Source organism: Bacteroides faecichinchillae JCM 17102 (genome assembly GCF_000614145.1).
In the GTDB taxonomy this organism is placed as follows: Bacteria; Bacteroidota; Bacteroidia; order Bacteroidales; family Bacteroidaceae; genus Bacteroides; species Bacteroides faecichinchillae.
This window is the reverse complement of record NZ_BAKK01000019.1, coordinates 1-57,671: the sequence shown is the minus strand read 5'-3', so window position 1 is coordinate 57,671 and position 57,671 is coordinate 1. Positions and strand designations below refer to the sequence as shown.

At 40.8% G+C, this 57,671-nt stretch carries 34 protein-coding genes, 5 pseudogenes and 1 riboswitch (1 of these 40 running past the window's edge); of the genes and pseudogenes, 27 read left to right on the top strand and 12 right to left on the bottom strand.

The window, feature by feature from the left end:
- From JCM17102_RS11165 to JCM17102_RS11145, 5 genes are all read right to left on the bottom strand, one after another.
- Positions 1–299 carry the beginning of a hypothetical protein gene (locus JCM17102_RS11165; RefSeq protein WP_025075173.1) on the bottom strand. 433 nt of this gene lie to the left of the window's left edge, so only the first 299 of its 732 coding nucleotides appear in the window; it begins with the start codon at positions 297–299; its stop codon lies off the left edge, out of view.
- An 8-nt stretch (positions 300–307) separates the two neighbouring features.
- Entirely contained in the window at positions 308–1,978 is a 1,671-nt protein-coding gene (locus JCM17102_RS11160) for a DUF4493 domain-containing protein (protein ID WP_025075172.1), read from the bottom strand.
- A gap of 17 nt (positions 1,979–1,995) precedes the next feature.
- Positions 1,996–3,315, bottom strand: coding sequence for a DUF4493 domain-containing protein (locus JCM17102_RS11155; protein WP_025075171.1), 1,320 nt, complete (start codon positions 3,313–3,315; stop codon positions 1,996–1,998).
- An 11-nt stretch (positions 3,316–3,326) separates the two neighbouring features.
- Positions 3,327–4,151: a DUF4493 domain-containing protein gene (locus JCM17102_RS11150; protein WP_025075170.1), complete on the bottom strand. Its 825-nt coding sequence runs from the start codon at positions 4,149–4,151 to the stop codon at positions 3,327–3,329.
- Positions 4,152–4,412: 261 nt separating this feature from the next.
- Positions 4,413–7,388 carry a PEP/pyruvate-binding domain-containing protein gene (locus tag JCM17102_RS11145; RefSeq protein WP_025075169.1) on the bottom strand — a complete coding sequence of 992 codons (2,976 nt, stop codon included), beginning with the start codon at positions 7,386–7,388 and terminating at the stop codon, positions 4,413–4,415.
- Positions 7,389–7,751: 363 nt separating this feature from the next.
- Here JCM17102_RS11145 and JCM17102_RS27285 point away from each other — a divergent pair.
- The 3 genes and pseudogenes from JCM17102_RS27285 to JCM17102_RS11130 all read left to right on the top strand — a co-directional run bounded on the left by JCM17102_RS27285 (position 7,752) and on the right by JCM17102_RS11130 (position 12,794).
- Positions 7,752–9,862, top strand: a pseudogene (locus JCM17102_RS27285) (prolyl oligopeptidase family serine peptidase).
- Positions 9,863–10,080: 218 nt separating this feature from the next.
- A complete protein-coding gene (gdhA, locus tag JCM17102_RS11135) occupies positions 10,081–11,418 on the top strand; it encodes an NADP-specific glutamate dehydrogenase (protein ID WP_025075168.1) in 1,338 nt (445 codons plus the stop codon).
- A 191-nt stretch (positions 11,419–11,609) separates the two neighbouring features.
- Positions 11,610–12,794, top strand: a complete 1,185-nt coding sequence (locus tag JCM17102_RS11130) for a M24 family metallopeptidase (protein WP_025075167.1) — start codon at positions 11,610–11,612, stop codon at positions 12,792–12,794.
- 243 nt (positions 12,795–13,037) lie between these two features.
- Here the strand turns inward: JCM17102_RS11130 and JCM17102_RS27280 are convergent.
- A pseudogene (locus JCM17102_RS27280) lies at positions 13,038–14,488 on the bottom strand (CCA tRNA nucleotidyltransferase).
- A gap of 163 nt (positions 14,489–14,651) precedes the next feature.
- On the opposite strand from JCM17102_RS27280, the gene JCM17102_RS11115 reads away from it, so the two are divergent.
- On the top strand, positions 14,652–15,491 hold the full coding sequence (locus JCM17102_RS11115; RefSeq protein ID WP_025075166.1) for an outer membrane protein assembly factor BamD: 840 nt from the start codon (positions 14,652–14,654) through the stop codon (positions 15,489–15,491).
- 217 nt (positions 15,492–15,708) lie between these two features.
- Here the strand turns inward: JCM17102_RS11115 and JCM17102_RS11110 are convergent, their stop codons facing one another.
- From JCM17102_RS11110 to ruvA, 3 genes are all read right to left on the bottom strand, one after another.
- Positions 15,709–17,562: a family 43 glycosylhydrolase gene (locus tag JCM17102_RS11110; RefSeq protein ID WP_159106329.1), complete on the bottom strand. Its 1,854-nt coding sequence runs from the start codon at positions 17,560–17,562 to the stop codon at positions 15,709–15,711.
- A 332-nt stretch (positions 17,563–17,894) separates the two neighbouring features.
- A complete protein-coding gene (locus JCM17102_RS11100) occupies positions 17,895–18,884 on the bottom strand; it encodes a DUF3843 family protein (protein ID WP_025075164.1) in 990 nt (329 codons plus the stop codon).
- 20 nt (positions 18,885–18,904) lie between these two features.
- The gene (ruvA, locus tag JCM17102_RS11095; protein WP_025075163.1) at positions 18,905–19,510 is read right to left on the bottom strand and encodes a Holliday junction branch migration protein RuvA; all 606 of its coding nucleotides are present in this window, start codon (positions 19,508–19,510) and stop codon (positions 18,905–18,907) included.
- 290 nt (positions 19,511–19,800) lie between these two features.
- On the opposite strand from ruvA, the gene JCM17102_RS11090 reads away from it, so the two are divergent.
- From JCM17102_RS11090 to JCM17102_RS10995, 23 genes and pseudogenes are all read left to right on the top strand, one after another.
- Positions 19,801–20,700 (top strand): diaminopimelate dehydrogenase, encoded by a 900-nt coding sequence (locus JCM17102_RS11090; protein WP_025075162.1) that lies wholly within the window; start codon positions 19,801–19,803, stop codon positions 20,698–20,700.
- A 333-nt stretch (positions 20,701–21,033) separates the two neighbouring features.
- Positions 21,034–22,554: a DUF3857 domain-containing protein gene (locus tag JCM17102_RS27275; protein ID WP_306302471.1), complete on the top strand. Its 1,521-nt coding sequence runs from the start codon at positions 21,034–21,036 to the stop codon at positions 22,552–22,554.
- Positions 22,515–22,805 (top strand): DUF3858 domain-containing protein, encoded by a 291-nt coding sequence (locus JCM17102_RS32230; protein ID WP_373278882.1) that lies wholly within the window; start codon positions 22,515–22,517, stop codon positions 22,803–22,805. The genes JCM17102_RS27275 and JCM17102_RS32230 overlap by 40 nt, the downstream gene beginning before the upstream one ends.
- A gap of 18 nt (positions 22,806–22,823) precedes the next feature.
- Positions 22,824–24,551: a DUF3857 domain-containing protein gene (locus JCM17102_RS27270; protein WP_275564385.1), complete on the top strand. Its 1,728-nt coding sequence runs from the start codon at positions 22,824–22,826 to the stop codon at positions 24,549–24,551.
- Complete coding sequence (locus tag JCM17102_RS31635) at positions 24,497–24,829, top strand: DUF3858 domain-containing protein (RefSeq protein ID WP_506256223.1); 333 nt, start codon at positions 24,497–24,499, stop codon at positions 24,827–24,829. Before JCM17102_RS27270 ends, JCM17102_RS31635 begins: the two co-directional genes overlap by 55 nt.
- A 33-nt stretch (positions 24,830–24,862) precedes the next feature.
- A complete protein-coding gene (locus JCM17102_RS11075; RefSeq protein WP_025075161.1) occupies positions 24,863–26,755 on the top strand; it encodes a transglutaminase domain-containing protein in 1,893 nt (630 codons plus the stop codon).
- A gap of 103 nt (positions 26,756–26,858) precedes the next feature.
- Entirely contained in the window at positions 26,859–27,509 is a 651-nt protein-coding gene (gene trhA / locus JCM17102_RS11070) for a PAQR family membrane homeostasis protein TrhA (RefSeq protein ID WP_025075160.1), read from the top strand.
- A gap of 95 nt (positions 27,510–27,604) precedes the next feature.
- Positions 27,605–30,021 (top strand): annotated as a pseudogene (locus tag JCM17102_RS27265) (TonB-dependent receptor).
- A 467-nt stretch (positions 30,022–30,488) separates the two neighbouring features.
- A complete protein-coding gene (locus tag JCM17102_RS31625) occupies positions 30,489–30,854 on the top strand; it encodes a hypothetical protein (protein ID WP_025075159.1) in 366 nt (121 codons plus the stop codon).
- On the top strand, positions 30,821–31,180 hold the full coding sequence (locus JCM17102_RS31620; protein ID WP_306302472.1) for a BT4734/BF3469 family protein: 360 nt from the start codon (positions 30,821–30,823) through the stop codon (positions 31,178–31,180). Before JCM17102_RS31625 ends, JCM17102_RS31620 begins: the two co-directional genes overlap by 34 nt.
- 1,568 nt (positions 31,181–32,748) lie before the next feature.
- Complete coding sequence (locus JCM17102_RS31615; protein WP_275564382.1) at positions 32,749–33,333, top strand: IPT/TIG domain-containing protein; 585 nt, start codon at positions 32,749–32,751, stop codon at positions 33,331–33,333.
- Between the two features lie 16 nt (positions 33,334–33,349).
- A complete protein-coding gene (locus JCM17102_RS31610; protein WP_275564381.1) occupies positions 33,350–34,156 on the top strand; it encodes an NHL repeat-containing protein in 807 nt (268 codons plus the stop codon).
- 23 nt (positions 34,157–34,179) lie between these two features.
- Positions 34,180–37,262: pseudogene (locus JCM17102_RS27255) on the top strand (SusC/RagA family TonB-linked outer membrane protein).
- A gap of 22 nt (positions 37,263–37,284) precedes the next feature.
- Positions 37,285–39,324, top strand: a complete 2,040-nt coding sequence (locus JCM17102_RS11035) for a RagB/SusD family nutrient uptake outer membrane protein (RefSeq protein WP_025075157.1) — start codon at positions 37,285–37,287, stop codon at positions 39,322–39,324.
- A gap of 73 nt (positions 39,325–39,397) precedes the next feature.
- Positions 39,398–40,363 carry a DUF4973 domain-containing protein gene (locus JCM17102_RS23380; protein WP_051572886.1) on the top strand — a complete coding sequence of 322 codons (966 nt, stop codon included), beginning with the start codon at positions 39,398–39,400 and terminating at the stop codon, positions 40,361–40,363.
- A gap of 890 nt (positions 40,364–41,253) precedes the next feature.
- A complete protein-coding gene (locus JCM17102_RS31605; RefSeq protein ID WP_275564380.1) occupies positions 41,254–42,162 on the top strand; it encodes an IPT/TIG domain-containing protein in 909 nt (302 codons plus the stop codon).
- Positions 42,159–42,527 (top strand): NHL repeat-containing protein, encoded by a 369-nt coding sequence (locus JCM17102_RS31600; protein ID WP_275564379.1) that lies wholly within the window; start codon positions 42,159–42,161, stop codon positions 42,525–42,527. Before JCM17102_RS31605 ends, JCM17102_RS31600 begins: the two co-directional genes overlap by 4 nt.
- A gap of 22 nt (positions 42,528–42,549) precedes the next feature.
- Complete coding sequence (locus tag JCM17102_RS11020; RefSeq protein WP_025075156.1) at positions 42,550–45,678, top strand: SusC/RagA family TonB-linked outer membrane protein; 3,129 nt, start codon at positions 42,550–42,552, stop codon at positions 45,676–45,678.
- 22 nt (positions 45,679–45,700) lie between these two features.
- The gene (locus JCM17102_RS11015) at positions 45,701–47,740 is read left to right on the top strand and encodes a RagB/SusD family nutrient uptake outer membrane protein (protein WP_025075155.1); all 2,040 of its coding nucleotides are present in this window, start codon (positions 45,701–45,703) and stop codon (positions 47,738–47,740) included.
- 29 nt (positions 47,741–47,769) lie between these two features.
- Entirely contained in the window at positions 47,770–48,756 is a 987-nt protein-coding gene (locus tag JCM17102_RS27245; RefSeq protein WP_275564378.1) for a DUF4973 domain-containing protein, read from the top strand.
- 395 nt (positions 48,757–49,151) lie between these two features.
- Positions 49,152–49,342, top strand: a riboswitch (cobalamin riboswitch).
- 134 nt (positions 49,343–49,476) lie between these two features.
- The gene (locus tag JCM17102_RS11005) at positions 49,477–51,870 is read left to right on the top strand and encodes an anaerobic ribonucleoside triphosphate reductase (protein WP_025075154.1); all 2,394 of its coding nucleotides are present in this window, start codon (positions 49,477–49,479) and stop codon (positions 51,868–51,870) included.
- A complete protein-coding gene (gene nrdG / locus JCM17102_RS11000; RefSeq protein ID WP_025075153.1) occupies positions 51,871–52,329 on the top strand; it encodes an anaerobic ribonucleoside-triphosphate reductase activating protein in 459 nt (152 codons plus the stop codon).
- 137 nt (positions 52,330–52,466) lie between these two features.
- Positions 52,467–53,861 carry an MFS transporter gene (locus JCM17102_RS10995; protein ID WP_025075152.1) on the top strand — a complete coding sequence of 465 codons (1,395 nt, stop codon included), beginning with the start codon at positions 52,467–52,469 and terminating at the stop codon, positions 53,859–53,861.
- Between the two features lie 334 nt (positions 53,862–54,195).
- Here JCM17102_RS10995 and JCM17102_RS10990 read toward each other — a convergent pair whose 3' ends face one another.
- From JCM17102_RS10990 to JCM17102_RS27240, 3 genes and pseudogenes are all read right to left on the bottom strand, one after another.
- The gene (locus JCM17102_RS10990) at positions 54,196–55,284 is read right to left on the bottom strand and encodes a 2-aminoethylphosphonate--pyruvate transaminase (RefSeq protein ID WP_025075151.1); all 1,089 of its coding nucleotides are present in this window, start codon (positions 55,282–55,284) and stop codon (positions 54,196–54,198) included.
- Between the two features lie 112 nt (positions 55,285–55,396).
- A complete protein-coding gene (gene phnX / locus JCM17102_RS10985) occupies positions 55,397–56,185 on the bottom strand; it encodes a phosphonoacetaldehyde hydrolase (protein ID WP_025075150.1) in 789 nt (262 codons plus the stop codon).
- A gap of 39 nt (positions 56,186–56,224) precedes the next feature.
- Positions 56,225–57,594, bottom strand: a pseudogene (locus tag JCM17102_RS27240) (DUF5690 family protein).
- Positions 57,595–57,671: the final 77 nt, after the last annotated feature.

Below are 57,671 nucleotides of genomic sequence, written 5' to 3'. Positions count from 1 at the left end.
CCGATGTCAATGTAAGAGCGTGAATAATTGAGTCGTGCTCCTGCCGCCATATTATCAGCAAAGAAATATCCAGCATACGGGCTGACTTTGAAATTATATCCGCTTGCTTTGACATTATCCAGAACTAAGAACTTGTAATTGTCATTTGTTTGCTCAGAATAGGAAAAGGAGCAGCCACCCATCCAAGTGCCTTTAGGAACAAAAAGAGAGGATTTTATTTTACGGTCAAATCCCCGTTGTGCGCAGACGGTTGCCACGCACAATAGGGAAATGAAAAAGATGACATATCTTTTCTTCATTCAGTTAATTATTTATAGTATGACAACTCAAACTCATCTATCCAGAGTGTACTACCATTTCCAACCTGCCCTACAACAGCAGAGCCGCTAAAATCTCCACCATAATGACTTGACGTTGCAACAATTGTAATCGTTGCCGGTTTTGCCGTCATATCCGTATAGGTAATATCAAAAGAAAATCTCGTATAAGATGTAACTGTCTCTGTTCCGACAAACTCTCCAAAACCAATCTGGTTACCGGAAGCATCCCACAGTTTTACATAAATATTGCATTCATCGGTAGTCAATGTACCCGGCTTGGAACCTTCGTTAATAGGCTGCGGACTATACTTATAATATCCTGAAAGTGAAACAGGACGAGCTCCCGTATAAGGACGGCCGAACGTAACACTGGCAGAAGGATTAGACATATTCGTTTTATAACTTCCGATAAATAAATTACCAGCAGCAGATTTTACTAAAGTAACCCCTGTTATCGTTCTCAATTTGGCGGCTTTACCCGAATAAGCATCATCTCCTTCTACAAAAACAGTAATTGGATCTTTAGAACCTGCCAAGAAAGAAGTAACACCGGTATTGCCCGTAGCCCAATATGAGTCACTGGCATCTGCGTTTGCAAAATAGTTCTTTCCACTTTGCGACCAGGTATCAAAGTTTAAATTCGGTATTTCCTGATACACCTCGGTAGTGAACATATCGGTAGCTCCTACCTTTGTACCACAAGCAAGGCGATAAACATAGCTCGTTCCGAATTCCAATTCTTCAGTTTTCGCGCTATATACTCCGTTCTCTACTGTTGTACTTACACTTTTCCAAACTCCTTCTGATGATTTTTTATACTGAAAAACAATAGGTTCAGTTTCTCCGGTCAAAGTGGAAGCCCCATACATATAAGCAAACTTACCAAATGCGTTTGAACCTGTCACCTTTAAATTCGGATCGGCATCAGATGTCATAGGAACAGTTATATTTACCTCATACTCATGAGTCGTTTCATCTACTGTAAAATTAAAGCTACCATTACCTTCATTAGTAACATCGTACTTAACCTTATAATAATAACGTTTTTCAGCCTTTTCTGTTATCACTTTATTAAAAGTAAAGGAATTTCCATCGGTATTTATCACTTTCAAAACAGCATTCAAAGATTTCCCAGTACGACAATAAGCAGGACGTGTTTCCTGAGATGTAAAATCTATGCTTCCATATTCATTGGAAACCACACAGTCATATGAAGAGAAAGCATTTTTAAAGTTTTGTGAATAGCTGACAGCTACCATGCTTTGAACCATAGAACAAACAATTTCCACCGAGCGAGAAATGTCTTTCTCTATCTTCACAAGTGTTTCACCGAGATAATAGGGTGCAACCTCAAATCCTTGCTGCGTGGAATCCTTATCCATTGAATATGCCCGCAAAAAATAATTGCCTACAGGAAGCAACAGACTTTCACTTTGTAATAGCGTCCAGTCATCTACGTGCTTCACTACTGTTCCCTCTTGCAAAATGTCCAGTCCCATCTTCTCTACAGCTCTTGCCTGTGGTATTACATTTTTATCTAATCCCACAGAAGAAACCTGAAGATAACCGTAACCATCACTCAAAGAAGTCTCATCCTGACAAGCTATCATAATAGCTAACAAGCACAAAGTAAATGTGCTAAAAATAAATCGTCTCATTATGATTATAGTTTAGGTTATTCTTGCGCTGTTACATTCACTTTCAAATCACCTTGGATATCCGAATTGATACCATCAGATACAGTAATAGTAAAAGTATTCTCACTTGCACCGTACAATCCCAATAAGGACATAAAAGAAGTAACATCAAACGAATAACTTGTTTTATCTTTGATAGGGTCATTAGCATCAATTAATCCTATTCCTTCCTGTGTCTCCAAAGAGCCGGACAATACTCCCAGTAAATCACCCGGATTGGCCAAATCGAATTCACCACCTAAGCCAAAGACTTCTAAAGTCCTCATAAAGCCCTCGTTATCAGAATTAATCCTTACCAACAGCTTCTTAATTCCATTAGGAACCGAGAAATCAACTTTTACAGTAGGAACATCTTCTGACAAAGCTACAAATGAATATGTTTTATCTAAGCCGACAACATTCATTTCTCCTTTATTTGTATCTCCTCCTTCTGAATCTCCTCCGGGATTAAATACAATATTTTCCGTTGGAATCTCCACAGTCGTTCCGGTCTCAGTCCAAGTTAAATCAACGGTAATCCCCAGATTTATCTTCGTCACAGGATCAATGACCGGATTATCTCCCGGATTGATTGTCACTTTAAACGAGTCCCCGTTTTCCAACTTGCTACTATTTTCAGAGTTCTCCGGTTTAGTAATTGTATAAGACTGTGCAATATCCGTACCATCTGTAGAAGTAGTCGCTTTCACACTCATCAATATGCTAGATGCATTTTCCGGTACATTAAAATAGATTTTCTTACCCACGTTCTCCTTTTTAAAAACGTAGTTGCCCGCACCACCGTTCGTAATGGTGATCGTATAATCATCTTTGAAGTATTCTTCGAAACTCTTAGCCAGAATCAGATTCACCTCCACACAACTTAAACGACAAGTAGTATTAACCGTTGTTGTCTTTCCCGGCAATATCTGAAAATCAGTCTGTCCTTTAAAATACGGACGTTCCGAGGCACCTACATTTTCACCATTATAATTGTAAGCCCTCACACGATACTTCCCGGCAGTCAGCTTCACTGAACCTCCCTCTGCTCTTAAATCGCCATAGGAAGTCTCTTTTACCACACCGTCAGTAGATGCATTAACAATTTGAACCGTATAATTTTCCACATTCACTTCCTCGTCAGGAAAAGCTCCACGAGAAGTTATGATATTAGAATAGTCCTGAGCCAATAAATCCAGACTTACTAACCCTTCATTATCATTCAATGCATTTTTCCCTTTCAATTCATCGCGCATTTCACAAGCGCTCAATCCAATCACGAGACTAATTCCCGTCAATATATAGGTAATTTGTTTCATGCTGCAATCTTTTAATTATTAACAGTGATATCCTCGCCCGACATAAACTCATCTGGTAGAGTAACATCTATATTCTCCTCTTGCACTCCATTATCTATTGTTACAGTGATACCACTGATTTTTCCACCCTCAATATCTATCAATTTAGGTTTTACTGTAATAGTCAGAAAATCACGTGGTTTGATGGTCACAGTCTGAGCACCGAAATTAGCAGGCGTAACGGTAATACCATTTTTATCCTTCAAAGCAAAAGTCAAAGAAAGATTTTCGTTACCGACTGCCTTCAAAAACAAATCTTTATCTACATCAGCCTGCGACATCTCAAAAGCTTCCGTCAGATATTGGGTTTTCAATCCCACCGTACAATCAGAATAGAATGTGTAGAAGTCATCAGAATATTTCAGATTCACTTTAACATTTGCCGGAGTACAAGCAAAAGAAACAGTTTTATTATCTCCTTTCACTACCGTAATGGTTTGTGCACCTTCCATATACAGCTTATCATATCCGGCATTTACGTTTTCACCATAATACGCACGTACTGTATAAGTACCGGGAGTCACTTCCTGAGTCAATTCCATTTCGGAATAAAGTTTTGACTGAAGAACATTTCCCGAAGCGTCTTTCAACTCCACCGTATAATTCGCTACATTTTTATACGGGGTCAGATCCATAGCTCGTGCCTTACTCCCTTTTGAAGCATATGACACGTCAGAATTTAAGTCAATCATCATTTTTCCCTTTGCTGCTGAAGCATCGTTCCCCTCACTACTTTCACAAGCGATAAAAAACAAAGAAGAGAAAAACGTGAAGCATAAAATAAAACTTTTCTTCATAATAACCTCTCATTATTTAATATAAAGTTATACACTATATAACTTAACCACTAATATTTTATACAAAACTCAGGCAAATATAATAGTTTTCAATATTTAATAAATAAGCCTTCACCTTTTATTCCTCAAAATCTGAAAATAAGGCCATAAATAGTTTTTAAGATATTAAAAATAGACCATCTATAATGATAATAACAAAAAATTCTGTCTTTCATATGAAAAACAGAACTTTTTTGTCATTACTGGTATTAAAATTAGAACCTACTTATCCTCTCCCGGCATCAATACTATTCCCAATTTTTTCTTGCCATCCATCTTGACGACAATAGGTTTTTCGAAGCGTACATGACGGAGAAACTTCGTCTCTTCCACAGCAGGAAGTCCGTTCAGGAAGTCCTGATTATAGACCCCATCATTCATAAAAGCATTAATTGTGAAATAACCGACACCAAATGAAGTCAGATTCTGGAAGAAATGTGTTCCCTGACTTGGATCTATCCGGTAGTTCGTTAATCCGGCTTCCACAATCACGCGAGCAGCAGAGATGTGAGGCCACTTCACAGGAATGCCCAGCCATGTATCACTGCTTCCCCAGCGTCCCGGACCAACCAACACATAATTTCTTCCTTCATTCAGAAAATTCTGATTCATCTTCTCAATTTCCCATGCAATCGCCTGATTGTTAGAAGCGCTATACCCATCCGTCTTGACATAAACAATATCATAAATCTCATTCATAATACCATGACCTAATGAATTGTCAGAACGGAGAATCACTTCTTCATCTGAAATCAAAGACAGATCTTCATCCAACATCTCTTTGCTGTCCACAATCGGACGAATTTGCAGCAAATAGAAAGTTCCTGTTTTATCCTGGTCGCGACTCAAAGTAGCAGCAAATTCAATTTCAACCGGACGACGCATTTCCTGTTCACTATATTTCAACACAAGTTGCAGAATACGCGCTAATGGGAAAACGTCGTGTTGCAGAATATTTGCAAAAGTAATCACTTTACGTCCACCCGGATACAGACCGTCACGAATAATCTGGTCATATGGATCATAGGTAGAAGCAATGTAACGTAACGAACCATCATTTTCAGCCTCTTTCACATGAAGTTTCAGCAAATTAAAGCCATCGTCTATTGAGAAGTCCTGACCGACATTCTTCAAATCCAACGCATAGAAACGGGTCTGAGTCTCTTTAAGAGCAATTTCCATTTCACTCGTCTGAAGCACCTGATTCGGATGATAAGGAGAGAAACGAAGAGTCATTCCTCCATCCACAATATATTTGCCAAGTCCTAAAGCCAGATTTACAATACCTTCTTCCGCTTTCTCGTCACCCAACGGATAGTAATTCAACGAACGTGCCACTCCCGACATGGAAGGATAGTAACGGTCCCCATACTGATTTCCTACCACCTCCTGCAAGATAACCGCCATCTTTTCCTGATCGATTACATTTGACGTGGCTTGCATATAGGCTTTACTGTCCCGGAAATACACAGAAGCATATACTCCTTTAATCGCATCGGAAAGCATACGGAGCATTTCATACTTATCATCCAAATAAGGAATCATATACGTACTATATATCCCGGCAAAAGGTTGATAATGCGAATCTTCCAACAAAGAAGAAGAACGAATGGCTATGGGAGATTTCACCACATCAAAGAAAGTAAAAAAGTCCTCTACCAAACGGTCTGGCAACTTTGCCTTCAAAAAATATTTCAAGATCAGATCATCATCTGCATCCGACAAAGCTATCTGATACAGATTGTTCGTATCCATAAATTCATCGAACACATCCGTACACAAAACCACCGTTTTCGGAATAGCAATAGACGCATTCTCAAACTCCTCAAACTCAGGATGACGTTTCACCATATTATCGATAAAAGCCAAGCCACGTCCTTTTCCTCCCAGCGAACCGTCACCGATACGGGCAAAGTTTGAATAACGGTCAAAGCGGTCGCGTTTGAAGACGGCCACCACTCCCTGATTCTTCATCTTACGATATTTCACAATGGCTTCGAAGATGATCTTTCGGTGAGCATCTACATCCTGAAGGCTACTCCAGGTGATCGGCTTAAGAAACTCCGCCACAGGAAACATAGCCCGCGAATAAAACCAACGGGAAACGTGATTACGACTGATATGGTATAAAAATGACTCCGCAGGTACAGCAAACAGAATATTTTGGAGTTCCTTCAAGTTCCGTACGCGGGCAATCTCCTCTCCTGTCTCCGGATTACGGAAAACGAAATCACCGAAACCAAAGTTATCTGAAACAATACGGCGCAAATCGACATCCATCTTTTTCGAGTTTTTGTCGATAAAGCTGGCTCCATACTTAGTTGCATACGATAAGTTTTCCGATTCTGAAGACTGAATAATCAAAGGTACAAACGGATCGTTTTTTCGTATTTCGGCACAAAGCTTAATACCTGCCAGACTATCTTTCTCTCCCCGTTCTATTTTTGGGAAACGTACATCAGTGATGACACCTAATATATTATTTTGATATTTCCGATAAATGGCCATTGCTTCCTCATAAGTACGCGCCAACACGATTTTAGGACGTCCACGCATACGAAGGGTACGCTGGTGGGCATTCAGTGCTTCCGTAGAAAACTCCTGGCTCTGCTTCAACACGAACTTATAAAGATTAGGCAATATGGAAGAATAGAAACGGATTCCATCTTCTACCAGAAGGATTAACTGTACACCGACCTCTTGCACATCATGTTCGAGATTCATTTTGTCCTCTATCAACTTAATGATGGAGACTAACAAATCAGTATTACCCAACCAACAGAATACATATTCAAAAGCGCTCAAGTCTTCATTAATAATACGTTTCGTTATACCATGACTGAAAGGAGTCAGGATGACTATCGGAATATGCTCATATTTCTCCTTAATATGGCGACCAATGTCGAAACTATCATTATCTCCTGTACTCGGCATACAAATCACAAGGTCGAACGGCATATTTCCCAACTGCGCCAAAGCCTCCTCTTCAGTAGAAACCTGAGAAAAACGAGGTGGATAACGAAGAGACAAAGAGGTATATTCATTAAAAATCTTCTCGTCAATACGCCCATCATCCTCCAGCATAAACGCGTCATATGGATTTGCTATTAACAGCACATTAAAAATCCGCCGGGTCATCAGATTGGCAAATTGCGTATCTTTGAAATAAAGTTGATTTAATTTATATTTACTGAGCATAAAGGTCTTCTGTCTATTTAGTACATAAACTATCCACAAAATTAGCGAAATTAATTCATACTATAACAGTTGTCATTCATTTCTTTTAGGAAATCCTGCGTTACAAACCTCAGTTGCACACCAAGAGATGAAAAGGTGATCATATTCTTTCCGGATGATTAGACTGAAAGTTCTACATCTTCTACTTCACTTCATATATATCTTTTATACAACTCTTATACTTCTTCCGAACAACTCTCTTACATCTCCCGGATAGTTTTTGTACCCCTCTTCCACTTTTTATCTTCACCATTTATTTGACTGTGTTCTATATATTGCGTAGATTTGTAACTTCAAGTTATATTTCGAACAGACTTTATTCAAATGAAAAAAGTAATTTTATTAATGAGTGGAATCATGGTTATGTCATGCACCCCCCAACAGAAAAAGCTTGTTTACCCTGAAACAGCAAAAGTAGACACAGTAGATGTGTACTTTGGTACACCCGTTCCTGATCCTTATCGTTGGCTAGAAAACGATACCAGTGCCGCTACTACTGTTTGGGTAGAAGCCCAAAACAAAGTGACCAACGAATACCTGAATCAGATTCCCTTTCGTGAGAATCTGCTGAAACGACTCACCGCACTGGCTGACTATGAAAAGATCAGCGCCCCTATTAAAAAACATGGCAAATATTATTTCAGCAAGAATGACGGATTGCAGAATCAAAATGTGTTCTATGTACAAGACTCGCTGAATAGTGAACCGCGTGTTTTCCTTGATCCAAACAAATTATCGGAAGACGGAACTGTTGCCCTCACAGGCCTATACTTTTCACACGATGGCAAATACACTGCCTACAGTATCTCACGTAGTGGTTCAGACTGGTCGGAAATCTATGTAATGGACACAGAAACAGGAAAATTACTTGAAGACCACATCGAATGGGCCAAGTTCTCCGGTGCTTCCTGGCAGGGAGACGGTTTCTATTATAGTGCCTACGACGCTCCTACAAAAGGAAAAGAGTTTTCCAACGTCAATGAAAACCACAAGATTTATTATCATAAGATCGGTGAGCCACAGTCAAAAGACCGACTCATCTACCAAAATCCATCTTACCCCAAGCGTTTTTACAGTGCCAGTGTAAGCGAGGATGAACAAGTTCTCTTCCTCTTTGAATCCGGGGCCGGCAGAGGAAACAACTTATTCATGCGTGATCTGAATAAACCGAATTCTCCCTTTATACCATTGACCACTGATTTCGACTATCAATATTCTCCTATCGAAGTAATCGGCGACAAGATGTACATTTACACTAACTACGGTGCACCGAAAAACCGAATCATGGTGGCCGACATCAACCAACCGGAACTGGAGAACTGGAAAGAACTTGTCCCGGAATCAGAAGCCGTTTTATCAGGAGCCGAAGTAATTGGTGGCAAACTGTTCCTTACCTATGATAAAGATGCCTCCAACCATGCTTATGTTTACGATCTTGACGGTAAGCAATTGCAAGAAATTGAATTACCCTCACTCGGTTCGGTAGGATTCAGTGGAAACAAAGACGATAAAGAATGCTTTTTCGGCTTTACTTCGTTTACCATCCCGGGGCGACCTATAAATACAATATGGACACAAATACCTATGAACTCTACCGCGCTCCCCAAGTACAGTTCAACTCGGATGATTTCATTACAGAACAGATCTTCTTCCCGAGCAAAGACGGTGTAAAAATTCCGATGTTCCTTACTTATAAGAAAGGATTAAAGAAAGACGGTAAAAATCCGGTGTTCCTTTATGGATACGGAGGATTTGGAATCAGCCTCAACCCAAGCTTCAGTGCGATGCGCATTCCATTCCTCGAAAATGGAGGTATCTACGCACAAGTCAATCTACGTGGTGGAAGTGAGTACGGAGAAGACTGGCACGTAGCAGGAACCAAAATGCAAAAACAGAATGTGTTTGATGACTTTATCTCTGCCGCCGAATACCTCATTGACCAAAAATATACCAATAAAGATAAAATCGCCATCGTAGGTGGCTCTAACGGCGGATTGCTGGTTGGAGCTTGTATGACACAACGTCCTGACCTGTTCCGCGTAGCCATTCCACAGGTAGGCGTTATGGATATGCTTCGCTACCATAAATTCACAATCGGATGGAATTGGGCAAGCGATTACGGTACAAGTGAAGAGAGTAAAGAAATGTTTGAATACCTGAAAGGGTACTCTCCGCTACACAACCTGAAACCGGGAACAAAATATCCCGCCACCCTAGTTACTACTGCCGATCACGATGATCGTGTTGTTCCTGCCCATTCCTTTAAGTTTGCCGCTACTCTGCAAGCCGATAATGACGGAACCAATCCAACGCTCATCCGTATTGACAGCAAAGCCGGTCACGGAGCCGGCAAACCAATGGCAAAAGTACTGGAAGAACAAGCAGATATCTACGGCTTTATAATGTATAACTTAGGTATGAGTCCGAACTTCTAAAGAAGAAAGCTTTCTATCTGTAAACCATATCAAGCCTCATCAACTATTTTTCACTCAATAGTTGATGAGGTTGATGATTTTCCACCGAAAATACTATCATTTTATCATTATTTAATCAAAATATAGGGATAGAATGAACCATGATTGAAAAAAATTCCTATATTTGCAGTATACACAGTTTACATTTTATCAGAATAACCTTTTTAAAGCATACTATTATGAACATTCAAAAAATCATGTCCTCTCTGGAGGCCAAACATCCCGGTGAATCAGAGTATCTTCAAGCAGTAAAAGAAGTGCTTCTTTCCATTGAAGATATCTACAATCAACATCCTGAATTTGAGAAGGCCAAGATCATAGAAAGATTGGTGGAACCTGACCGTATTTTCACTTTCCGCGTGACTTGGGTAGACGATAGAGGTGAGGTACAAACAAACCTCGGTTATCGTGTACAATTTAATAATGCAATTGGACCGTACAAAGGCGGTATTCGCTTCCACGCTTCCGTAAACCTCTCCATCCTGAAGTTCCTGGGTTTCGAACAGACTTTCAAGAATGCGTTGACTACTCTGCCTATGGGTGGCGGTAAAGGTGGTTCAGACTTCTCCCCGCGCGGAAAGAGCAATGCTGAAGTGATGCGTTTCTGCCAAGCCTTCATGCTGGAATTGTGGCGTCATCTGGGTCCGGATATGGATGTACCTGCCGGTGATATCGGTGTTGGAGGACGTGAAGTCGGTTATATGTTCGGTATGTACAAAAAGCTGACTCGTGAATTCACTGGAACATTCACCGGAAAAGGATTAGAATTCGGTGGCTCATTAATACGGCCAGAAGCTACCGGTTTCGGTGGATTATACTTTGTCAATCAAATGTTGCAAGCCAAAGGAATCGATATAAAAGATAAAACAGTAGCCATTTCCGGTTTCGGCAACGTAGCCTGGGGAGCCGCAACGAAAGCTACCGAACTGGGTGCAAAAGTGATCACCATCTCCGGTCCGGACGGATACATTTATGACCCGGATGGTATCAGTGGCGAGAAGATTGACTATATGCTCGAATTACGCGCTTCCGGCAATGATATCGTTGCACCATATGCAGAGAAATATCCGAATGCTACCTTCGTTGAAGGTAAGCGTCCATGGGAGGTAAAAGCCGATATTGCATTACCTTGTGCAACTCAAAATGAATTAAATGGAGAAGATGCACAAAATCTGATAAAAAACAACGTACTTTGTGTCGGAGAAATTTCCAACATGGGTTGTACTCCGGAAGCAATTGATTTGTTCATTGAACATAAAACGATGTATGCTCCGGGTAAGGCAGTCAATGCAGGTGGTGTTGCTACCTCCGGTCTGGAAATGTCTCAAAATGCCATGCACCTAAGCTGGAGTGCAGCCGAGGTGGATGAAAAACTCCATGCTATCATGCACGGTATCCATGCACAATGCGTGAAATACGGCACAGAACCCGACGGGTATATTAATTACGTAAAGGGTGCTAATATAGCCGGTTTTATGAAAGTAGCTCACGCAATGATGGGACAAGGCGTTATTTAAAAAAGACTTTGTTTAGTTGTATTTGTATTTGTGGTTTGCGCTGCTCGTCCCCTGTGATAGGACGCGGGTAGCGCTATTTTTTTGAAATTCATATTATTTTCAGTTGAAATAATTACCTTTGTACTCTCACAGGTGTTATATCTAATATCTGTAAAGATCAAAATAGAAAACAATAAATTGAAAATAATTCTATGCTACAACCTGAATTAAAACTCCGCCGCGACAAAATTCGCAGTTTAATGGCGCAACAAGGTATTGAAGCTGCGCTTATCACTTGCAATGCTAATTTGATTTATACCTATGGATGTGTAGTTAGCGGATATCTTTATTTACCCCTCCACTCACCGGCACTACTCTTTTTCAAACGCCCGAACAACATTACAGGAGAGCACTCCTTCTTTATCCGTAAACCGGAACAGATTACTGAGTTATTGAAAGAACAAGGACTGCCAGTGCCAACTAAATTAATGCTGGAAGGTGATGAACTTCCTTATACGGAATATGTACGTTTAGCTGGCTTATTCCCAGACACAGAAGTAGTAAACGGAACCCCACTCATTCGCCAAGCTCGTAGCATAAAGACCTCCATCGAAATAGAAATGATACGCCGTTCCGGAATGGCTCATAGCAAAGCTTACGAACAGATACCAAGTGTATACCGTCCCGGAATGACCGATATCGAGTTTTCTATTGAAATAGAACGTCTGATGCGTCTGCAAGGAAATCTGGGCATTTTTCGCGTCTTCGGCCGTAGCATGGAAATCTTCATGGGCAGTGTACTGACAAGTGACAATGCCGGTTATCCATCACCTTACGACTTTGCATTAGGTGGACAAGGTCTTGATCCGGCTCTCCCGGGCGGTGCCAACAAGACTCCATTAAAAGAAGGGCAAAGTGTCATGGTAGACTTAGGAGGAAACTTTAACGGCTACATGGGTGACATGAGCCGCGTATTTTCCATTGGCAAACTATCTGAGGAAGCTTATGCAGCACATCAAGTTTGTTTAGAGATTCAAGAAAAGATTAGCTCAATTGCACGTCCGGGCATAGCCTGCGAAAATCTCTATAATACGGCTGTCGAGATAGCAACGAAAGCTGGATTCGCGGATAAATTCATGGGAACTAACCAACAAGCTAAATTCATCGGCCATGGTATCGGGTTAGAAATCAACGAGGTCCCCGTTTTGGCTCTACGCATGAAACAGGAATTAGAAACGGGGATGGTGTTTGCCCTGGAACCTAAAATCGTTATTCCGAGTGTAGGACCTGTCGGAATAGAAAACACATGGGTAGTAACCAATGAAGGAATAGAAAAGCTGACAAACTGTAACGAAGAAATTATCGATTTGGAAGCCTTTTACAAACAGGAAGAATAAAAATCAGACCCCATTCGGGTTACAATTACAAAAAGGAATACTTAAAAAGAAACTGTTGCAAAACAGTATTCCGGAAGTGAATATTATATAGATAAAACCTCTTAGAGAATCCCCTTATTTTCCCTTTATATAAAATAAAGCTGAAATAAGGGGATTACTATATCCAGACTTAAGATTATAAATGAAATTACCTATAAAAGATACCGAACATATATTCTCCCCAAGAAATAGCTCAAAATTTATCTATTCTACTTTTGAAGAAGTCTGTGAAGGAACTAATCCCATCTTCTTTGCCCGCTCCAACATAAATGTATACGCCGCCTCATATTCATTGGGAATAACTCCATCTAAGATAGCATCTTTAATAGCACTTTTCAAAGCACCTACCTCGCGACAAGGGTGTAAATCGAAAATCTCCATAATTTCTTCTCCGCTTACAGGTGGCTGGAAGTTACGGATACGATCTTTCTCTTCCAGATCCTTCAATTTTTGACGTACCAATTGAAAGTTATTCAGGAAACGCTGTTTGCGCTCCATATTCTTAGAGGTAATATCTGCTTCGCAAAGCATCATCAGATCATCAATATCATCCCCAGCCTCAAAAAGTAACCGCCGCACAGCCGAGTCGGATACTACATCATCCGCAATTACAATAGGGCGCATATGCAGGCTCACCATCTTCTGAACGTACTTCATCTTTTCATTCATTGGCAACTTCATCTTACGGAAGATATTCGGAATCATCTTCTCACCAATAAAATTGTGATTGTGGAAAGTCCAACCGACTTTAGATTCCCAGCGTTTGGTTGCCGGCTTAGCTATATCATGCAGTAAGGCCGACCAACGCAACCATAAGTTGTCTGTTTTCTTACTTATATTATCAAGTACCTCTAATGTATGGTAGAAGTTATCTTTGTGTGCCTTCCCATTTCGAGTTTCCACTCCTTGCAAAGCAGCCAATTCGGGGAAAATCAACGGTAACAGTCCACTTCGTTCCAACTCAACAAATCCTTTTGACGGAACAGATGACAAGATGATCTTATTCAACTCGTCTGCGATCCGTTCCCGGGAAATAATCTCGATCCGTTCTTTATTTCGGCAAAGTGAATCAAAAGTAGCATCATCAATATAGAAATTCAGCTGAGTGGCGAAACGTATACAACGCATCATGCGCAACGGGTCATCGCTGAATGTAATATCAGGATCAAGCGGCGTACGGATAGTCTTTTCCTTCATGTCCGCCATGCCACCGAAAGGATCAACTAACTCACCAAAGCGGCATTTATTAAGACAGACAGCCAATGCATTAATTGTGAAATCCCGACGATTCTGGTCATCCTCCAGTGTACCATCTTCAACGATTGGTTTTCGTGAATCACGTTGATAGGATTCCTTGCGTGCACCCACAAATTCCACTTCCGTTCCTTTATATTTTACTTGTGCCGTACCGAAATTCTTAAATACAGAAACATGCGCCCCACGTCCCAGATGTTTCCCCAACGTTTCCGCCATAGCATTCCACTACCCACCACTACTACATCTATATCTTTAGAGGGACGTTGCAGAAAAATGTCACGAACATAACCGCCAACCACATAACATTCCAATCCGAGCGCATCAGCAGTTTCAGCAATTTGGCCGAAAATAGGTTCGCTAAAATACTGCTTCAATTCCTCCTGAGTCAATTCAATCATTCTTTCAATTATCAGTTATCAACTATCAGCTATCAACTTAATAAGTTTTAAAGCTGCAAAAGTACAAAAATAAGGGATAATATTTGTATTTTTGCCACCAGAATCATCGAGATTCAGCATTATTCAAATAGAAACAGTACAGTTTTATAAAACGAATAACAGGATGAAAAAACTGATTACCCTTTGTTGCGGTGCATTCCTATTGACTGCGTGCGGAAACGGCATCGAAAAGAAAGCCAATGAAAAACTGACAGCAGCTCGCACAGCTTACGAACAAGGCAACTACGAAGAAGCCAAGTTACAAATCGACAGTATTAAAATACTGTATCCTAAAGCATTTGAAACTCGTAAGGCCGGTCAGGCTTTGATGTTGGACGTGGAACTTAAAGTACAACAACAAAAATTAGATAGTCTGAACAGCGCACTTCAGGCCAAACAACAAGCATTTGATGCTATTAAAAATCAATACATCCTAGAAAAAGATACTGCCTATCAGCAAATGGGTAATTATCTCTGGCCAACCCAAACTGTTGAAAAGAACTTGCACCGTTCTTTTCTTCGTTTTCAAGTGAATGAACAGGGTATTATGAGCATGACTTCTATTTATTGTGGAGGTAACAACATCCATCACACAGCTGTCAAAGTATCTGTTTCTGACGGAACATCTGCTGAATCTCCCAGATCCAGAGACAGTTATGAAACTACCGATCTGGACGAGAAAATAGAAAAAGCTGATTATAAGCTAGGAGAAGACGGGGGAGTTATCGATTTCGTAAACCTCAATAAAGACAAAAATATCCGCTTAGAATATATCGGTGACCGTAAATACACGACCACTATGACTCCGGCAGACCGACAAGCAGCAGTTGGGATTTATGAATTGGCACAAATTCTTTCCAGTATGACTCAAATTAAGAAAGAACAAGAAGAAGCCAACTTAAAAATCGGATTCATCAATAAGAAAAAAGAAATTAACGCACAGAAAGCTGCAGCAGAGAAATAATCAATACAACAAGCTACCGCTATAAACTAAAAACTAAACGAACTAATTTAGATTGAGTAAGTTAGATATAAATATAAAGCCGACTCTTCATTAAGTTTTGAGTCAGCTTTACTTATCTTGGCACAACAATCCTTTTTTCAACTGAAACCAGCCAATAACAGAATCTGTGAATATCTCATTATATCTCTATCATAATAACTCAAGTTATCTCACAAACTTATCTAAAAACCGGAATAAGAGATGATACAGATGGAGCCAAATCCTTTACATAAGGCCAACCATCATCAGTCCAATGTAAACGGTCAAGTAATACCACCCGTCCATTATCGGCTTCCAACTTTTTATATCCATGATAAATCAACCATTCAACCCCGTCATCATCTACTTGTATAATTGAGTTATGACCGGGACCAGCCCATACAGAATTGCCCTTCAATACAACTTCATACTTATCATAAAGCATATCACCACCGGTTTTATTCAAATAAGGACCTAATACATTCTTAGAACGTCCCACCACTGTAGTGTATGAACTTTTTGCACCTTCACAGCAGCTTCCTATAGAAGCGAAGAGGTAATAATACTCTCCCTTCTTATAAATATTAGTAGCTTCAAAATAATTTCCACAGATACGTTTTTTTAATACCGGAGTACCATCTGCATTCATCTTTACACGCAAACCGTCATCAGTAAGCTCCGTTACGTAAATCCCCCGGAAACTTCCCCAGAACATATATTTCTTTCCACCGTCCTCGTAAAAGAACTGATCTATAGAGTTCTGTACTCCCATATCCTGTGCATCTATCACACATCCTTTATCGATAAATGGACCAGTTGGCGAGTCAGATACGGCTACTCCTACATTACTGTTCCACTCATCCCCCCATTTAGCCCAAGAATAGTAAAGCACATAGCGTCCGTCAAAGTGACGAATTTCCGGTGCCCACAGACTATGCTCACCTTCCCAGATAGGACGCGTTTCGTTAGTAAACGCTGTCCCCATATATTCCCAGCTCACCATGTCTTTTGAGCGATATATAGGCATGTTACGTGTGTCTTCTGTACCATACAGATAGAAATATCCATCATCTGTATGAATAACTGTCGGGTCCGGAGCACTGAAAGCAATGATCGGATTATTATACGAACGGCTTACTAAACAATAAAGAATACCGTTGTCACACATCACAACATTTGAGGAAGGTGTCGATAATTTTAATGGTAAAAGATAGTATTTTACTTCCATTTTGTTTCTGTCAATAACCACAGTCGTTTCCGCCTTGGTATCATTGATATTATAATGCACCTTCTCGGTAAGGTCATATGCCCCACTAGGTAATAACTCATAATCAGTTTTATTAGATTGATTGTAGGTGGTAACTAGTTCCGATGCATTTTCCGGAACAACCAATTCACTTGTGAAATCCCATTGACTCCCCGAAGCCTTCCCGTCAATTTTATAATTCAAAACTGTACCTACATTAAAACTAGTGCTTTCTTCTTGTACAAACACTGTTTTTTCATAGAAAGCAAACTTCAACATCGGAGCTTCTAACGAAATATATAGAAGTAAATCCTGGCGGTTTGCCTTTACTTCGACATCTTCACTTTCCAGTCGCAACGGAATCACATACTCAGCTTTAGTGTTTTCTCCTATAACCTTCAATAACTTTTCAGGAATTAGCTTTACATCAAAATTCAGAGACTTTTGTTCTTTAGTAAAAGTTTGTCTCTCCGGAGTTACCGAGTACAAATCAGAAGCTATAGATACATAAGAAGTTCCTTTATTCTTATTGTACGCCGTTAATTCTTCTTCCGTCCATGCACTTATTTTCACATTCCCTTCAAATGCCGTATTATTACCTCCTTTAAAAACTGATAAAGAATAGACAAATTCTTCTTTCTGAATGGAAACCTTGATTATTTCTACACCATATTTTTTCAAATATACATAAGAAGTTTTTGAGTCCTCATTGTTATTTGTCTGAGAAACATCATCCTCTTTACCGCAAGCTGTAGCTAATAAGAAAACAGCTAACATACAAAGACTTTTCGTCAATACTTTTTTCATTGTTCTACATTTCATGTTTTTCATTTTAATTAAATTAGTCTAAGTTCTATATTAAAAGACTTGTTATCTAAATTCAAAGTTAAAAAAATATTCTATCATATAGATATTATTTTTCAATTATTTTCATATTAGCATAAAAGAAAAAGTTTGTATCTATAGATTATGAATTTCTCAACTAAGGTTACTTTTTTACTTAACCCTTCTGTTTAACTGATTATTCGCCTTTTCCGGCTTAGATTTACCTACTCTCTTTCCCGTAACTATCTTTTTCCCCTTCCCGGACTTTGCCTTTTCTGCAAAAGGATTGTTATTCTTTTTAATACTCATGTCACTTACTCCCCTTCATAATATTCTCCTAAGAACCAACGAGCCACAAAATCCCAATTCTCATGGAGCAAAGCCTTTCCATTTTCAAATGGGAACTGAGCATCGGGCAATAAATGATGTTCCATACCATATTTTAATAAATCGAACGGACAAAGCCCCTGCTCACAAAAGAGTTCATAGGCTTCTTCTTCCGCTGTTTCTGCATCATACAACTCATTCCGTTTATCAGCAAAATATTTCGCTACATCGGGACCTATTAATAATCCTTTCATATTAGCATACAATACAAAATTCTCACATTCCTGCAAGTCCGGCAGTAAAGAGTCTTCTTCATCTTCCCATTTCAAAGCTTGTATAAAGAAAAGTTTCAGAGCAGCATAAGAATCAAAGAACATTAAAGCCTCACCTCCACTCGCTTTCATAAAACGTTCTACATTGACAGGCAATTTCTCATCCATCAAAGCAACAGGCAAAGCAGCACGTTGTTTTTCCATCAATTCAGTTTCCATCAGCCAGTCACCGGCAAGGCCGTCACTTATAGGAGCCTCTTCGAATACTTCATCCAGCAATTTATAAAGTACATCTGCAAATTCCAGCAAACCTGCATCCAACGGGTTCTCAATGTAATCGGTCTCTTCTCCAACCGGAGAATTGATTGCCCAAAGCAAGAAAGCGACATCTTCTTTATTAATCTCATCCGGAAAATAACTCCCGGACACCGTATAAAAAGGAAGATACCGACCATAACTCTTCTTATGCCAACGGATAAACTGACGCCAATTGCCACTATCTGCCACACAATCTTCCAGATAAAGTGCCATCGTAATGGCTACCTGTTGTTGAGTCTCTAGCGTTTCTTCCCGATATAGATCCGACTCACTAATCACCCATAACAAATGATTAGCTAAATCAAGATACCATTGATCCGTATCCACTAATTTCAGACGGCTGTGAGAGTCCAGCCATGTTTTCATATATATTTTCTGCTGCTTCATATTCTTTTTATTCCCGACTCTTACAGTCTCTTCAAAGCCAATTTAACAACCTTCTCAACAGGTGCATCCGGTTCCTCCTTCAAAATGGCGAACACCACTTTTTGTGAAGGAGCCGTAGCAAAACCAAGCATAGTCAAGGCAGCCACAGCTTCTTCCTGCACCTCTACATTAGCAGGTGATGACAGCATTCCAACAGAAGCACCTCCACTTGCAGTAATTGTTCCCATTGTTTTTATTTTATCTTTTAAATCGACAATAACACGTTGTGCAGTTTTCAACCCAATCCCTTTCACCGTTTTCAACAGATTAGCGTTTTCCGTACTAATCACATTCACCAATTCGGCCGGAGAGAGTGCAGACAAAATCATACGTGCCGTATTTCCACCAATACCCGATACGGAGATCAACAACAAAAAAAGCTCTCGTTCCTGCTTTTCGGCAAATCCATACAACACATAAGCATCTTCACGAATAGCTTCGTAAATATACAACTTGCAGTTTTTCTTTCCCTGAATAGCAGAATAAGTATTCAACGATATATTAGCAATATATCCTACCCCGTTACAATCAATTACTGCGGTTGCCGGACTTAGCTCGGCAATCTCGCCTCTAAGATATTCTATCATAATGGGACAAATGTATACTTTATTTTTCAGCCTCGCAAATGAAGTTTATCGGCAATAAAATATTTTTCATGCGCAATAACAGCAGACGAAATTTTATTGTATAACTGATTAAGGAACAACCTCTCTAATCCAAAGAAAAAGTTGTGTAATACAAAACCCGATTTCCAAGCAATCCCCCCATTCTCATTAAACTAATAAAAAAAATATTAGTCAGAAAACAATAGTTTATAATAAAATGTTTAATTTTGCAGCAATTAGAAAGAAATTTGTTCATTAAAACCTATTAAAGGATGAAAAAAGTAAGAGCCGCCATCGTTGGTTATGGTAATATCGGGCACTATGTACTTGAGGCCCTTCAAGCTGCACCTGATTTTGAAATAGCGGGTGTTGTTCGTCGTGCAGGAGCAGAAAACATGCCGGAAGAACTAGCAAAGTATGCAGTAGTGAAAGATATCAAAGAGTTGGAAGGTGTAGAAGTTGCCATACTTTGTACTCCGACTCGCAGCGTAGAGAAATATGCCAAAGAATACCTGGCAATGGGTATTAATACGGTCGATAGTTTCGACATTCATACTGGCATTGTAGATTTACGCCGTTCACTGGATGCTACAGCCAAAGCACATGGAGCTGTATCGATCATATCTGCAGGCTGGGATCCGGGAAGTGACTCTATCGTACGTACCATGCTCGAAGCAATCGCTCCGAAAGGTATCACATACACCAACTTCGGTCCCGGTATGAGTATGGGACACACCGTTGCCGTAAAAGCTGTTGATGGAGTGAAAGCCGCTTTATCTATGACTATCCCGACAGGAACCGGTATTCATCGCCGTATGGTATATATCGAATTGAAGGACGGATATAAGTTTGAAGAAGTGGCAGCAGCCATCAAAGCAGACCCTTATTTTGTGAATGACGAAACACACGTAAAACTCGTGCCGAGTGTAGACGCTTTGCTGGATATGGGACATGGGGTGAACCTGACTCGCAAAGGAGTATCCGGAAAAACTCAAAACCAGTTATTCGAATTCAATATGCGTATCAACAATCCTGCGCTGACTGCACAAGTATTAGTATGCGTAGCACGCGCTTCTATGAAACAGCAACCGGGTTGTTATACCATGGTAGAAGTTCCGGTAATCGACCTGCTTCCAGGCGACCGCGAAGAGTGGATCGGACATCTCGTATAAATCTTTACCCTAAAGATGAAAATAAAAAGAGAAAGGCTTGGTTCTTTCTCTTTTTTTTCCTAAATTTGTGATAGTATGAACAACACACAAGAATATGGAAAAACTATTCACACTATGCACTTATTTATTTCTGTGCATATCGTATGCTCTAGCACAACAAAGCGATCCCGTTCTCAAGCCCAACTTAAAATACGGCAAACCTACTAAAGAAGAATTATCCTGACTACTTATGCCCCCGACACCACAGCTACAGCCGTATGCCTTCTTCATCAAGGGAAAACCTATTTCACTTACAATGACTTTTTCAAGCTACATACCGAACAAGTAATTCGAGTGAAAATTCTGAAATCACAAGGAACCTCTTATGCAGATGTCGCCATCCCATACTACTCTCCTACAGACACACATAAAGAAGCTGACAGAATAGAAAAACTGGATGGAGCCAGTTATAACTTGGAAAATGGAAAGATTGTCAAGACTGCACTCACCAGTGACCTGATATCTGACGAACGAGTAGACCCTAATATCAAAGTCTTGAAATTCTCTCTTCCCGCAGTAAAAGCCGGAACGGTGATCGAATACCGTTATATGACAACCACCAGTTACATCGAAATACCCAATTGGTATATGCAACAAGAAATCCCGGTAGTTTACAATCAGTACGAAATCACTATTCCCCTGGTATATATCTTCAACATCGAAAGTCGTGGGAGCGACTTGATAAAAACAGATAAAAAACAAGCCACCATGCATGCATCCAACTATGGACCCGGTGGAGCTGGTTCGGCAGATGTATTCTTCGTTAAATGTGATCAATTAACATTCACTAGCGAGAACCTTCCAGCCATTAAACAAAAGGAAGACTACTGCTGGTGTCCGGAAGATTACAAAGTGCAGATTAGTTTCGACATGCAAGGCACCAACTTTCCAGGACAGGAATACCGTCCTATCAGCAAGAAGTGGTCGGATATAGAGAAACGACTTATGAACATCGAATACGAACCGTTCGGTCAGCTTATGTCGATGACCAATCCTTTCAGAGAGGATGCCAAACGCGATTTCTCCAGTGATATGACCACTAACCAGAAAATTATCACCGCATTTAAGGTACTGAGAAAGAATCTGGCATGGGATGGTACTTACAGGTTATACGGTATAAATCCTTCTAAAGTGCTAAAAGAGAAAAAAGGTAGTAATGCCGATCTAAACTTCGTGCTCATCAGTATACTCAAGGACTTCGGTTTTTCAGCCTATCCTGTTGTTATAAGCCACCGTTCAGCAGGAATACTTCCCATCAATTATCCCTCTATTCAGAAGCTGAACACGTTTGTTGTTGCCGTTTACGACCAGGACAACAATAAATATATCTACCTAGACAGCTCAATGGAGATTCCGACACTCAATGTATTGCCACTTGAGCTAACCGTAAGTCAAGCGTACATGCTTGGTTCACCGGAAACGGAAGAAAAGAAATGGGTGGATCTGACCAAGCTTTCAAATAGCGCTGTATTAATTTCCATTGAAGCTGCTATAGAAGGAACAGAGATTAAAGGGAAGCGTAAATCCTCCTTTACCGGACATCAGGCATTGGAATTTCAGCAACGGAAGCTACACAAAAAAGAATCAGCCGATGCTCCGGAAAATGACAAAAGTGTCTTTAGCAATACGAGGATCCAAAACATTTCTGACGATCTCGCACAATTGGAAGAAGTAACAGATTTCACCCTAAAAGCGGGAACATCCGGAGACCGACTATATGTTAATCCGATGATTTTCACACACGTAGATAAGAATCCTTCTTCCAGGCAGAGAGAGTGCTTCCTGTCGAGTTCCCCTATCCATATAGTTTTGTAGTATCGTCTACTCTCACCATTCCAGAAGGATACACAGTGGAAGAGCTACCCCAGTCGCAACTTATCAAAAACGACAGTAATGATCTGCAATGTAGATATATGATAGAGAAAGCAGAGAATAAGATCCGGCTGAATTATCTATTCATCCTGAAATCCTATCTGTTCCCTGTCGATAAATACAAACAGATACAAGATATATGGACCAAAATGATTGATAAGAATAAAGCGACTATTGTACTGAAAAAAATATAATTCCATTCTGCAAATAATATGAAACTGATACTACTGTTTGCCATGTTGTTATTAGGTTGGCAAGGTTCCGCCCATCAGACTAAGGTCGCTACTATCGAACCTAACACAAAATACAACCATCCCACCTTAGAAGAGTTGGCCATGACCGAGTATACTCCTGACACATCCGCTACGGCAGTTGTACTTTATTCCAAATGTAGTGTAAACTATATTTTCAGCGACCGGCAGTTCCACCTGGTATATGATTACGAGTTCAAGGTCAAAGTACTCAAGCCTAATGGGGTATCTCATGCTAACATCAGCATTCCATATTACCTGAATATAAAAGACAATCGCTTAAGAGAGACTGTCAAACAAATTGACGCATCAGCCTACAATCTGGAAAAAGGAGAAATTGTACGCACCAAACTAAAAAACGATCTTATTTTTAAAGAACGGCTAAACGACGAATATATGCTGACTAAGTTCTCCATACCTGCTGTCAAGCAAGGAACAGTATTCGAATATAAGTTTCAATTACATTCTGATTTTTTCTTTACCATAGCTCCTTGGAAAGCTCAAAGGAATATTCCGGTCCTTTTGGCTCAATATGAAATAACAATACCCGAATATTTTAAATACAATCTAGAGGTACAAGGCAGCTATAGCCTAACCCCTAAAAAAGAAACAACCCGTCAATTATTCATGCTCGAACCGCCCTATCCTCCAGGAACGATAGAATGCAAAGGAGACTATTTACTATTCACCGGCAAGCAATTACCAGCTCTTCATGCTGATAATTATATCTGGTGCGTAGATGACTACCTGAGCGGTGTCAATCTCGAAATCAAAGGACTTGAAATTCCGGGAGAGCCCTATCATTCATTTACCCAAACGTGGAATGATATCGATAGAATGCTGTTAGAAAATGAAAGTTTTGGCGGATTACTCAGTATGCGCAATCCTTACCACAAAGAAATGAAGTCACTGCACCTGGATAAATTACCTAGCCAACTGGAACAAATATCCGCAATCTTTCTTTTCCTCAAAGAGAAGCTATCCTGGAATGGACAATACAGCCTATATGGAAATGAAGTAAAAAAAGTAATAAAAAATCAAACAGGCAGCAATGCCGACTTCAATTTTATATTGATGAGTATGCTTCGTGACGCACAGATTCCATGTTATCCAGTGGTTATGAGCAGGAGAGATGCAGGAAAATTACCCATCAGCCACCCTTCTATTCTGAAGTTAAACACCTTTATTGTAGGTATTGCTGATACTGACAGCACTTTTGTTTTTTTAGATGGTTCAATAGATTACGGGTTCATAAATGTCCTATCTCCTATACTTATGGTAGATCAGGCACGTATCATCCATGATATGGGAGCAAGTTATTGGGTAAACCTGAGCCGGCTGGGTAAACATCAAATCGACTCGAAGGTAGACGGATACATTTGTCCGGAAGGAAAAATCAAAGGAACCAGGCTGACTCAGTATACCGGATTAGATACGTACTCGTTTCGGAAACGTTATCATAATGCCAAAGACAGTACGGCCTTTATAAGCGAACTGGAAACAACAGAAGGCATCAATATCAAGCAATTCCAGGCAAAAAATGGGCGGTCATTCTCACCTGACGTTACAGAATTCTTTGAATTTGAGAAACAACTGACAGTAAGTGACAATCACATTTACGTCAATCCGCTGGTATTCCTTCATGTCGCAAATGCCCATTCACACAAGCAGAGCGAAAGCTTCCCATAGAAATACCATATAACAACCAATTGTTCCAGACTACACTTCTAAGAATTCCTGAAGGCTATGTAATCGAAGAAATTCCCAAACCTATGAAACTCATAGCAAAAGACGGACAAAGTATCTGCCAATACAACATATCCCAAGAACAGGATGCAATAAAAATAGAATATGTGTTTTCTTCCAGCAAATCATTCTATCTGCCTGATGAGTATCAAGACGTGAAAGCTTTCTGGGAAAAGCTCACCAATAAAAACAATGAAATGGTAGTACTGAGAAAGTTATAAATAATCCCCATCTTAAAAAACTTTATATACATAATGAATCATTCCAGAAATCCAATAACCAGACTTCTATCCTACGCCTGTTTAAGCCTTTTTACACTCTTCGCACAAGCGCAGGGTGTGCAGTCCGATCTCATCTCCATCGTACAGGATATGCACACAGAAATCATTTGTAAGTCGATGACGCAATCGGTAGAAAAGCAGAGCATCACCATCACCATTCTCAATCGCAAAGGGATGGAAGACGCCCGGTTTATTTGTCGTTGTGACATGTTCAGTTCCTTGCAGAAGTTTTCCGGAGAGATATTTAATGCCACCGGGCAAAGCGTACGGAAGATTAAGAAATCAAATCTTCAGAAGAGCGAATACTCCGGTTCACTCGCTTCGGATGATTATTTCTATGTGTACGACTGCAACTATCCTTCTTTGCCTTTTACTGTGAGATACGAATGGGAAGTAAAATGCACCAACGGTCTCATCGGTTATCCGCCTTTCCTACCCCAGTTCAGCTTCGGCCAAAGAGTAGAAAAAGCTTCTTACCGGATTGAGTTGCCTGCCGAACAAACCTGCCGGTATTATGAACAATACACTAAAGGAAAGAACATCCAGGTGAAAGAGTCTACCGGTCCGGATGGACAGCAGATTATCGAAGCCACAGCTACCAAACTGCCAGCAATCGAAAAAGAACCGTTCGGTCCTTCTTTTGCGCAGCTGTTTCCATGTGTACATTTTTCCCCTTCTACCTTTCAATACGACAAGACCGTAGGAGACATGAGCACTTGGCAGAAATTTGGAGAATGGCAAAACAAATTGCTCGAAGGACGTGACTTGCTGACCGAACCTTTCCGGAATTCCCTGCATGAACTGACGGCTAATTGCTCCACCGACCGGGAGAAAGTGAAAGCAGTGTACGACTATCTGGCAAAAAACACACGTTACGTCAGCATTCAGCTAGGAATTGGCGGCTTGCAGCCCATTGCTGCCACTGATGTTTGCCGTACAGGATTCGGTGATTGCAAAGGACTCTCCAATTATATGCGTGCCATGTTGAAAGAACTAGGTATTTCTTCTACCTATACTGCCATCAGCACCGAAAATGAGCGGCTCATTCCCGACTTCTCAAGTCCGAACCAGATGAATCATGTTATCCTGCATGTTCCTCTTCCGCAAGATACACTCTGGCTGGAATGTACCAATGCAGAGCTCCCCTTCGGATATGTGCACCAAGGCATTGCAGGCCACGACGCGTTACTGATCGAGGCTACAGGAGGACGGATCTATCGTCTGCCTACCTATCCGGATTCACTAAACACACAAACTATTGCGGCCAAAGTCCTCCTTTCTCCCACGACTGAGACCCGCATCGAAGTAAATGAGATTTCCCGACTGTTTCAATACGAAGACGAAGCAGATATCATGTACTTGGAACCCAATCAAAAGAAGGACCGTATCCGTTCGAATATTAATTTGCCACAAGCCGATATTCTCAATCTACAAATTAATGAACAGAAAGAATCCAATCCGTCTATCACTTTCAATTATGTGATCAGTAGTAACCAATATGGCAATAAAACAGGCAACCGGCTGTTCATCCCTGTCAATGTTTTCCGTAAAGGATTCAGTGTCCCCCGTAGCGCAAAGCGTACATATCCTATTCATATCAATTATGGTTTTTCGGACACAGACAGCATCCACATTCCATTGCCCGAAGGTTATACCATTGAAGGACTTCCTCGTCCGGTCAGTCTGCAAAGCAAATTCGGTAAATTCTCATCTTCCGTTCAGGTGAAAGACAAAGAGATATTTGTTACCCACCGACTGTTGATGAACAAAGGTGTTTATGATCCGGAAGAATATACAGCTTTTATCGACTTCCGCAAACAAGTGGCAGAGCAATATAATGGAACAATTGTTTTAAGAAAAGAATAAGCCCAAGAGTCGATACAACAAAAAACCTTTGTTCTTTCTCTTCTTAGAAAAAGCACTACCTTTGTGTAACCAAAGGACAATTTGAACATACGGAGGAAAAACTTTGAAAAATAAACGATACAGCAATGGAGAGGAATGGGCGAATGCCCTAAGTCATGGTTCAGGTATTCTGCTTGGAATGATTGCAGGATATTTACTGCTAAAAAGAGCAGCTGAAAATAGGGAACCAACATGGGCGGTGAGCTGCGTTTCAGTCTATCTAGTAGGAATGTTATCTTGCTACATTAGTTCAACGTGGTATCATGCCAGTCGTCCGGGACGATTGAAAGAATTACTTCGTAAATTCGATCATGGAGCTATATATTTACATATTGCCGGTACATATACTCCTTTCACATTACTCGTTATGCGCCATGCAGATGGTTGGGGATGGGGAATATTCTCTTTTGTCTGGCTATCGGCGATCGTCGGATTTATCCTGAGCTTTACTAAACTCAAAGAACACAACAATCTGGAGACAATTTGTTTCGTAGGAATGGGGTCTGCTATTCTCGTAGCCCTCAAGCCACTAATGGACTATCTGACAGCCATGAATGCTACTCCTGCTTTCTGGTGGTTATTGGGAGGAGGAGTATCCTACATTATTGGTGCCATATTCTATTCGCTCCGCAAGCCGTATATGCATGCAGTCTTTCACCTATTCTGTCTGGGAGGAAGTGTCGGACATATCATTGGCATCTGGCTGATATTATAATTATCAGACTAATTCATATCAGGTATGCCGAAAAGTTATTATCTTTGAGGTCATTTTAGAGAAACAGAAATAAACATGACTATACTTCCTATTAAATGAAAAAACTATCTACATTATTGGCCTTATGCCTGATATCTGCTATGATATGGGCTGCGCCTGCTGATCCTCAGATTAAAGGTCGCTTAATTGATGCGACAAGTAAGCAAGTAATAGACTTCGCCGATGTGCTCTTGTTCAAGAGTGGAGATACCAACCCACAGATGCATACCTCCCCCGATGTAAAAGGAGTTTTCAGTCTTCAGAAAGTGAAGCCCGGAACCTATACTCTGATGATTCGTCTGGTAGGGTATGACATTATTGCACGTGAAAATCTGGTTATTTCAGATAACACAGTTCTCAATCTGGGAGACATAGAGATGAAACCACTGGAAAACGGTCTGGCAGAAGTAGAAGTAGTGGCCGAAAAACGCCAGTTAGTCTATAAGCTGGATAAAAAAGTAGTGGCCGCCTCCACCAACATAGTAGGCAGTGTCGGCTCTGCCGTAGACATTCTGGAGAACACTCCTTCCATTCGTGTGGATGCGGACGGAGAAATAACCTTCCGCGGAAGTGCAGGTTTCAAAGTATATATAGATGGCAAACCAAGCGTTTTTTCCGGCACACAAGCGTTAGAACAGATTCCGGCAGGACACATCGAAAATATTGAGATTATCACTACTCCCTCTGCCAAACATGATACGGACGGTGATGTAGGTATTATCAATATTATCACTAAGAAACATTCGTTGAAGGGACTAAGTGGTATGGTAAACCTGTCAGGAAGTACCTGGCTTGCCCGTAACATCGACTTCTTACTGACTCAACAGAATAATCGTTCACGTTGGTATGTAGGCGGACAATGGACAGACCGTTTACGTAAGAGTGATTTCGATCAGGAGAAAACGACCATAGTCGGAGACCAAACCACAGTTTCCCACTCGGTAGGGCCCCGTACGGGTGATTCTTATTATTATACGTTGAAAGGCGGATGGAACCTGGAACTATCGAAGACTTCCATCAACGTAGACCTTGAAGGTGGCTATGGCGGCAACAAACGAAAAGGAGACATGTCTTACAAAGAAACAGGCACGACCAAAGGCAACGAACCTGTAACCGAGCTTTACAACAGTATCGACGATTATGATAACGACGAAAACATCGGTCTGGGAAGTTTCTCCGTTGAACATCGTTTTAACGAAAAAGGTCATCAGATTGCCGCATCCGGATATTACAAATACGGTGGTCATGCTTTGGAGTATTTCTTCAACGACTTGAATGACTTGGAAGGGAACCGCCAACAGGGACATCGCGCTTACGAAGCAGAGCATCGGGAAACGCTGAGAGCGAACCTCGATTACAGTCTTCCTTTCGAAAAGGTCGGCAAACTGGAAGCCGGATATCAATATTATTCCTATCTGGAGGACGGTAATTACAGTATGGAATGGTGGAACCCCGAAAACCAAAGCTTTTATTGGCGTGACGACATTTACAATACATTCTATTTTCAGGAAGGTGTAAATTCTATTTATACCATCTTATCGGCCAACTGGAAACGTTTTGAGGCCCAAGCCGGTGTTCGTGGAGAGCATACGCATACCGTATTGAAAAGTTCCGTTCCCGGAGCCAACCGGACGAAAAACCGTTTCGAGTTTTTTCCATCGGTACATCTGGCTATACATTCGCGAACGATCACCGTCTGCTACTCTCTTTCTCACGACGAACCACCCGCCCGCAATTGTTCTACATGGAACCTTATATAACGTATCGTGACTTTTACACCGCCGAGATCGGTAACCCGGATATTCGTCCCGAATATATCAACTCTTTTGAGATGAATTACCGTAAATCCTTTGGTGAGAACAGTGTTTCGGCAACCCTCTTCCATCGTACACGCAAAGATAAGATCGAGCGTTTGCGTGTTCCCTATATTGCAGGTGTCACGTTGGACTCAATGGCTAATGTAGGACACGATTATTCTACCGGTATCGAGCTGAGTACCTCGCTGCATCCCGTCCGCTGGTGGAACACAACGATTAACGGCAACGTCTATCACTACAAAGTAAAGAATGAACTGGCAGCCGGAGGAAAGAACGAATCCAGCACCAATTATGATATTTTGTGGAACAATCTCTTCACATTAGGAAAATATACACGTCTGCAACTAGACGGCAGTTTCGTGGGACCGTCTGTCACCACCCAGGGACGGACCGACGCTTACTGGTATGCCAATCTGGCTGTCCGCCAACAATTGCTCAAACGGAAGCTCACAGCCACTCTGGCATTTAAAGATATCTTCCGGTCGGCTTGCTATATCAGTGATATCCAAACGGCTGATTTGCGTTCGTACACAAAGATCAAGCCCAAATATCCGCAAATCATGCTGACATTGAGTTATACATTCAATAGCTTCAAAGGCAAATCCTCGCAAGCCAAAGAAGATAGGAATGATATGTTTGAGGGAATCAAACACTAGCTGCATTTATACACATAACCGAAACTTCTTTTTTAGGCGCGGATTCCACATCATTCGCGCCTAAATTATGATGTGGCCCTCCCTCTACCCATCCCCTTCGACCCTCTGTACGATACGTAAATACAAATAATTGTTAAAGCACAAATACCGAATAGAACTTATCCGGATCTCATTAGTACACATACACAGCGGGTTTCACAAGTAAAAATCAATCTTCCAGAATCATCATTCGTCCACATATTTTTTTCAGCAAAATTAGATAACAAAACTCATTGATACACAACAAAAAAGGACGTACTTTATTGGCAAAAGTGTTCGTTTTTAACATTTCATTCATATTAACAATAAATCTATCTTTGCACCCGATCTAAGGAACCAAATATAACGAGCTTCTTTCCCCTGCCCACTATTATTTTCTTTCCCTTCTTCACAAAACAATTTAAATAAAACTATTAAAACAATTTAGTATGGGAACAAGTATTCAACCAGAAACTAAAGATTTACAATTTAGGTTTTCTTTTTTTAGAAACTTATGGATCAAAGATTCATCCGCCATTACCTTACATGACCTTTATTCGCAGGTCACCGGTCCGCTTTGGAAACCGCAAACCGAATGTTACCGGAAACTGAAAGTCCGTCCCGACCGGGAGAATGAAGCGAAGATGGTGAAAGACTCAATGCCCGTCGTCATCGCTGAAGGGATCTGCCGTCCCAACCATAGCCACGCTGCCATCAACCTGATCAGGATGAGCCTTCTTGCCATGTATGATCCGACCATACCGGCCAACGTACTGCTGCCATCAAAGAGCTGTTCCGGCAACTTCCTTATGTAGCTTATAGCCATACCTCCATTTCCGGTGAAGGCCTCAAAGTGTTTGTCTACCTCGACGCACGTACTACTGAGGAATATCCCCTCGCCTACGCCATCTGCCAACAAACACTGGAACGTATCGCAACACATCCCTGCGACCTGCAGTGTGCACGCATCACCCAACCATGCTCTTGCGTATGGGACCCGGAAGCCTACCTCAATCCCAACCCGACACCGTATCCTTGGCGTGAAGAACTGGCTGCCGACCCTTCCCTGCAAACACTGATCCGATCTGCCGCCAATCACCCTTTATTCTTATACTTCTGCGAAAGCGGATTATATAAATAAAGACTAATGTGTTTCATCCGTTGTTCATCTTTCTTTTGTTTTCGCAATTCCTGTTGTTCTACCTTTGTAATTTGTGACTTATGCTTCTTCTTAAGTAAATCATATTCTGACGTACCCCTAAGCTAATGAACAAGAATTCTTTTAACTCGAGAAAGTATTTTCCGTTCACGAACAGAACAACGATCGATCTGACAGACAAAAAAACATCTCAATTTAATAACTAACTCATGAAGGCATTTTGTGCGAGCAGTTATACTAAACGGGCACCCAGTCGATAAAGTAAATCGAAAATAATTTTGAGCACAAAAAAACGAAATAAACTCATGCCGAACAGATTTGCAAGAAAAACAAGGTTCGAAAAGCTGTCCCTCCATCCTGAATGTAAGTAGCCTGATGATTCGGGCAAGCAACTTTTTTTCTTGATCAGAATAAGATTCGTTCACCTGTCGGGCAAAAGGAACATAAAAATTTCTTAATGTATCTTCTAGAAACAACAAACATTGTACTCGTATATGCGAACTAATCGGCTGCTCTTTAAACGGACAACCCACTGACATCCTTTTTTTCATAACTTTAATCTATATAAATCAAAAAATTATTCCGATTCAAAAATAAAAATACTTTAAATATGCTCTTAATACAGAAAAAACTGCTACGTATTTATGAAAGTACGGTCAGTATTACAATTCTATCACAATCAAAACCTCTATTTAAAACCTGCAAAGGTCTGGAATACGTTGTTTTTCTCCAAATCAATACTCAAAAGTTTCCAATACAGAAAATCCTATGTATCAATTAGAAAAAGACTTCCCGAAATTTAATATTTGAAGTCATACAGGTTATCATATCATCCACTACCGGTGCACCCGATTTAAAATTAAAAAGAGGTTTAACCATGAGAGAACACTGTACAAATAAGTAAATTTGTAACATGAGAAAGACGCTACTGAGGATATCTATTAGAAAATTTCCAAAAGAAATAATTACATTCAAATCCATTAACAACATTTTTAGTGGCACTGTAAATATTAAATATTCAGAACATGGGAATTTTCACAATATATTATCGAGTGATACCTTAATATTATTGTTTCTTTTCACTAATAGATTTCGCCTTCATCCACCAAGCAATTAACTATCAACAGCTTAACTATAAACTTTTTCATAAATCTGAAGCTATTTTAAGGAAAACATGATTTTTTTGTTCATAAATGCTTTGTTTTATTGCCCATAAATTATATATTTGCATTATTAATTAATCTACAATCAATAAAAAACACGAAGAATTTTAAACATAATACAATTATGAAATCTAATGATCTAATACCAAAAATTACGTACACAAGAATTATAGTATGCCAATACTTACATTCTTTATTATGAAGGAGGAGCTCTAAAAAAGAGATAGAAAAATCATGTATTTCATTTTAAAAATTTAGTTGCCTTTTAACTAAAGCGTTTCTTTTATATTAAGTTATACAAAATAAAGTAATTAGAATATATGTTTTGATATATTCCAGCCTTATTTATTCGATATAATATATTTCAACCATTTAACTATTTTTTTTATGAAAAATCACTTAATCACAGCACTTATTTGCTGTTTATCCTTTATCGGTTGTAAGGATGATAAAGTCGATTCTACACAGTACGACCCATCCCAGCCGGTAGTGTTTACAGATTTCAGCCCCAAAGAGGGAGGTATGCGAACTCGACTATACATTGAGGGCAGTAATTTTGGAAGTGATCCTACCAAAATTCATATCACAATCGGTGGTGAAACAACCAAAACTATTGGAGCCGATGGAAAAAACATTTATTGTATGGTTCCTCCTAAAGCCTTTAATGGAATAATCAATGTTCGTGTAGATGGACCGGATGGCCAAACAGTTGCAGAACATACATTCGAACAGGAGTTTCAGTATGATCCTGAAACAATTGTAGGTACCTTGTTACGTAAAGTAGATGAGGATAATAATTCTGCATTTCAAGAAGGTTCGTTCGATGAAGGAGCTTCTATTCCTTCCAATGACTGTATGGTATTCGACCCTCAGTATAAGGAAGGGGACGACCGGTTACTTTTCTCTTCAAACTATTACGACGGCATTCATTTGGTTAATCTGACGCAACGGACTGTGAAACGCCTCTTCTAGAACGGGGTATAGTACAATGTACTCCTTCACGTTCAGTGCAGACGGAGATACGTTGCTGTTTACCGATGACCATGGTCAGGACAACACTAGTCGTGCAAACATCTATTATTCTCTCCGTCGTGAGAATTTCAGACGAATCCGTCCCTACAACTATGGTAAGACCTCTTACAGCTTAGTGTATATGGACGATGGAACAATCTTTTATACCACTTGGTGGGAGGGTAAAGTCTACAAAATGATACGTAACGGAGCCATTCCGAATATCGATAGCAATGCAGAAGTTGCCTTCAGCCTGAGCCAGATCTCGTCAGTAGGCGGTTCACACACGCTATTATTCAAACACCCGTCCAATAAATTCATGTATATGCTATCTGACGGATTCGGAGCGGTGTTCAGAGCCGATTATGATCCGGTGGCCAAAACATTTGGTAATCCTACGGTTATTGCCGGAAACATGAACGATAAAGACTTCAAGGAAGGAACCGGAGGTGCTGCCCGATTTAAAAAACCTGAATTCGGTGTATTCGTTAAAAATGAAAAATACGGAGAAGGAATTGGTCCTGACCAAGATCAGTATGATTTCTACTTCTGCGACAGAGATAATCACTGTATCTGGAAATTAGATCCTTATGGGGTAGCTTCCCTTGTAGCCGGACGAAGCAATGAAAACGCTGACGGTAAAGTCTGGGGATATGTAGACGGTAATCCGTTGATGGAAGCACGTTTCAATCAACCGTCCGGTCTTACTTACGACCCCGATGAAGATATCTTCTACATTGGAGATATTGATAATAAAGGTATTCGTTATATGACAACAGAATAATACTATCTAAAACACAAATGAATATGAGAAATATAATCTTACTATTTTTATTGATAGTAGGCTGGACAACTACAGCCTACGCTCAAAACGAGCAAGAAAAACTTGAAGTGACGGGAATCGTCACAGATGCAAGGAATGAGCCTCTAGTGGGTGTGAACGTGACGGTGAAAAATGTGCCGGGCTTCGGTGCGATAACTGACATAGACGGACGTTATAAGATTAAGGTCCCCAATTATTCTTATCTGGTCTTTTCTTATGTAGGCTTTGACAAGCAGGAAATTTTCGTCAAAGATAAAAAGAATATCAACGTAGTCATGGCTGAGACCAAAGCAACGGCAATTGATGAAGTCGTTATTACAGGAACGGGTGCCCAGAAAAAGATAACCATGACGGGTGCCGTTACCACTGTCGATGTATCTCAGTTACGTACTCCTACGGCAAGTATCACAAATGCCCTTGCAGGTAACGTAGCGGGTATTATGGCACGCCAAACTTCAGGACAGCCAGGTAACAACATTTCCGAGTTCTGGATCCGCGGTATCTCCACTTTCGGTGCTGGCGGTAGTGCATTGGTACTGGTCGATGGTTTTGAACGTGACATGAATGAGATCAATGTGGAAGATATCCAAGATTTCTCTGTTTTGAAAGATGCCTCTGCAACTGCTATCTATGGTTCTCGCGGTGCAAATGGTGTTGTCCTGATTACCACCAAACGCGGTAAAGAAGGAAAAACGCGTGTGAATGCCAAGGTGGAAACTTCGTATAGCACACGTACCAAAACTCCGGAATTTGTAGACGGTCCTACATATGCCCGTATGATGAATGAGGCTTTGATTACCCGTAGCCAAGCGCCGGCTTATTCTGATAGCGATCTGAGACTGTTTGAAAACGGTCTGGACCAGGATCTTTTCCCGAATGTGGACTGGATGAATTTAATCTTGAAAAAAGGTGCTCCCACTTATCGTGCAAACATAGACCTGACCGGTGGTGGTACGGTAGCTCGCTATTTCATTTCTGCTAGTTATGTAAATGAAGGTGGTATGTACGAGACAGATCGTGCTATGACAGACTATAACACCAATGCCAACTATCACCGTTGGAATTACCGTATGAATGTGGACATAGACCTGACAAAAACCACATTGTTGAAAGTTGGTGTAGCTGGCTCTTTGGACAAGCAGAATCTGCCGGGAAGCCAGTATCATGAAATCTGGAATTCACTGTTGGGATACAGCCCCATTGCTTCTCCGGTACAATACAGTGACGGAAAATGGGCAGCTGTCGGTAATGGAGGCCAAAGAAACCCTTGGGTACTGACCACTCAGCAAGGATACCAGGAAACATGGAAGAATAAGATTCAGACTACAGCAAATCTCGAACAAGATCTTAAATTTATCACTAAGGGATTGAAGTTCTACGGACGTTTCGGATTCGATACTTATACAGACAATGGTGACAACCGTTACAAATGGCCTGAAAGCTGGATGGCAGAACGTCAGCGTACTTCTGACGGAGAACTTCAGTTCAGAAGAATAGAAAAGGAACAACTGATGAATGGAACAATGTACTCAAGCGGACAACGGAAGGAATATCTGGAGGCAGAGTTACACTACAACCGCACGTTTGGTGACCATATGGTAGGAGGAGTATTAAAGTACACACAAGATAAGACTACCAATACGTCTCATAATAGCAACACAAACAGCTATGATAAAATTGTACAAAGTATCCAGAACCGTCACCAGGGATTTGCCGGACGTTTTACCTATGGATGGAAATACCGCTACTTCTTTGACTTTAACTTCGGTTACAACGGCTCTGAGAATTTCGCTACAGGACACCAGTTTGGATTCTTCCCTGCTTATTCAGTAGCATGGAACATCGCTGAAGAGGCAATCATCAAGAAGAACCTCAAGTGGCTGAATATGTTCAAATTACGCTACTCTTACGGTAAGGTAGGTAACGACAATGTAGGAACCCGTTTCCCTTACGTTGAGAAATTTGGAACTTGGGATGAAGACGGATACTATTATGGTGACATCGGTACAAGCAACTATTATTATCCGGGCTTGACTTATTCGAGAATCGCATCCAGAAATATCTCTTGGGAAATTGCCAAGAAGCATGACCTCGGACTTGACTTCTCTTTGTTCGACGACAAATTCAGCGGTACTATCGACTACTTCCACGAACAACGTGACGGTATTTATATGGTGCGCAGTTTCCTTCCTCAGATCATCGGTCTGAACCATATCTCTACAAAACCTTTCGCTAACGTAGGATCCGTTCTGTCTGAAGGTTTTGACGGTAACATCGCTTATAAGCAGAAACTGGGGCAAGTAGACCTTACAGTACGTGCAACATGACTTATAGCAAGAATGAAATCAAGGAGTATGACGAAGAGAACAGCCGTTATCCGTATAAGATGAAATACGGTTTCCGAGTAGACCAGGCACGTGGTCTGATAGCTGAAGGACTATTCAAAGATTACGAAGAAATCCGTAACAGACCGTCACAAGGCTCAGGCATCATGCCGGGAGATATCAAGTACAAAGACGTAAATGGTGACGGTGTAATTAACTCAGATGACGAAGTGCCTATCGGTGCGACTACCCGTCCTAACCTGATCTACGGTTTCGGTATATCTGCTCAATGGAAAGGATTTGACGTCAACGTTCACTTCCAAGGAGCCGGTAAGTCATCCTTCTTTATCGACGGATTTACAGTATACCCATTCAGAGATAAGTCTTGGGGTAATATCCTGACAGATGTAGTCGGTAACTACTGGTCATTAGGAACCAACGAAGATCCGAATGCTAAATACCCACGTCTGAGTTATGGTGGCAACAGCAACAACTATCGTCCTTCTACTTATTGGCTGCGTAACGGTTCATACATGCGTTTGAAGAATGTAGAAATCGGTTACAGTATCCCTAAACAATTTGTCAATAAGCTTCATTTAGACCGCGTACGTCTCTACTTGATGGGAACAAATCTGTTGACTTTCTCTAGCTTCAAGCTTTGGGATCCGGAATTGGGTAGTTCTAACGGACAACAATATCCGTTATCTAAAACTGTTACCATCGGATTAACTATAGGAATCTAAAACAATCATTAAAAGAAAAGTTATGAAAAAAAATAAATACATTATATTGGGAGCGGTGGTGCTCGGTTTGGGACTCTCTTCCTGCTCCGATTACCTGAATGTAGATCGCTATTTCAGAGATCAGCAGTCTACAGAACGCATCTTTTCGGATAAAGATTATACACTTCAATGGCTGTCATTCTGTTACAGCCGCCTGCAAGGAGATAATCTGGAGGTAGGACACAGTGACGTATGTCCTTTCAATTTCTCAGATGACCAAGTATTCAATGAACGAGGAGATCGTTTTGCCAAATTCAAACGCGGCGAATACCTGAATTCCATTGGTGGCCAAAACGCATGGAAATGGTCATATGACGGAATCTATCAGGCCTCTATCCTACTGAATGAGTTACATGAGAATGATGATCTCACACCAGAGGAAGTAACGGATGTAAGAGGTCAGGCTCGTTTCTTACGTGCTTATTTCTACTGGATGCTGCTAAGAAAATTCGGTCCGATACCTATTCTTCCACCGGAAGGAGCCGACTATACAAAATCGTATGACGAGTTGGCGTATCCACGTAACACTTATGACGAATGCGTAGAATTCATTACCTCTGAACTGGAAATTGCGGCTACTGAGTTGTTCGAGAAGCGCGACAACCTGAATATTGCCCGTCCGACGAAAGGAGCTGCACTGGCTGTACGTGCCAAGGTATTCCTCTATGCTGCCAGCCCGCTAGCAAACGGCAATACAGAGATGGCAGACTTTGTCAATATGGATGGTAAACAGTTGATCCCACAAGAATATGATGAAGAGAAATGGGCAAAAGCTGCTGCTGCCGCCAGAGACATGATTGAGTACTCGGAAGCGAGCGGTCTCTATAAACTTTATACTTTTGAAAAACGTCCGATTAGTACAGACGAGGCTTATCCGACTACTATCGAACCGCCCTATCATGAAATTTATTCCAACGAGAACTTCCCGAATGGCTGGGCGAATATCGATCCGTTTGAATCATATCGTTCTATTTTCAATGGTGACATTTATGCTGCCGAAAATCCAGAACTTATCTTTACCCGGGGAACCAATGGTGACAACAATGACTTATCAACAGATAACACCATGGCAGATTTCGTAAAACATCAGTTGCCGGGAACGTTTGGAGGATGGAATGTACATGGAATAACCCTAAAACAGAGTGAAGCTTATGCCATGGCTAATGGTGATCCATTTGATAAAAACAGTTACACAAAATGGAAAGGTAAATTCACCAACAATGATAACAAAAACGATCATCAATACGACCATGTAAAAAATGGCGTATGGTGGGGATATACTAATCGTGAACCTCGTTTCTACGCTTCTGTAGCCTTTAATGGAGCTATGTGGAATGCGCTTAGTATCAAGGAAGAAGGTGGAAAAGATTCACGAAATAAACAGATCTGGTATTATCGCGGAGCAACCGACGGACGTATCAACGGATCTGATAACTGGTGTATTACTGGTATCGGAGTTATGAAATATGTAAATCCGAACGATTGTGCCAAATGGGGAGGTTCTATTTATAAGAAAGTGGAACCGACGCTCCGTTACGCTGACATACTGTTGATGTATGCAGAAGCACTGAATAATATTTCCGAAGGAAAACACTATTCTATGTCTTCATGGGATGGAAGCAAGACTTACGATATCTTCCGTGACAAGGAAGAGATGCGCCGCGGAGTGAAACCAGTTCGTATGCGTGCCGGAGTTCCTGATTATAGTGACGATGTATATGAGAACCCGACGAAATTCTTTGAAAAACTTGTTCATGAACGTCAAGTCGAATTCTTTGCTGAAACACAACGTTACTATGACTTGCGTCGTTGGAAAATTGTAGAAGAACATGAAGGTGAACAAATCTATGGCTGTAACACACTGATGAACGAAGACTACAAAGATATGTATTATCTGCCGGTAAGAGTGGCCGAGCTACAGACTTCTTTCTCTCGCAAACAGTACTTCTGGCCTATCAGCTTCGATGAACTGAAACGGAACAAGAATCTATCACAAGCACCCGGATGGGAGTATTATAATTAGTGTTATCATTAATAAAGCAAAAAAACAATATGAGAAAATTATATATTTTAGGAATGATGCTGGGATCTGCGCAATGTTCAGTGCTTGCAACGACGAATGGAAAGATGAGCTTTACAAACAGACCATTTCTTTCAAAGCACCCGTAGGAGATAACGGCCTGAGTGAAATTTACGTACGCTACCAGCCGGATGGTACAGGAACATTCCAGTTGCCGGTCATTGTCAGTGGTTCGCAAACAAACGACCGGAATATCGACGTGAAAATAAGAGTGGACGAGGATACGCTCCAAACGCTTAATGAGGCGAGATTTCCAGTAGGCCGTCAAGACCTCTGGTATGTGCCCCTTGCGGAACAGCACTATTCTTTTGATTCAAACATTTGCCATATCCCTGCAGGAGAAAGTATTCAGCTCTATCCTATCAATTTCAACTTTGACGGATTGGAACTGGATGATAAATACGTACTTCCGCTGACAATTGAGGAGGACCCTTCTTATATGTCAAACAAATATAAAGGACGTTATAAAGCACTGCTGAGAATCAATCTGTTTAATGACTATTCCGGTACTTACAATACCACACTGATGAACATCTACATCCAAGGGACATCATCGGATCCTGCTAAGGTAGACACTCGTGTAGCTCGTGTGGTGGACGAAAATACTATTTTCTTCTATGCAGGTTCAACTTGGGTGGAAGACGAGCACCGTTCCAGATATAAAGTCTTTGCCGAGTTCGAAGAAGGAACAAAGGACGAGGAAGGTACTATCAAAGGAAAGGTGAGATTGTATGGTGACGATCATGAACCGGATATTAATATTCAACCGTTGGGTGAATGTACGTATGAGAAACGAGTTGTTCAACACGAAACCATCAAATATATGGAACGCCATCTTACTACTCTGCAACTGAGTTATAAGTATACGGATGTTACTTCTAATCCAGCTTATCCGATGACTTACGAAGTAAGAGGCTCCATGACAATGGAACGACAGATTAACCCGTTGATTCCAGACGAGGATCAAGCTATTCAATGGTAAAAAGAAGGTAGAAGGTAACCGTTTATTAACGTAAAAAAGGGTCGGATCTCAAACAAGGAATCCGGCCCTTTTAGTTAATAGGGCCCATGTTCAAATTCAGAAAAATAATTAATAAAGGAATAAGTAAAACCCATTACAGATACGGGAAAAGAGTTATAATTGATCTCCACAACGAAAAGTTGAAAAACATTATGCTGATTAAACATTCTAAGCTTAGTACCTCTCACAATTTTGTCGTGAATCTCTTGAACGACAATGCAACATATTATATCTTTCCTCCCAAAAGCGGCCTATCAATACTGAAAGAAACCTAGTTTTATCAGCTTACTATATTTTTAGATATTATCGTCGAACTGAGGTTATTTTAAAGAGAACATGTATTTTTGTTCATAATTTCTTTGTATTTATGGAGTTTGATTATATATTTGTGCCGCTATTAACCTATTATTAATAAAAAACACACAAATTTAATTAAACACAAAGCTTGAATATGAAACCTATACACACAACAATAAGAACAACTTATATAAGAGTTACACTTTATCAATACTTACATTTTCAACTATTTGAATGATTAGAAGCCGAAAGAAGAGAGATAGAAAAGTCATTCATTTCATTCAAAAGACTTATTTGCTTTTCAAGTCTAACATTTTTTCATTAGAAATTCTATAAAATAAAATTGGAATATTAGTTTTTTTAAAATATTCCGATTCTTTATTCAAAAAACTCTTTTTTATTATTTAACTAATTATATTTATGAAAAAACATTTAATCACAGCACTTATTTGCTGTTTATCATTCATCGGTTGCAAGGATGATAAGGTCGATTCTACCAGTACGACCCTTCCCAGCCGGTAGTGTTTACAGATTTCAGCCCCAAAGAGGGAGGTATGCGAACCCGCCTGTACATTGAGGGTAGCAATTTTGGAAATGATCCTACCAAAATTCATATCACAGTCGGTGGAGAAAAAACCAAAACTATCGGAACCGATGGAAAAAGCATTTATTGCATGGTTCCTTCCAAGGCTTTTGATGGAACAATCAATGTTTCTATAGATGGACCGGATGGCAAAACAATTGCAGAACATACATTCGAACAGGAATTCAAATACGATCCTGCTACGATTGTAGGTACTTTATTACGTAAGGTAGATCAGGATAACAATTCTGCATTCCAAGAAGGGTCGTTTGATGAAGGAGCCTCTATTCCTTCCAATGACTGTATGGTGTTCGATCCCAAATACAAAGAAGGAGACGACCGATTACTTTTTTCTTCAAACTTTTATGACGGTATCCATTTGGTAAATCTGACGCAACGGACTGTGAAACGTCTTTTCCCAAGAACGGGATACAGCACCATGTACTCTTTTACGTTCAGTGCTGACGGAGATACATTGCTATTTACCGATGACCACGGTCAGGACAACACTACCCGCGCAAACATCTATTATTCCCTCCGTCGTGAAAATTTCCGTCGAATCCGTCCCTACAACTATGGCAAGACCTCTTACAGCCTGATATATATGGATGACGGAACTGTCTTTTATACCACTTGGTGGGAGGGTAAGGTCTACAAAATGGTACGTAACGGAGCCATTCCGAATATCGACAATAATGCGGAAGTTACTTTCAGCTTGAGCCAAATATCGTCAGTAGACGGTTCACATACAATATTATTCAGACACCCATCCAATAAATTTATGTATATGCTATCTGACGGATTCGGAGCGGTGTTCAGAGCCGATTATGACCCAGTGAAAAAACATTCGGTAATCCTACCATCATTGCCGGAAACATGAACGACAAAGGCTTCAAGGAAGGGACCGGAGGTGGTGCCCGATTTAGCAAACCACAATTCGGTGTATTCGTTAAAAATGACGAATATGGAGAAGGAGTCGGTCCCGACCAAGACCAATACGATTTTTACTTCTGCGACAGGGATAATCACTGCATCTGGAAACTGGATCCTCATGGAGTAGCCTCTCTTGTAGCTGGGAGAAGTAATGAAAACGCCGACAATAAGGTCTGGGGATATGTAGACGGTAATCCGTTACACGAAGCACGTTTCAATCAGCCGTCCGGTCTTGCTTACGATCCTGCTCAAGACATATTCTATATCGGAGATATTGATAACAAAGGGATTCGTTATATGACAACGGAATAATACTATTTAAGCACAAATGAATATGAGAAATATAATCTTATTATTATTGATAGTGGGCTGGACAACTACAGTCTACGCTCAAAACGAGCAAGAGAAACTTGAAGTGACGGGAATCGTCACAGATGCAAAGAACGAGCCTTTAGTGGGTGTGAACGTGACGGCAAAGAACATACCGGGATTCGGTGCGATAACCGACATTGACGGACGTTACAAAATCAAAGTCCCCAACTATTCTTACCTCGTTTTTTCCTATGTAGGCTTTGACAAACAAGAAGTCTTTATTAAAGACAAAAAGAGCGTCAACATCGTCATGATAGAAACCAAAGCAACGGTAATTGACGAAGTCGTTATCACAGGAACGGGTGCCCAGAAAAAGCTAACTATGACAGGTGCCGTTACCACAGTCGACGTATCTCAGCTACGTACCCCTACGTCAAGCATTACGAATGCTCTTGTAGGTAACGTGGCCGGTATTATGGCACGCCAAACTTCCGGACAGCCGGGCAGTAACTTCTCTGAATTCTGGATCCGCGGTATCTCCACTTTCGGTGCCGGAAACGGTGCGTTGGTGCTGGTCGATGGTTTCGAACGTGATATGAATGAGATCAATGCGGAAGATATCCAAGACTTCTCTGTTTTGAAAGATGCCTCTGCAACCGCCATTTACGGTTCTCGCGGTGCAAATGGTGTTGTCCTGATTACCACTAAACGCGGTAAAGAAGGAAAGACCCGCGTCAATGCCAAGGTAGAAACCTCGTATAATACACGTACCAGAACTCCGGAATTTGTAGATGGTCCCACATACGCTCGTATGATGAATGAAGCTTTGATTACCAGAAGTCAGGCTCCAGCTTATAGCGAAAGCGATTTAAAGCTATTTGACAACGGCTTGGACCAAGATCTTTTCCCGAATGTGAACTGGATGGATTTAATCTTAAAAGACGGTGCTCCCACTTATCGTGCAAACATAGACCTGACTGGTGGTGGTACGGTAGCCCGTTACTTCCTTTCCGCCAGTTATGTGAATGAAGGCGGTATGTACGAGACAGATCATGCTATGACAGACTATAACACCAACGCCAACTACCATCGTTGGAACTACCGTATGAATATAGACATTGACCTGACCAAAACTACCTTATTAAAAGTAGGCGTAGCAGGTTCTCTGGACAAACAGAACTTACCTGGAAGCCAGTATGGTGAAATTTGGAACTCCCTAATGGGATACAACCCCATCGCTTCCCCAGTGCAGTACAGTGACGGAAAATGGGCAGCCATCGGTAATGGAGGCCAAAGAAATCCTTGGGTACTGACCACTCAGCAAGGATACCAGGAAACATGGAAGAATAAAATACAGACTACGGCAAATCTTGAACAAGATTTTAAATTTATCACTCCGGGATTAAAATTCTACGGACGTTTCGGATTCGATACTTATACAGATAACGGTGACAACCGCTTCAAATGGCCGGAAAGCTGGTTAGCCGAACGTCAGCGTACCTCCGACGGTGAACTCCAATTCAGAAGAATAGAAACAGAACAATTGATGAGCGGAACGATGTACTCTAGCGGACAACGGAAAGAATATCTAGAGGCAGAGTTGCACTACAACCGCCAGTTTGGTGACCATATGGCAGGAGCCGTACTAAAATACTCCCAGGATAAAACTACCAATACGTCTCATAATGGCAACTCCAACAGTTACGATAAGATTGTGCAGAGTATTCAGAACCGTCATCAAGGATTTGCAGGACGTTTTACCTATGGATGGAAGTACCGCTATTTCTTTGACTTTAATTTCGGTTACAACGGTTCCGAGAACTTTGCAACAGGCCAACAGTTTGGATTCTTCCCCGCCTATTCACTGGCATGGAACATTGCAGAAGAGCCAATTATCAAAAAGCATTTCAAATGGATGAATATGTTCAAGTTACGTTATTCTTATGGAGAGGTAGGTAATGACAAACTAATGGATGGCAATAACCAGATACGCTTTCCATATGTACCGAAATTCACAGAATGGAACGGAAAAACTGACGATATGGATAACATAGGTAACCTGAACGGATACTATTATGGTGACATCGGTACCAGTAACTATTATTATCCGGGATTAACCTATTCGAGAATAACGTCGGACATCATCACATGGGAGATTGCCAAGAAACATGACCTCGGCCTTGATTTCTCCCTGTTCGACGACAAGTTCAATGGTAGCATTGACTACTTTCACGAACAACGTGACGGTATTTATATGAAACGTAATTTCCTCCCCTATATTATCGGTCTGAATCATATCGGAACGAGTCCCTATGCCAACGTGGGTTCTGTCCTGTCCGAAGGGTTTGACGGTAACATCGCTTATAAGCAGAAACTGGGCGAGGTAGGCCTTACAGTACGTGCCAACATGACCTACAGTAAGAACAAAATCAAGGAGTACGACGAAGAAAACAGCCGTTACCCATATAAGATGCAGTATGGATTTCGTGTAGACCAAGCACGTGGTCTGATAGCTGAAGGATTGTTTAAGGATTATGAAGAAATCCGGAACAGACCGAAACAGGGCTCAGATATTATGCCGGGAGATATCAAGTACAAGGATATCAACGGTGATGGAGTAATTGACAGTAATGACGAAGTACCCATCGGTGCAACTACTCGTCCTAACTTAGTTTACGGTTTTGGTATATCTGTGGATTGGAAAGGATTTGACGTTAATGTTCACTTTCAGGGAGCTGGCAAATCTTCCTTCTTTATCGACGGATTCACAGTTTATCCATTCAGAGATAAGTCTTGGGGTAATATCCTGACAGATGTAGTCGGTAACTACTGGTCATTAGGAACCAACGAAGATCCGAATGCTAAATACCCGCGTCTGAGCTATGGCAACAATAGCAATAACTATCGTCCTTCTACTTATTGGCTACGAAACGGTTCATACATCCGTTTAAAGAATGTGGAAGTCGGTTACACCATTCCAAAACAGTTTGTCAATAGACTCCATTTAGATCGTGTTCGTCTCTACTTAATGGGAACGAACCTGCTGACCTTCTCCAGCTTTAAGCTTTGGGATCCGGAATTGGGTAGTTCTAACGGACAACAATATCCGTTATCTAAAACTGTTACCATCGGACTAACTGTAGGAATCTAAAACAATCATCAAAAGAAAAGTTATGAAAAAAAATAAATACATTATATTAGGAGCGGCGGTGCTCGGTTTGGGACTCTCTTCCTGCTCCGATTACCTGAATGTAGATCGCTATTTTAGAGATCAGCAGTCTATAGAACGCATTTTCTCAGACAAAGATTATACACTCCAATGGCTGTCATTCTGCTACAGCCACCTGCAAGGAGACAATCTGGAGGTGGGACACAGTGACGTAGTCCCTTTCAACTTCTCGGACGACCAAGTGTTCAATGAACGCGGAGACCGTTTTGCCAAATTCAAGCGTGGCGAATATCTAAACTCCGTTGGTGGCCAATATGCATGGAATTGGTCATTTGAAGGAATCCATCAAGCCACCATTCTGCTGAATGAGTTACATGAGAATGATGATCTCACTCCAGAGGAAGTGACGGATGTAAGAGGTCAGGCTCGTTTCTTACGTGCCTATTTCTACTGGATGCTGCTGAGAAAATTCGGTCCGGTCCCCCTTCTACCACCAGAAGGAGCCGACTATACAAAATCGTATGACGAGTTGGCGTATCCACGTAACACTTATGACGAGTGTGTGGAATTCATCACTTCGGAACTGGAAATAGCAGCTACCGAACTGTTTGAGAAACGCGATAACCTGAACATTGCCCGCCCTACCAAAGGAGCTGCGCTGGCTGTACGTGCCAAAGTTTTTCTCTATGCTGCTAGCCCGCTGGCAAACGGCAATACGGAAATGGCAGACTTTGTTAATATGGATGGCAAACAGTTAATCCCACAAGAATATGATGAAGAGAAATGGGCAAAAGCTGCTGCTGCCGCCAGAGACATGATTGAGTACTCGGAAGCAAGTGGACGTTACAAGCTTTATACTTTCGAAAGACGTCCAGTTAGTACGGACGAAGCTTATCCGACCACTATCGAACCACCCTATCATGAAATCTATTCCAACGAGAACTTTCCGAATGGCTGGGCTAACATTGATCCATTTGAATCATATCGTTCTATTTTTAATGGTGACGTCTATGCAGCCGAAAATCCGGAACTTATCTTTACCCGGGGAACCAATGGTGACAGCAATAACCTAAAAGATGATAACTCTATCGCAGATCTTGTAAAGCATCAACTGCCCGGTACTTTTGGAGGATGGAACGCACATGGAATGACTCTTAAACAGAGTGAAGCTTATACCATGGCTAATGGCGATCCATTTGACTCTAAATGCTACGAATTGTGGAAAGGAAAGTACACAAACGATGAAAACAAGGATGAACATAAGTACGACCATGTAAAAAATGGCGTATGGTGGGGATATACTAATCGTGAACCTCGTTTCTACGCTTCTGTAGCTTTTAACGGAGCTCTATGGAATGCGCTTAGTATTACAGAAGAAGGAGGAAAGGACTCACGAAACAGACAAATCTGGTATTATCGCGGAGCAACCGACGGACGTATCAACGGATCTGACAACTGGTGTATTACTGGTATCGGAGTTATGAAATATGTAAATCCGAACGATTGTGCCAAATGGGGAGGTTCTATCTATAAGAAAGTGGAACCGACGCTTCGTTACGCTGACATATTGTTGATGTATGCAGAAGCACTGAATAATATTACCGAGGGAAAGCATTATCCAATAGCTTCATGGGACGGAAGCAAGACTTACGACATCTTCCGTGACAAGGAAGAAATGCGCCGCGGAGTGAAACCGGTCCGTATGCGTGCCGGAGTTCCTGACTATGAGGATGATGTATATGAAAGTCCGACGAAATTCTTTGAAAGAATCGTTCATGAACGTCAGGTTGAATTCTTTGGAGAAACTCAACGTTACTATGACCTACGTCGTTGGAAAATTGTGGAAGAGCATGAAGGTGAGCAAATCTATGGCTGTAACACACTGATGAACGAGAATTACAAAGATATGTATTATCTGCCAGTCAGAGTAGCAGAACTACAGACTTCTTTCTCCCGCAAACAGTACTTCTGGCCTATCAGCTTCGATGAACTGAAACGGAACAAGAATCTGTCACAGGCTCCAGGATGGGAGTATTATAATTAGTGTTATCATTAATAAAGCAAAAAAACAATATGAGAAAATTATATATTTTAGGAATGATGCTGGGAGTCAGTGCAATGTTCAGTGCTTGCAATGACGAATGGAAAGATGAACTTTACCAACAGACCATTTCTTTCAAAGCACCCGTAGGAGACAACGGTCTGAGTGAAATTTATGTACGCTACCAGCCGAACGGGGCAGGAATATACCAATTGCCGGTCATTGTCAGCGGTTCGAAAACTAACAATCGGGATGTCGACGTAAAAATAAGTGTGGATGAGGATACACTCCGTACACTTAACCAGGCGAGATTCCCTGCAGATCGTCAGGACATCTGGTATGTCCCCCTTGCAGAGAAACATTATTCTTTTGAATCAAACGTTTGCCATATTCCTGCAGGAGAAAGCATAAAACTTTATCCTATCAATTTCAACTTCACCGGGTTGGAATTAGATGACAAATATGTACTACCACTGACCATTGAAGAGGATCCTTCTTACATGCCAAACAAGTATAAAGGACGTTATAAAGCACTATTGGGAGTGAATCTGTTCAATAACTATTCTGGCACTTACAATACCACGTTGATGAACATTTACATCGAGGGAACGTCATCAGATCCAGCAAAGGTAGATACGCGTGTAGCTCGTGTAGTGAACGAGAATACCATTTTCTTCTATGCAGGTTCCACTTGGAAAGAAGACGAGGAACGTTCCAGATATAAAGTGTTTGTGGAGTTCCAAGAAGGCACAAAGGACGCGGATGGAACTATTAAAGGAAAGTTGAGAGTATATGGTAGTCCAGATGAAATTGGAGAAAAGAAAACCAATATTGAACCGTTGGGAGAGTGTACGTACGAAAAAAGAGTCGTTCAACACGAAACCATCAAATATATGGAACGTCATCTTACTACACTAGAGTTGAGTTATAAATATACAGATGTTACTTCTAATAAGAAGTATCCGATGACTTACGAAGTAAAAGGCTCCATGACAATGAACGCCAGATCAACCCATTGATTCCGGACGAGGATCAGGCTATTGAATGGTAAGCTAAAGTAGCTGTTTATTAACATAAAGAAGGGCTGGATTTCAAACAAGGAATCCAGCCCTTTCTAGTTCTCTTATGCGTTATGTAGTTTACATAAATTCGAAAATTAATTAAACAGAGTACGCTTTAAACAAGATCCTTATACCCCCAAAAGATATCAGATTATATTTAAGAAAATACACTCAGTATCACAGTTCTATATTCAAAACCACTATTTTAAGCCTACAAAGATCAGAAATAAGATATTTTCCAAAAAATTATTCTTTAGAAGTTTTCCCAAACGGAAAACTTTCTGTATCAGAAAGAAAGAAAAGTTTCCCCAAATTTAATGTTAAAAGTCATCCGGGCTATCACTTAAACCTTTATCTTTGTATCCAGTTTCGGAACTAAAAAGAGGTTTAGTCATGAGGGAACGCTGTGCAAATCAGCGACAGTACCCGCTGCTGTAATTCTCTAAGAATCCGCACACAAATGTCACTGTATCCGTCAATGGATGTGGGAAGGCGCTGCGAGGGAGGGATAAGTCAGAAGACCTGCCGGAACTTTAGAAATGAAGAGTGAAAAATAAAAAATGAAGAATGAAAAAATGGCTGATAGAATCATGGCTCAGTTATTCTTTTATCAATTTCCGATTCATTTCTACTTTTAATCAAATCAATGTTTAATTAAAACTTTCGGGAGTTAAAGTTATGAACTACGCGGAAATTTGTATCATCAAACGTGATGGTAAGAGAGAAGATTTCTCTATTAGTAAAATCAAGAATGCAATTAGTAAAGCATTCAGTGCAACGGGTATTCGGGATGAACAGCAATTGATTGCTGACATCACAATGAATGTAATCAGTCAGTTTGTGTCTCCTACCATCACAGTGGAAGAAATTCAGGACTTGGTTGAAAAGGAATTGATGAAGGTTCGCCCGGAAGTCGCCAAAAAGTATATTATCTATCGCGAATGGCGGAATACGGAACGGGACAAGAAAACTGAGATGAAGCAGGTAATGGATGGTATCGTGTCTATCGACAAGAACGATGTAAATCTGAGTAATGCTAATATGAGCAGTCATACTCCTGCCGGACAGATGATGACATTTGCTTCGGAAGTAACAAAAGACTATACCTATAAGTATCTATTACCCAAATGCTTTGCAGAAGCACATCAGTTGGGAGATATTCATATCCATGATCTTGATTACTATCCTACCAAGACGACGACTTGCATCCAATATGATATGGACGATCTCTTTGAACGGGGGTTTCGCACCAAAAACGGTAGCATTCGTACACCGCAAAGCATTCAGAGTTATGCCACATTAGCTACTATTATTTTCCAGACCAATCAGAATGAGCAACATGGTGGCCAGGCTATTCCTGCTTTTGACTTCTTCATGGCAAAAGGGGTAGCTAAATCATTTCGTAAACATCTGGCGTCACTCATCAGTTTCTATGTAAACATGGAGAATGGAAGTCAAGTAAACGAAAAATCGATCCGAACACTTATTAAAGAATATCTCCCTTCTATCAAATCAAGCGAACTGGAGCGTGAAACATTACGTATTTCACTGGCTGCTCTTCAAATTAATATAGACAAAGAACACCTTGCTCGTATTATCGATAAAGCTTACCAGCAAACACAGAAAGATACCCACCAGGCAATGGAAGGTTTTATCCATAATCTGAATACGATGCACTCCCGCGGTGGTAATCAGGTAGTGTTCAGTTCCATCAACTACGGTACGGATACTTCTGCCGAAGGTCGTATGGTAATTGAAGAATTACTGAAAGCAACCATCGAAGGACTCGGAACACGTGGAGAGGTTCCTGTATTCCCAATTCAGATTTTTAAAGTGAAAGATGGTGTGTCTTATTCGGAAAAGGACTTTGAAAAGGTAATGAAAACGGAAAACTTCGAGGAAGCAATGAAGGAACATTATGAGGCTCCAAACTTTGACTTACTACTAAAGGCTTGTCAAACTACCGCAAAGGCCCTTTTTCCAAATTTTATGTTTCTGGATACACCATTCAACCAAAACGAGAAGTGGAAAGCAGAAGATCCAAAACGTTACATCTATGAGTTGGCAACAATGGGTTGCCGTACCCGAGTATTCGAGAATGTAGCTGGTGAAAAGTCATCTTTGGGGCGTGGTAATCTTTCGTTCACAACACTGAATATGCCTCGTCTGGCTATTGAGGCACGTATCAAAGCGGAGAGTCTGGTAGACGACGAGCGCAATAAAGACGCTATCGAACAGAAAGCAAAAGATATTTTTATAGAGTCTGTACATTCTATGGCTACGCTGGTAGCAGATCAGCTTTACGAACGTTATCAATATCAACGTACTGCTTTGGCACGTCAGTTCCCTTTTATGATCGGTAACGATGTTTGGAAAGGTGGTGCTACATTGAATCCTAACGAACAAGTAGGTGACGTTCTTCGTAGCGGTACTCTCGGCATTGGTTTCATCGGTGGGCATAATGCGATGGTTGCACTTTACGGAAAAGGACATGGGCACAGCCAGAAGTCATGGGATACGTTATTCGAAGCCATCATGGAATTGAACAAAGTAGCAGACGAATATAAAGCTAAATATAACCTCAACTATTCTGTACTTGCCACACCTGCCGAAGGTCTTTCGGGACGTTTCACCAAAATGGACAGACGCAAATACGGTAAGATTGAAGGTGTAACAGATCGTAACTATTATGTCAATTCCTTCCATGTGGATGTGAAAGAACCGATTAGCATAGTAGAGAAAGTAAAACGTGAAGCTCCATTTCATGCTATCACTCGTGGCGGACATATTACTTATGTAGAACTGGATGGAGAAGCACAGAAGAATATTCGCGCTATCGTCAAAATCGTCAAAGTGATGCACGACGAAGGTGTTGGCTACGGTTCTATCAATCATCCGGTAGATACTTGCCACAACTGTGGATATAAAGGTGTGATCTTTGACAAATGCCCTGTATGCCAAAGTGAAAGTATTCTCCGCATGCGACGTATCACTGGCTATCTGACTGGAGATTTAAGTTCCTGGAACTCAGCTAAACGGGCAGAGGAAATGGATCGAGTAAAACATAATTAAATGTATTTATTAGGTACTTACCCAGAAACAATTGTAGATGGTGAAGGCATTCGGTACTCTATTTATCTGGCCGGTTGCTCTCACCACTGTCCCGGTTGTCACAATCCAGAGAGTTGGAATCCAACGGTAGGAGAGTTCTTGACAGAAGACCGTATTGGTGAGATCATTCGAGAGATTAAAGAAAATCCTTTGCTGGATGGAGTCACTTTTTCCGGAGGAGATCCTTTCTACAATCCAGAAGCATTTCTGCAGCTTGTGAGAAAAGTAAAGGAGGAAACCGGAATGAACGTATGGTGTTATACAGGATACACGTATGAGGAAATCAAATCACAGCCTCAACTGGATGCAGTTCTTCCTTATATAGATGTGTTGGTAGATGGTCGTTTCGATCAGTCTCTCTTCTCTCCTTATCTTGAATTTCGAGGAAGTAGCAATCAACGGATACTGCGATTGAAATAATTTATCATGAGGGCTCAAAAGTAGCAGGATAAGTTCTGCGCTAAAAAAACTTATTTTTCAAAGAATACAGAAACAGCTGTATCGTTGTTTTGTTTACTTTTATAGCACCAACAATTAGTGTTAGAATAATAAGTTTTATGGTACAAACAATCAACCCAACTCCAATAGACGAAACCGACGGATTACCAATGCCAAGACGAATCTGGGCAGTGGTTTCCGTCGGTTTTGCTCTCTGTATGTCGGTACTTGATATCAATATAGTCAATGTCGTACTTCCTACACTTTCGCATGACTTCGGGACTTCTCCCGCTGTGACGACATGGATTATTAATGGTTATCAGTTGGCCATCGTCGTCTCTCTATTATCTTTTTCCTCGCTTGGAGAAATCATCGGTTACCGAAAAGTTTTTCTTTCAGGAATTGGCTTGTTTTGCATTACTTCACTGATTTGTGCACTGTCCGATTCTTTTTGGACGCTGACAATTGCCCGTATCTTTCAAGGATTCAGTGCATCAGCTATTACTAGTGTAAATACTGCACAGTTACGCTATATCTATCCGAAAAACAAAATAGGACAAGGGATGGGGATTAATGCAATGGTAGTGGCAATATCGGCTGCCGCAGGACCTTCGGTAGCAAGTGGTATTCTGTCGATAGCTTCTTGGCACTGGCTGTTTGCCATTAATGTACCTTTGGGGATTACCGCACTAGTCTTGGGTATCAAATATCTCCCTCGTCAGGAAGAACGGACAAAACGGAAGTTTGATACAATCAGTGCGGTAGCAAATGCATTGACTTTCGGTTTACTTATTTATACATTGGATGGTTTTGCACATCATGAGAAGATGGATTTTCTCTTTATTCAATTGATTGTGCTGGCAGTCGTCGGCAATTATTACGTACGTCGGCAATTAACTCAAACGACTCCGTTGCTTCCATTGGATTTATTGAAAATACCCATTTTCCGTTTATCTATTCTGACGTCTATTTGTTCATTTATCGCTCAAATGTCGGCAATGGTATCTCTTCCGTTTTTCCTACAAAATACGTTAGGACATAGTGAAGTGATGACGGGGCTTTTACTTACTCCATGGCCTTTGGCAACACTTGTTACTGCTCCGCTAGCAGGTTATTTGGTGGAACGTATTCATCCGGGAATACTTGGAAGTATTGGTATGGCATTGTTTGCTATCGGACTATTCTCGCTTTCAAGCCTGACTACCGCCTCATCCGATATTAGCATTATCTTACGTTTAATGCTTTGTGGAGCAGGATTTGGTCTGTTCCAAACTCCTAATAATAGTACAATTATCTCTTCTGCACCAACCAATCGTTCTGGGGGAGCAAGTGGTATGTTGGGGATGGCACGATTATTGGGGCAGACTTCCGGAACTACGATTGTGGCACTGATATTCAGCTTTGTTATTCAAGATCGGAGCACTTCCGTTTGTCTGGTCGTGGGAAGTGTATTTGCTGTTCTTGCAGCAATTGTCAGTAGCTTAAGATTGTCACAGCCATCTACTCTCAAATAATTTAAGACTGAGACAACAATATAAAGTTGAAATAACAACCATGTAAGACCGAGACAGTAAGTAACTTAATCAGTTATTTCTTCACTGCACAAATTATTGACATTTGTAACCAAAGTCAGTTCGTTCCACAATTATGGAATGAAACGAACCTACATGTAGAACGAACCGAAACTTACAATTACGTCTATTAATATTAGAAAGACTGAAAAGAATACTTTAATGATGATTATTTATCTTCTATCATTCCACTCTAAAATAGAAAACTAAGAATAAGGATAATACAACGTACTCTATCCTTTACATTATCCTCATTCTTAGTTTTTTATCTAACAAATCAATACTTCGTCTCGTGTACTGCTTCTACCAGACGATGGAAATCATCCGGATGAACATCGCCAATATTACCGATACGGAAAGTATCTGCTTTGGAGATTTTTCCCGGATAGATTACAAATCCTTTCACTTTTAACGCCTGATAGAATACTTTGAAATTGAAATCTTCATGAGGATAAAGGAAAGAAGTAATAATAGGAGACTGAATATTATCTTCCAATAATGTTTGGAATCCGAGAGAACGCATACCTTCTACCAAGATACGATGATTTTCACAATAACGTTGATAGCGTGCCTCTACTCCACCCTCTTCGAACAGTTCTGTCAATGCCTGTTTGAAAGCACGTACAACGTGAGTCGGAGAGGTAAAGCGCCATTTCCCATGCCCTTTTTCCATCGTTTCCCATTGGTCGTAAATGTCCAAAGAGAGGGAACGGGCAATGCCTTTACAACGTATCAGTTCCGAACGGCGGGCTATGATAAAGCCAAATCCCGGTACTCCTTGGATACATTTGTTTGAACTGCTGATCAAGAAATCGATATTCAATTCTTCTACATCAATTGGAATACCTCCAAAACTACTCATACAGTCAACAATTAACTTCTTGCCATGCATCTTGATGATATGTGACAGCTCTTTAATCGAATTCAAGATACCGGTAGTCGTTTCACAATGTACAAATGCTACGTGGGTAATATCCGAATTATTACTCAAATAGTCATCTAGATACCCCAAAGAGATGGATTCAGTCTCTTCAAATGCCAGCATATCATAGTCCAGATGGTAATATTCGGCAATATTTCCCATTCGGTCACCATAGGCTCCGTTACTACAAATCAACAGTTTATCTTTTGAGGTAATAGTAGTTCCTAATACTGCTTCCACACAATATGTACCGCTTCCCTGCAAAAGGACAGAAGTGTATTCTTCAGTATTCTTGGTGGCAATGCCTACCAATTCTTTACGCAATTCTTGTACGATACCCAGGTTATAATCTTCATCCCATGTACACCAGTCGGTCATCATGGTTTCTTTTACAGTTTCTGAAGTAGTGAGAGGTCCGGGAGTTAATAGTAAATATGGTTTCATAATCGTTTTCTGTTTAAATGTGAATGAATATAGTTCGTTAGAAAGTTTATATTTTGAAAGATAAATCTCATACACTAATTATTTTTCAAACAAATGCCACATTAGCCAAAGATTAATTAAGCCTTGCATTTATTGTCTCAATCAGAGCGGGAAGTTCTTCCATTGTACGGATGACGTAGGAAGCTCCGGCAGCAAACATTCGCTCCTTGACATCTTCAATACGCGCTTCCAATTCTGTAACAGACAAAGCCTTCGTTTCCTCCTCAGTCAGCCCCATTTCGTTGCTACCAAGAATCACACCTACACTCCAAACTTTAGCATTCACACCTTCTTTAATATCTGCGATTGTATCTCCTACCTTCACTATCGTATCTAAGCATGATACAGCAAGCTTTGTCATATTCTCAAAAATCATATAAGGAGCAGGACGTCCGGATGGGAGCAGATTGGGAGTAGCACAATAGTCTACATAATACCCTTTTGCCTGAGCTGCCAAAAGTACTACATCCATCATCTCGCAGGTATATCCGGTAGTAGAACCTATTTTAAGACCTTCGCTACGTAACTTATTCAAAGTAAGAATTACTCCTGGAATAGGATCAGTATAATTCTCAAGCGAAGCAAACAGGTGCTTTTCAAAAAGACGATTCAGCTCTACAACATCCTCTTCTGCCCATGCACGTTTGTAACGATTGACAAATTGTTCATTTACTTCAGGCATTGACAGTAATTCACGAATGTGCTGAATCTTGGGCAATCCCATCGGTCTACGAGTTTGTACAACATCAATCGACAGTCCTATTCCGGCAAATGCCTCAATGAAAGCAGCAACGGGTGCAAAACATCCATAATCTACAGCCGTACCTGCCCAGTCCATAATAATACATTCAATCTTTTTCATTCTTACTTATATGTAAATTGTTTATTATTCTATTCTTCATTAGTAAGACAATACTTCCTCTTTCCTTACTGTACCGTTCTTTAACCATACCTTCTCGTCGATCAGAGGAGCTATGGCAGTTGCTTCATATCTTCCTTTTTTGTAACGTTGAATCAAATATATGAGGGAGATACTAAAGGCAACACAACAGACAATACCTACCGTACCCGCCATGGTATTATAGAATTCGAGCCAATTAAGGTCGGGGTTAAAACATTCTTTGAACAACAATACCAATACAGTGCCTGTATATCCGATGGAATCGACCATAGCGATGAAAAATCCGACATTCCCTTTAATACGGAAACAGGCGATAAAACGATCGAAGAAAATAGTCTGAAAACTGAGATAAGAGAAATAGAGACAAAGGCTTTGGATGAATAACCACACTAGCGGAGATAATTGTAAGGTGTGATAATTGAAAGCTACGAAACTAAGCGTGACAGCTCCGACAATGACTAATATCAAGAGAGTGGAAAGCACTTTAATATGACTTTTCATCAATGCCAGCGATGCAAAGACTACCAGAATGATAAGAGTCACGATTCCATCTACCTTGGCAAATATCCAGGAAGAGAAACCCGCTGCATTCACATCGACTATTTTCACAAGAAAGTCTTCTTTTACATCTTGAAGTACGGTCAGGAAAAGGTTGGCAAAGAAAAGCAGTGTCAGTACAGGCGCAAAACTACGGAAGAGCTCCCAACGTTGCTGTTTATTTAAGGTGGTCCGCTCCACTCGTAATGCTTTGTCTTCGGCAGTTGGTTTGGGAAGATGATCGAGCAAATAACCTAATCCTGCCAACAGTGGCAATGCTACTGCACCGATCAGAGCTGGCATCCAGAATTCACTGACATGCAAGGTATTGACTACAAAAAGTCCGATAGATTTAGCCGTACCGCTACTGACCGCAATACTCAGCCGAAAAGGGAAGCCAACAGATCGGTCCCCCGCCTTCCTTCGAGGAAACTAAAGATGACACCCCACATACATCCCAAAGAAAGCCCGTTAAAGAATAACGCCAATACATTGAATGGTTGAGGTAAACATCCAAAAAGAACTAAAGAGAGTTCAGCAACCAAAATGGATACAAGAATGAATTTCAGGCGGCCCTCTCTCTTTAGTTCAGAAATAAGTTTGATTCCGATAAACTTGGATACCATATATCCGAATATCTGGATGATACTGGTTGCTATTTTATAATCCATACCAAACAGTTCCATGCCATCAAATGTAGCAGCTGTAAACGGTTTACGAAGTGCATAAACTAATGAGTAAGATAGCAGTGCCGCTCCTCCTGCATAAAAGATAAAAAGTATATCAGAAAGTCTCTTTTGTGCCGTAAACGACAGTTTCTCTTTGAAATTCATAACACATTGTTTTTTGTTTCCGGTGCAAAAATAGAACGCAGTAAGCAGTAAAAAAATGAATTTCAATGAATCATATT

Bases quoted from the DNA above. Each gene is read 5' to 3' on its own strand.
- JCM17102_RS11020 (WP_025075156.1), top strand. From the start codon at position 42,550: ATGAGAAATATAATCTTATTATTATTGATAGTGGGCTGGACAACTACA.
- JCM17102_RS11075 (WP_025075161.1), top strand. From the start codon at position 24,863: ATGAATCATTCCAGAAATCCAATAACCAGACTTCTATCCTACGCCTGT.
- JCM17102_RS11145 (WP_025075169.1), bottom strand. From the start codon at position 7,388: ATGCTCAGTAAATATAAATTAAATCAACTTTATTTCAAAGATACGCAA.
- JCM17102_RS11110 (WP_159106329.1), bottom strand. From the start codon at position 17,562: ATGAAAAAAGTATTGACGAAAAGTCTTTGTATGTTAGCTGTTTTCTTA.
- JCM17102_RS11005 (WP_025075154.1), top strand. From the start codon at position 49,477: ATGAACTACGCGGAAATTTGTATCATCAAACGTGATGGTAAGAGAGAA.
- JCM17102_RS10995 (WP_025075152.1), top strand. From the start codon at position 52,467: ATGGTACAAACAATCAACCCAACTCCAATAGACGAAACCGACGGATTA.
- phnX (WP_025075150.1), bottom strand. From the start codon at position 56,185: ATGAAAAAGATTGAATGTATTATTATGGACTGGGCAGGTACGGCTGTA.
- JCM17102_RS10990 (WP_025075151.1), bottom strand. From the start codon at position 55,284: ATGAAACCATATTTACTATTAACTCCCGGACCTCTCACTACTTCAGAA.
- gdhA (WP_025075168.1), top strand. From the start codon at position 10,081: ATGAACATTCAAAAAATCATGTCCTCTCTGGAGGCCAAACATCCCGGT.
- JCM17102_RS31610 (WP_275564381.1), top strand. From the start codon at position 33,350: ATGTACTCCTTCACGTTCAGTGCAGACGGAGATACGTTGCTGTTTACC.
- JCM17102_RS11155 (WP_025075171.1), bottom strand. From the start codon at position 3,315: ATGAAACAAATTACCTATATATTGACGGGAATTAGTCTCGTGATTGGA.
- JCM17102_RS11015 (WP_025075155.1), top strand. From the start codon at position 45,701: ATGAAAAAAAATAAATACATTATATTAGGAGCGGCGGTGCTCGGTTTG.
- JCM17102_RS11115 (WP_025075166.1), top strand. From the start codon at position 14,652: ATGAAAAAACTGATTACCCTTTGTTGCGGTGCATTCCTATTGACTGCG.
- JCM17102_RS31605 (WP_275564380.1), top strand. From the start codon at position 41,254: ATGCGAACCCGCCTGTACATTGAGGGTAGCAATTTTGGAAATGATCCT.
- JCM17102_RS11035 (WP_025075157.1), top strand. From the start codon at position 37,285: ATGAAAAAAAATAAATACATTATATTGGGAGCGGTGGTGCTCGGTTTG.
- JCM17102_RS31625 (WP_025075159.1), top strand. From the start codon at position 30,489: ATGGGAACAAGTATTCAACCAGAAACTAAAGATTTACAATTTAGGTTT.
- JCM17102_RS11090 (WP_025075162.1), top strand. From the start codon at position 19,801: ATGAAAAAAGTAAGAGCCGCCATCGTTGGTTATGGTAATATCGGGCAC.
- nrdG (WP_025075153.1), top strand. From the start codon at position 51,871: ATGTATTTATTAGGTACTTACCCAGAAACAATTGTAGATGGTGAAGGC.
- JCM17102_RS11130 (WP_025075167.1), top strand. From the start codon at position 11,610: ATGCTACAACCTGAATTAAAACTCCGCCGCGACAAAATTCGCAGTTTA.
- JCM17102_RS11150 (WP_025075170.1), bottom strand. From the start codon at position 4,151: ATGAAGAAAAGTTTTATTTTATGCTTCACGTTTTTCTCTTCTTTGTTT.
- ruvA (WP_025075163.1), bottom strand. From the start codon at position 19,510: ATGATAGAATATCTTAGAGGCGAGATTGCCGAGCTAAGTCCGGCAACC.
- JCM17102_RS23380 (WP_051572886.1), top strand. From the start codon at position 39,398: ATGTTCAGTGCTTGCAACGACGAATGGAAAGATGAGCTTTACAAACAG.
- JCM17102_RS31615 (WP_275564382.1), top strand. From the start codon at position 32,749: ATGAAAAATCACTTAATCACAGCACTTATTTGCTGTTTATCCTTTATC.
- JCM17102_RS27270 (WP_275564385.1), top strand. From the start codon at position 22,824: ATGAAACTGATACTACTGTTTGCCATGTTGTTATTAGGTTGGCAAGGT.
- JCM17102_RS11160 (WP_025075172.1), bottom strand. From the start codon at position 1,978: ATGAGACGATTTATTTTTAGCACATTTACTTTGTGCTTGTTAGCTATT.
- JCM17102_RS11100 (WP_025075164.1), bottom strand. From the start codon at position 18,884: ATGAAGCAGCAGAAAATATATATGAAAACATGGCTGGACTCTCACAGC.
- JCM17102_RS27245 (WP_275564378.1), top strand. From the start codon at position 47,770: ATGAGAAAATTATATATTTTAGGAATGATGCTGGGAGTCAGTGCAATG.
- JCM17102_RS31600 (WP_275564379.1), top strand. From the start codon at position 42,159: ATGAACGACAAAGGCTTCAAGGAAGGGACCGGAGGTGGTGCCCGATTT.